Origin of the sequence: Streptomyces sp. NPDC001549 (assembly GCF_042894025.1) — a bacterium.
In the GTDB taxonomy this organism is placed as follows: domain Bacteria; phylum Actinomycetota; class Actinomycetes; order Streptomycetales; family Streptomycetaceae; genus Streptomyces; species Streptomyces kutzneri.
Genome location: NZ_JBIAVJ010000006.1, coordinates 1 through 56,676 on the forward strand (window position 1 = coordinate 1; position 56,676 = coordinate 56,676).

At 70.9% G+C, this 56,676-nt stretch carries 52 protein-coding genes and 1 pseudogene (1 of these 53 only partly in view); 18 read left to right on the forward strand and 35 right to left on the reverse strand.

Translation table 11 applies throughout. The features are described 5' to 3' along the window. Positions 1–182: 182 nt before the first annotated feature. Positions 183–1,313: an NADH:flavin oxidoreductase gene (locus tag ACFY04_RS12235; protein WP_389116039.1), complete on the reverse strand. Its 1,131-nt coding sequence runs from the start codon at positions 1,311–1,313 to the stop codon at positions 183–185. Between the two features lie 219 nt (positions 1,314–1,532). Between ACFY04_RS12235 and ACFY04_RS12240 the strand changes: the two genes are divergently transcribed. Next, a complete protein-coding gene (locus ACFY04_RS12240; protein ID WP_389116526.1) occupies positions 1,533–2,003 on the forward strand; it encodes a MarR family winged helix-turn-helix transcriptional regulator in 471 nt (156 codons plus the stop codon). Positions 2,004–2,215: 212 nt separating this feature from the next. Here the strand turns inward: ACFY04_RS12240 and ACFY04_RS12245 are convergent, their stop codons facing one another. Beyond that, positions 2,216–2,422, reverse strand: a complete 207-nt coding sequence (locus ACFY04_RS12245) for a hypothetical protein (RefSeq protein ID WP_389116040.1) — start codon at positions 2,420–2,422, stop codon at positions 2,216–2,218. 52 nt (positions 2,423–2,474) lie between these two features. Continuing rightward, positions 2,475–2,726 (reverse strand): hypothetical protein, encoded by a 252-nt coding sequence (locus ACFY04_RS12250; protein WP_389116042.1) that lies wholly within the window; start codon positions 2,724–2,726, stop codon positions 2,475–2,477. A 16-nt stretch (positions 2,727–2,742) separates the two neighbouring features. On the opposite strand from ACFY04_RS12250, the gene ACFY04_RS12255 reads away from it, so the two are divergent. Further along, positions 2,743–2,964 carry a hypothetical protein gene (locus tag ACFY04_RS12255; protein ID WP_389116544.1) on the forward strand — a complete coding sequence of 74 codons (222 nt, stop codon included), beginning with the start codon at positions 2,743–2,745 and terminating at the stop codon, positions 2,962–2,964. Positions 2,965–3,000: 36 nt separating this feature from the next. After that, positions 3,001–3,519 (forward strand): hypothetical protein, encoded by a 519-nt coding sequence (locus ACFY04_RS12260; RefSeq protein ID WP_389116043.1) that lies wholly within the window; start codon positions 3,001–3,003, stop codon positions 3,517–3,519. Positions 3,520–3,803: 284 nt separating this feature from the next. Here the strand turns inward: ACFY04_RS12260 and ACFY04_RS12265 are convergent, their stop codons facing one another. The 8 genes from ACFY04_RS12265 to ACFY04_RS12300 all read right to left on the reverse strand — a co-directional run bounded on the left by ACFY04_RS12265 (position 3,804) and on the right by ACFY04_RS12300 (position 9,099). Then, positions 3,804–4,274 carry a hypothetical protein gene (locus tag ACFY04_RS12265; protein WP_389116044.1) on the reverse strand — a complete coding sequence of 157 codons (471 nt, stop codon included), beginning with the start codon at positions 4,272–4,274 and terminating at the stop codon, positions 3,804–3,806. Continuing rightward, positions 4,271–4,492 (reverse strand): hypothetical protein, encoded by a 222-nt coding sequence (locus ACFY04_RS12270; RefSeq protein WP_389116045.1) that lies wholly within the window; start codon positions 4,490–4,492, stop codon positions 4,271–4,273. The genes ACFY04_RS12265 and ACFY04_RS12270 overlap by 4 nt, the downstream gene beginning before the upstream one ends. A gap of 33 nt (positions 4,493–4,525) precedes the next feature. After that, positions 4,526–5,266 carry a hypothetical protein gene (locus ACFY04_RS12275; RefSeq protein ID WP_389116047.1) on the reverse strand — a complete coding sequence of 247 codons (741 nt, stop codon included), beginning with the start codon at positions 5,264–5,266 and terminating at the stop codon, positions 4,526–4,528. A 105-nt stretch (positions 5,267–5,371) separates the two neighbouring features. Next, complete coding sequence (locus tag ACFY04_RS12280; protein ID WP_389116048.1) at positions 5,372–5,848, reverse strand: hypothetical protein; 477 nt, start codon at positions 5,846–5,848, stop codon at positions 5,372–5,374. 195 nt (positions 5,849–6,043) lie between these two features. Continuing rightward, positions 6,044–6,493 (reverse strand): hypothetical protein, encoded by a 450-nt coding sequence (locus ACFY04_RS12285; RefSeq protein WP_389116050.1) that lies wholly within the window; start codon positions 6,491–6,493, stop codon positions 6,044–6,046. 114 nt (positions 6,494–6,607) lie between these two features. Continuing rightward, positions 6,608–7,099: a hypothetical protein gene (locus tag ACFY04_RS12290; RefSeq protein WP_389116052.1), complete on the reverse strand. Its 492-nt coding sequence runs from the start codon at positions 7,097–7,099 to the stop codon at positions 6,608–6,610. Positions 7,100–7,429: 330 nt separating this feature from the next. After that, on the reverse strand, positions 7,430–8,320 hold the full coding sequence (locus tag ACFY04_RS12295) for a hypothetical protein (protein WP_389116054.1): 891 nt from the start codon (positions 8,318–8,320) through the stop codon (positions 7,430–7,432). A 35-nt stretch (positions 8,321–8,355) separates the two neighbouring features. After that, positions 8,356–9,099 (reverse strand): TetR/AcrR family transcriptional regulator, encoded by a 744-nt coding sequence (locus ACFY04_RS12300; protein ID WP_389116055.1) that lies wholly within the window; start codon positions 9,097–9,099, stop codon positions 8,356–8,358. A gap of 642 nt (positions 9,100–9,741) precedes the next feature. Here ACFY04_RS12300 and ACFY04_RS12305 point away from each other — a divergent pair. Further along, positions 9,742–10,990, forward strand: a pseudogene (locus ACFY04_RS12305) (cytochrome P450). Positions 10,991–11,028: 38 nt separating this feature from the next. Here the strand turns inward: ACFY04_RS12305 and ACFY04_RS12310 are convergent. The 3 genes from ACFY04_RS12310 to ACFY04_RS12320 form a co-directional block, all read right to left on the reverse strand. Beyond that, positions 11,029–11,601 (reverse strand): YceI family protein, encoded by a 573-nt coding sequence (locus ACFY04_RS12310; protein WP_389116057.1) that lies wholly within the window; start codon positions 11,599–11,601, stop codon positions 11,029–11,031. A 21-nt stretch (positions 11,602–11,622) separates the two neighbouring features. Further along, entirely contained in the window at positions 11,623–12,063 is a 441-nt protein-coding gene (locus ACFY04_RS12315) for a hypothetical protein (RefSeq protein WP_389116058.1), read from the reverse strand. 167 nt (positions 12,064–12,230) lie between these two features. After that, on the reverse strand, positions 12,231–12,599 hold the full coding sequence (locus tag ACFY04_RS12320; protein ID WP_389116060.1) for a PRC-barrel domain-containing protein: 369 nt from the start codon (positions 12,597–12,599) through the stop codon (positions 12,231–12,233). 322 nt (positions 12,600–12,921) lie between these two features. Here ACFY04_RS12320 and ACFY04_RS12325 point away from each other — a divergent pair, with 322 nt between their 5' ends. Together ACFY04_RS12325 and ACFY04_RS12330 are read left to right on the forward strand one after the other, a co-directional pair. Then, a complete protein-coding gene (locus tag ACFY04_RS12325) occupies positions 12,922–13,326 on the forward strand; it encodes a peptidoglycan-binding protein (protein ID WP_389116062.1) in 405 nt (134 codons plus the stop codon). A 223-nt stretch (positions 13,327–13,549) separates the two neighbouring features. Beyond that, the gene (locus ACFY04_RS12330) at positions 13,550–16,462 is read left to right on the forward strand and encodes a BTAD domain-containing putative transcriptional regulator (protein ID WP_389116063.1); all 2,913 of its coding nucleotides are present in this window, start codon (positions 13,550–13,552) and stop codon (positions 16,460–16,462) included. Positions 16,463–16,547: 85 nt separating this feature from the next. On the opposite strand, the gene ACFY04_RS12335 is transcribed toward ACFY04_RS12330, so the two are convergent. The 3 genes from ACFY04_RS12335 to ACFY04_RS12345 form a co-directional block, all read right to left on the reverse strand. Next, entirely contained in the window at positions 16,548–17,000 is a 453-nt protein-coding gene (locus ACFY04_RS12335) for a hypothetical protein (protein WP_389116066.1), read from the reverse strand. Between the two features lie 65 nt (positions 17,001–17,065). Then, a complete protein-coding gene (locus ACFY04_RS12340) occupies positions 17,066–18,310 on the reverse strand; it encodes a DUF1152 domain-containing protein (protein WP_389116068.1) in 1,245 nt (414 codons plus the stop codon). Then, entirely contained in the window at positions 18,307–19,755 is a 1,449-nt protein-coding gene (locus tag ACFY04_RS12345; RefSeq protein ID WP_389116070.1) for a coproporphyrinogen-III oxidase family protein, read from the reverse strand. Before ACFY04_RS12345 ends, ACFY04_RS12340 begins: the two co-directional genes overlap by 4 nt. 47 nt (positions 19,756–19,802) lie before the next feature. On the opposite strand from ACFY04_RS12345, the gene ACFY04_RS12350 reads away from it, so the two are divergent. The 6 genes from ACFY04_RS12350 to ACFY04_RS12375 all read left to right on the forward strand — a co-directional run bounded on the left by ACFY04_RS12350 (position 19,803) and on the right by ACFY04_RS12375 (position 24,689). Then, complete coding sequence (locus ACFY04_RS12350; RefSeq protein ID WP_389116072.1) at positions 19,803–19,940, forward strand: hypothetical protein; 138 nt, start codon at positions 19,803–19,805, stop codon at positions 19,938–19,940. 3 nt (positions 19,941–19,943) lie between these two features. Continuing rightward, positions 19,944–20,066, forward strand: a complete 123-nt coding sequence (locus ACFY04_RS12355) for a hypothetical protein (protein ID WP_389116527.1) — start codon at positions 19,944–19,946, stop codon at positions 20,064–20,066. Positions 20,067–20,071: 5 nt separating this feature from the next. Next, positions 20,072–21,382, forward strand: coding sequence for an ATP-grasp domain-containing protein (locus ACFY04_RS12360; RefSeq protein WP_389116073.1), 1,311 nt, complete (start codon positions 20,072–20,074; stop codon positions 21,380–21,382). Continuing rightward, positions 21,379–22,641, forward strand: a complete 1,263-nt coding sequence (locus ACFY04_RS12365; protein WP_389116075.1) for an MFS transporter — start codon at positions 21,379–21,381, stop codon at positions 22,639–22,641. Before ACFY04_RS12360 ends, ACFY04_RS12365 begins: the two co-directional genes overlap by 4 nt. Beyond that, positions 22,638–23,645 (forward strand): peptidogalycan biosysnthesis protein, encoded by a 1,008-nt coding sequence (locus tag ACFY04_RS12370; protein WP_389116076.1) that lies wholly within the window; start codon positions 22,638–22,640, stop codon positions 23,643–23,645. The genes ACFY04_RS12365 and ACFY04_RS12370 overlap by 4 nt, the downstream gene beginning before the upstream one ends. 180 nt (positions 23,646–23,825) lie before the next feature. Beyond that, positions 23,826–24,689, forward strand: a complete 864-nt coding sequence (locus ACFY04_RS12375) for an NADP-dependent oxidoreductase (RefSeq protein ID WP_389116078.1) — start codon at positions 23,826–23,828, stop codon at positions 24,687–24,689. A 40-nt stretch (positions 24,690–24,729) separates the two neighbouring features. Here the strand turns inward: ACFY04_RS12375 and ACFY04_RS12380 are convergent, their stop codons facing one another. Beyond that, positions 24,730–26,034, reverse strand: a complete 1,305-nt coding sequence (locus ACFY04_RS12380; RefSeq protein ID WP_389116081.1) for a GDSL-type esterase/lipase family protein — start codon at positions 26,032–26,034, stop codon at positions 24,730–24,732. A 99-nt stretch (positions 26,035–26,133) separates the two neighbouring features. Next, complete coding sequence (locus ACFY04_RS12385; RefSeq protein WP_389116083.1) at positions 26,134–26,703, reverse strand: TetR/AcrR family transcriptional regulator; 570 nt, start codon at positions 26,701–26,703, stop codon at positions 26,134–26,136. Between the two features lie 163 nt (positions 26,704–26,866). On the opposite strand from ACFY04_RS12385, the gene ACFY04_RS12390 reads away from it, so the two are divergent. From ACFY04_RS12390 to ACFY04_RS12410, 5 genes are all read left to right on the forward strand, one after another. Next, on the forward strand, positions 26,867–27,511 hold the full coding sequence (locus ACFY04_RS12390) for a dihydrofolate reductase family protein (RefSeq protein WP_389116084.1): 645 nt from the start codon (positions 26,867–26,869) through the stop codon (positions 27,509–27,511). 150 nt (positions 27,512–27,661) lie between these two features. Next, positions 27,662–29,503 (forward strand): glycoside hydrolase family 15 protein, encoded by a 1,842-nt coding sequence (locus tag ACFY04_RS12395; protein WP_389116085.1) that lies wholly within the window; start codon positions 27,662–27,664, stop codon positions 29,501–29,503. Between the two features lie 9 nt (positions 29,504–29,512). Beyond that, complete coding sequence (locus ACFY04_RS12400) at positions 29,513–30,334, forward strand: class I SAM-dependent methyltransferase (RefSeq protein WP_389116087.1); 822 nt, start codon at positions 29,513–29,515, stop codon at positions 30,332–30,334. A 5-nt stretch (positions 30,335–30,339) separates the two neighbouring features. Beyond that, a complete protein-coding gene (locus ACFY04_RS12405) occupies positions 30,340–30,636 on the forward strand; it encodes a hypothetical protein (protein WP_389116089.1) in 297 nt (98 codons plus the stop codon). 113 nt (positions 30,637–30,749) lie between these two features. Further along, positions 30,750–31,241: a hypothetical protein gene (locus tag ACFY04_RS12410; protein WP_389116091.1), complete on the forward strand. Its 492-nt coding sequence runs from the start codon at positions 30,750–30,752 to the stop codon at positions 31,239–31,241. A gap of 74 nt (positions 31,242–31,315) precedes the next feature. Here ACFY04_RS12410 and ACFY04_RS12415 read toward each other — a convergent pair whose 3' ends face one another. The 14 genes from ACFY04_RS12415 to ACFY04_RS12480 form a co-directional block, all read right to left on the reverse strand. Next, positions 31,316–31,786, reverse strand: a complete 471-nt coding sequence (locus ACFY04_RS12415) for a VOC family protein (protein WP_389116093.1) — start codon at positions 31,784–31,786, stop codon at positions 31,316–31,318. 197 nt (positions 31,787–31,983) lie between these two features. After that, positions 31,984–32,247, reverse strand: coding sequence for a hypothetical protein (locus tag ACFY04_RS12420; protein WP_389116094.1), 264 nt, complete (start codon positions 32,245–32,247; stop codon positions 31,984–31,986). Further along, the gene (locus ACFY04_RS12425) at positions 32,244–36,254 is read right to left on the reverse strand and encodes a hypothetical protein (RefSeq protein ID WP_389116095.1); all 4,011 of its coding nucleotides are present in this window, start codon (positions 36,252–36,254) and stop codon (positions 32,244–32,246) included. The genes ACFY04_RS12420 and ACFY04_RS12425 overlap by 4 nt, the downstream gene beginning before the upstream one ends. A 157-nt stretch (positions 36,255–36,411) precedes the next feature. Then, positions 36,412–37,557 (reverse strand): hypothetical protein, encoded by a 1,146-nt coding sequence (locus ACFY04_RS12430; protein ID WP_389116097.1) that lies wholly within the window; start codon positions 37,555–37,557, stop codon positions 36,412–36,414. A 28-nt stretch (positions 37,558–37,585) separates the two neighbouring features. Continuing rightward, positions 37,586–38,131 (reverse strand): RICIN domain-containing protein, encoded by a 546-nt coding sequence (locus tag ACFY04_RS12435; protein ID WP_389116098.1) that lies wholly within the window; start codon positions 38,129–38,131, stop codon positions 37,586–37,588. A gap of 44 nt (positions 38,132–38,175) precedes the next feature. Further along, positions 38,176–39,753: an AbfB domain-containing protein gene (locus ACFY04_RS12440; RefSeq protein WP_389116101.1), complete on the reverse strand. Its 1,578-nt coding sequence runs from the start codon at positions 39,751–39,753 to the stop codon at positions 38,176–38,178. A gap of 642 nt (positions 39,754–40,395) precedes the next feature. After that, the gene (locus tag ACFY04_RS12445; RefSeq protein WP_389116103.1) at positions 40,396–41,946 is read right to left on the reverse strand and encodes an AbfB domain-containing protein; all 1,551 of its coding nucleotides are present in this window, start codon (positions 41,944–41,946) and stop codon (positions 40,396–40,398) included. 1,318 nt (positions 41,947–43,264) lie between these two features. Beyond that, positions 43,265–43,909, reverse strand: a complete 645-nt coding sequence (locus tag ACFY04_RS12450) for a CatB-related O-acetyltransferase (protein WP_389116106.1) — start codon at positions 43,907–43,909, stop codon at positions 43,265–43,267. Between the two features lie 95 nt (positions 43,910–44,004). Continuing rightward, positions 44,005–45,051 carry a cytochrome d ubiquinol oxidase subunit II gene (locus ACFY04_RS12455; protein ID WP_389116108.1) on the reverse strand — a complete coding sequence of 349 codons (1,047 nt, stop codon included), beginning with the start codon at positions 45,049–45,051 and terminating at the stop codon, positions 44,005–44,007. Beyond that, the gene (locus ACFY04_RS12460) at positions 45,048–46,538 is read right to left on the reverse strand and encodes a cytochrome ubiquinol oxidase subunit I (protein WP_389116109.1); all 1,491 of its coding nucleotides are present in this window, start codon (positions 46,536–46,538) and stop codon (positions 45,048–45,050) included. The genes ACFY04_RS12455 and ACFY04_RS12460 overlap by 4 nt, the downstream gene beginning before the upstream one ends. A 32-nt stretch (positions 46,539–46,570) precedes the next feature. Next, on the reverse strand, positions 46,571–47,365 hold the full coding sequence (locus tag ACFY04_RS12465) for an SDR family oxidoreductase (protein ID WP_389116529.1): 795 nt from the start codon (positions 47,363–47,365) through the stop codon (positions 46,571–46,573). Between the two features lie 253 nt (positions 47,366–47,618). Further along, positions 47,619–49,199, reverse strand: coding sequence for a GMC oxidoreductase (locus tag ACFY04_RS12470; protein ID WP_389116111.1), 1,581 nt, complete (start codon positions 49,197–49,199; stop codon positions 47,619–47,621). Positions 49,200–49,365: 166 nt separating this feature from the next. Further along, positions 49,366–50,280, reverse strand: a complete 915-nt coding sequence (locus ACFY04_RS12475; RefSeq protein WP_389116531.1) for a cyclase family protein — start codon at positions 50,278–50,280, stop codon at positions 49,366–49,368. Between the two features lie 152 nt (positions 50,281–50,432). Next, positions 50,433–51,242, reverse strand: a complete 810-nt coding sequence (locus ACFY04_RS12480; protein WP_389116533.1) for a M15 family metallopeptidase — start codon at positions 51,240–51,242, stop codon at positions 50,433–50,435. A 230-nt stretch (positions 51,243–51,472) separates the two neighbouring features. Between ACFY04_RS12480 and ACFY04_RS12485 the strand changes: the two genes are divergently transcribed. Next, positions 51,473–52,225, forward strand: coding sequence for a hypothetical protein (locus ACFY04_RS12485; RefSeq protein WP_389116114.1), 753 nt, complete (start codon positions 51,473–51,475; stop codon positions 52,223–52,225). Between the two features lie 4 nt (positions 52,226–52,229). On the opposite strand, the gene ACFY04_RS12490 is transcribed toward ACFY04_RS12485, so the two are convergent. Then, positions 52,230–55,127, reverse strand: a complete 2,898-nt coding sequence (locus ACFY04_RS12490; protein ID WP_389116116.1) for an NHLP bacteriocin export ABC transporter permease/ATPase subunit — start codon at positions 55,125–55,127, stop codon at positions 52,230–52,232. 1 nt (position 55,128) lies between these two features. Further along, positions 55,129–56,676 carry the 3' portion of an NHLP family bacteriocin export ABC transporter peptidase/permease/ATPase subunit gene (locus ACFY04_RS12495; protein ID WP_389116117.1) on the reverse strand. Its footprint extends 729 nt past the window's final position, so 1,548 of the gene's 2,277 nt are visible here — the last part of the coding sequence; its start codon lies beyond the right edge, outside the window; it ends in the stop codon at positions 55,129–55,131.

Here is a 56,676-nt window from a genome sequence, read left to right on the forward strand (position 1 = left end):
CGACCTGTTCTCGGTGCTGATGGGTGAGGACGTCGAGGCGCGGCGCTCCTTCATCCAGCGCAACGCCAAGGACGTCCGCTTCCTCGACATCTGAGCCTGCGCCAGCAACACCCTCCCGACGCGGGGCCCGCAGCCGCGGGCCCCGCCGCACTCCGTCCTCCGCCGGTCGCCGACGGCTCCGGCTACCGGCTGAGCGACCTGAGCGCCGCCGCGTCGTACGGCTCCAGCTCGTCGAAGCGGTTGCCGAGGACCTTCGCCGCCCACTGCGGGTCCTGGAGCAGCGCCCGGCCGACGGCGACCATGTCGAACTCGTCGCGTTCCATGCGGTCCAGGAGGTTGTCGATGTCGCCGAGCGCCGCACCCTCGCCGGCGAAGGCGCGGATGAAGTCGCCGTCGAGGCCGACGGAGCCGACGGTGATGGCCGGCCGGCCGGTGAGCTTCTTCGTCCAGCCCGCCAGGTTCAGGTCCGAGCCCTCGAACTCCGGGAGCCAGTAGCGCCGGGTGGAGGCGTGGAACGCGTCGACGCCCGCCGCCGCCAGCGGGGCCAGGATCGCCTCCAGTTCCTCCGGGGTCTGTGCGAGCCGTGCGTCGTAGGCCTCCTGCTTCCACTGCGAGTAGCGGAAGATCACCGGGAAGTCGGCCGGGACGCGCTCGCGGACCGCGGCCACGATCTCCGCGGCGAACTTCGTACGGGCCACCGCGTTGCCGCCGTAGGCGTCGGTGCGGCGGTTGGTCCGCTCCCACAGGAACTGGTCGAGCAGGTAGCCGTGGGCGCCGTGCAGTTCGATGCCGTCGAAGCCGATCCGCTCGGCCTCCGCGGCGGCGTCGGCGAACGCGCCGATGACGTCGTCGAGGTCGGCGCGCGTCATCGCCTTGCCGGTCCCCTCGGTGCCGTCGACACGGATGCCGGAGGGGCCGACGGCGGGGGCGTCGGTGTACGGTGCCTCGCCCTGCTTGCGCACCATGCCTATGTGCCACAGCTGAGGCACGATCGTGCCGCCCGCCTCGTGCACGGCCGCGGCGACCTTCGCCCACCCCGCCAGCTGGTCCTCGCCGTGGAACCGCGGCACCCGGTCGCTCTGCCCGGCGGAGTCGTGGCCGACGTAGGTGCCCTCGGTGACGATCAGGCCCACACCCGCGGCGGCCCGGCTGGCGTAGTACGCCTGCACGTCCTCGCCGGGCACGCCGCCGGGGGAGAACATCCGCGTCATCGGCGCCATCGCGATGCGGTTGGGGACGGTCAGGCCGTTCAGCTTGAGGGGCCGGGACAGGATCTCGGCCGCGCGGGAGGCGGTGGACGTGGTGACGGTCATGCGGGTCCTCCGGGTTGAGGCTGTGGCTCGTCGGGGTGACAACGAGAAGTGCATAATACACATGCTATGTATCATGCATATTGCTGTCGGGCCTCGTGCGGCGCCGCCCGCAGGCCGAGCCGTGCAGGGGTCCGCCGGACCCCGGGTTCACAGGTCCGCGATAATGGAGCGCCGGAAGGAGCAGGAGGCGCAGTGCTGGAGAAACTCGAGCGGGAGCTGATGCTGCTCTCGCGGCACCAGGTGCTGGCCCGGCGTGAGCGCGACCCCGAACGCCTGGAGCGGTCGGCGTACTTGCTGCTCAGCCGGATCGACACACAAGGCCCCATGTCCATCGGCCAGTTGGCAGAGGCTTTCGGGCTCGACACCTCGACCGTGAACCGCCAGACGGCCGCGCTGCTGCGCTGCGGACTGGCCGAACGCGTCGCGGACCCGGGCGGCGGCATGGCCCGCAAGCTGTGCATCACCGTCGAAGGCGGGCGCCGGCTCGCCGAAGACCGTGAGGTCAACCGTTCCTGCCTGGCCCGGGTGGTCGCCGACTGGTCCCCGGAGGAAGTGGGGGAGCTGGCGGACGTCCTGGTCCGGCTCAACCGCAGCGCCGAGGCCCTCGAAGGGCGATACTGGCCGCGCGCGGAAGACGACGACCCCCGCGCCACAGGCTGCCCGCCGGTCCCGCATGAACCTCGCGGATGACGCGCGCCGACCGCGTATGGGCGCTGGCTCTTCCCGAGGGTGAGCGGCCGAGCCCTGCCCGCCGCGCGGCCGCGCACTCGCCGGCCGCCGTGCTGCTCAGCGCCGCCGGACTCGTACTCTGCACGCTCGTGCCGGACGGCGTGGCCGCGCCGCATCGAGCGCACCGGCCGGACCGGTTGCCCCACCGTGCGCGGCCGGCGCCGTGAGACCGATTACGTGATCGGCTGCGTGGTCCCGTCAGGCAGCGCACAGGCGTAACCGGCGTAGGGCCGTGCCGTGATCTGTCCGCCCGCAGCCGTGCACTCGTCTCTGGTGATGTTCGGAGACGAGGCGGCTTCAGCGCTGACGGCGCCGACGGCGCTCATGCCGGCAAGGGTTGCCGCGGCCAGGGCCAGGCCCAGGATTCTTCGCATGCGCATGACTTCCTCCTCTTGGACGCCTCCGCCGTCCGGCCTTCGGGAGGGACAAGTCTCAGGACGAGGGCGCCCTACTACTCAGCATGGGCGCTCCACATGAGGCCCGCAGCTCGACGCCGCCGGCCCGCCAGCGGGCGGACGCCGCCCAGTAGGGGTGGGTGCACAGGCTCCCGGAGAGGGCGATCAGCCGACGTCTCAGCACGGTCGTACCGGCCCCGGCGGGGGCCTGCGCGAGCTCGGCGTAGGTCTGCTGCCACGCCCTTTGGAGGCTGAGCAGGTCATCGGGGAAGCGGGACGGTGATCTCACCGTTCCATTGCAACATATGTTCGAATATCTGCGCGAGCGCCCGCCGGCCAGCCGGTCACCCCACGAACCGCCCGTCGGTGACGGACGCGAAGGACGCTTACGTCATCGGTCTGTTTCTGCCCCCGGCTCGAAGACCTTCTACGACCGCAAACGAGCCGAGGGCAAGAGCCACAAGCAGGCGATTCTCGCCCTTGCCCGCCGCCGCATGATGCCGGTCGAGCCGGTGAAGGTAGGTTGATCACCAGTTGCTGGAGGCCGCGGGGGAGGAGCTGCTGTGACAGAGATCGAGGTCCCCGGACCTGACCCCGGCTGGCAGCCGGCCACACAACCGCCCTACTACACCGGCAAGAACCCCGCTCTGCAGTACAGCCTCTGGGAGCACTCCGCCCCGCTGTTCCAGATGATCGGAGCACTGGCGTTGCCGGTGCAGCCCGTTGCCGAGCGGCTGCGTCTGCGCGTGGAGCGGTCCTGGGACGGGCTGGACGGGCTCGACGTCGTTGTGTTCCGGCTGGAAGGCTTCACCTTCGCGATCAACAAGCACGACGACCATCCGCTCGGCTACTCGTATATCTGGCTCACCCAGCCACACGAACAAGCCGACAAGGCCCTGGACACCCTCCTGGAGGCGGTCGGGGTCGGGGAGGACGCCATCGCATTCCGCGGAGATGCTCACGATTACCGAGCGGAGCGGATCGCCGTCGGTTCTCCTGAAAGGGTCTCCGGCGTCCCCGTGCGGACCTCTCTGTGGGCACGGTTCCGGCGTGCCATCGGCATGACATCAGCCACCCGGTAAGCACCTTCGACGTTTGGCAACGGTCATGGGGAATCAGTCACAGGAGGGACTTGGCGCTTTGGCCGGCCTCGTCTTCCTGGGACGGGATGGCCGAGCTCTTCGCATGGCTGGGCCGCCCGGGGGCGCCGGGTGCGGCTACTCCCTGGCTGCCATCCGTGGCTGCACGGGCTCGGCCGCCCGGCGCCCCACGACGGCCCCCTTCTCGGGCTGGACGTGGGCGAGGAGCCGGTCCGGGTTCCGTCCGCCGACCAGCGGCAGCCAACCCACTCTGCGGACACGCCGCCCTAGTCCCGCCAGGCGCTGCGAGGAACGCCAAGATCGACCCGTGCCTGTTCGTGATAGCGGTTCATCAGCGCTATCAGATCCCCTTCCACGGGGGTGGCACCGTCGTTTCTGGTCGCGATTTCCTCCTGCCACAGGGCGAGGTTGACTTCGTGGGCGGCCTCGATCGCTGCCGGCGAGGCCAGAAGGACGAGGGTCTCGAACAGCACAGACCTCCTCAGCTCGGCCGTCTCCATCGCGGCGAGATACTCCCGCCGGTCATCCGTTCCTGCCGCCGCCTGCCGGGCTCGTTTGGCCGTGCTCGATATTTCCTTCACGCACGCGGCGTACTCGATGTAGGTGTCGAGTTTGCGCTCGTCCCAGCGCGTCGCCATGGACCGTTGGTGCCGGGTGCGCTCAGCCATGGTCGTCGCCAGGAATGAGGTCAGGGCACCGACGAGGACGCCGATGAGCGTCACTATCTGAGTGATCATGACAGCGAACCTTGGCCTCGTTCGGGCCATGATGGCAAGACCGGGCGGAGCCGCAACGGCCGGCTGGCTGTGGCGGCGGCCTCCAGTTTGTGGTGGCCGTCGAGGAGGAAGTGGGTCAGGCCCCAGTGTCGGTACTGGTCGATCGGCATCCCGATGGCGGGTTCGCACACGTCCAGCGTGGAGATCGCCACCGCCGTGGGGACCGTTCCCCGTCCCATGAGTGCGACGTACTCCTCGACACGCAGCGGTCATCATCCGGTGACTGTCAACGTCTGCTGTATCGCCGCTGCTCGGACAGAGGCTTCTTCAATCTGGCGTCGGCCAGTCTGGCCTCGGCTCCAGATGAATGCGCGCCAACGACGCGGTGTCTCGCTGCTCCAGTTCCGGAACTCCTCGATCGCGACATTGTCGGACAGCCGCCACCGGATGGTGGGGCCTGAGGCTTCGGGGACGTCGGTGAGGCCGTCGAGCTGCTCGGCGAGTGCGAAGCTGTCCACCTCGGCTGTGATGCGGTCCCAGGTCGCGACCGTGTCGGTGAGGGCATGGGATTCGATGAGTGCCGGTAGGGACGGGGCAATTTCGAGGAACGTGCCGCCTCCATCGTCCACTCCGACTCGTCCGTCCGTGTGCACCAGGTAGCGCACTGGAGAGGAGACACGTTCTCCGAACCAATCGAAGTACCAGCCGTGGGTAGAGCCGGTCGCCATACGCTGACCCAGGTCGTAGTGCCACTCGCGGAGCGTGTCGTGGCGTTCGCCCTGGACGGTGTAGCTGCTTCGCACCTGGTAGCGGAGTCCGCCGTATCTCTGCTCGAATCCTTCCCGGCGGATGACGAGCATCATGGGTGTGGGGTTCAACTGGCCAACGCCGTCCCGGATCCGCAGGAACTCTGTGGATAGTCGGGGTTCCTGCTGATGATCGCGCCAACCGGTTCGTTCGAGCAGACTCTGGGCACGGGTGGAAAGACCGGCGGAGTCATCCAGGATGTGCATCCTGCACTTCTTTTTCCATGTCAGGGTGTGGATTCGTAGGCTCTCACGGTACCGGGTCGAGTCGCTTCGATCCCCAGACGCCCAGCTGGCCAAGGAAAGACCCAGCTACGACGGCCAGATGACTGCTCCGTCACGCACCACCAGCGGCTCCGGCTCGCGCTCTTCATAGAACCGGGTCCATCCCAGGTTGACGCTGCCATCGGGGCGTCGATGAAAATCGCCAGCCTTGTTCGCGAGCCAGGTGAGGAGTTCGCCAGTGCGCTCGAAGTCGTCGGGGTGGATCTCTTGCCGACTGGTCAGAGCCCAGGCATTACGCCGGGTGTCCTGCTTGCGCAACAGGACCGAGACAAGTGCACCGTCCACCTTGGACGCCTCGCCGTGGCGGCCCAGAAGAGGCTCAGGATGGTCCTCGACGATGAGTTCCGCGTGATCATCCTCCACCACAAACGGAAAATCGGTCACGATTCGGAGGGCCTTGGGCTGGGGGCCCAGCCCAAGGTGCCATTGGAGCTCGGCGAGTTCCTCCTCCGACAATTCGTCGCGCAGGTCCAGCGTGAGCATGAGTTCAAAGATGTCAGCCATATCCGCACATGCTAGTGCTCACGTCTGACAGTCCGACCCTCGTCAGCTGGTGGACCTCCCCACGTGGACGGGCAGGGCGGATTGAAAACAAGTTCAACAGCGCGGAGGCGTGGGGACCATGGCTGGAGGCCACGGCTGCGGTGCACGACACGGCCACCGATCTGGTCCAGGCTGCCCGAGTTGGAGATCCTTGCGTCACAAGGGTCCCTGCCCCGGTGGTCGGATGACGCGGCTCTCCAGATGGCGGTAGGACCGTTGCTGGTCGTACCAGCGCTCATGCCCAGCGTCGCGGAAGTTGAGCTTGCACCAGCGGGAGTCCTGATATCCAGGTGCAGAGCGCCAGTAACCCGCGAGTACACAGAGGTGGTTCCACTCGTCACGGAGGCGCTCCAGCCGCTCCTCCGCTCGCACCCGGCGTTCCACCTCGGTGGGCACCGGAGGCAGTGGAATCCCGACCGGGACACGGGCACGGCCGGGTGTTCCGCCGGTGATGGCCCACTCCAAGGCGAGGACCAGCGTGGCTACCGCTTCCGCGAGTGCCGAGGCGGTGATGCTCTCCTCGCTGTCTGCTGGGTGGGCACTTGCCGCTCGCTCCAGTCGCGGAAGCAGGAAGTCGCCGATCTCCCACACAATGTCGGTCGTCAACTCATCGGCGTACCGCGGACCGCTCCCTGTCGGGTTGACATCGCTCGTCAAACTTCCCCCTCCGGTTTGGGCTCCAGACGCCTGACCGCTCGGCTTGGCTGACCGCCTCGTCTGTCAGGTGTCGTACTGGCCATCCCATGGAGCCGAGAACCCCAGTCCATCGGGATACAGCTCAGCCCAGTCTTCCTCGCCATCTTGATCCTCGGCGTGGCATTCGGTGACAAGGCCAAAGAGCACACCGTCATTGGTGAGCTGGAACGGCCGGATTGCGATGTCGCAGTACTCACGTTCCGGGAGGCCAGAGAGGACGGCGTCCAACCGTGCTTCCGCGCGGGCGATCACAGAGTCCTCGCCCCGTGGACGCTTCACGTGCTCTGCCCACGTGCCGGCGCACCAGATGTCGGAACCCTGATAGTTACCGGCAGCGTCGAACTTGTGCAGCACGACAAGGAGCCGCTTCTGCTCCTCCCAGCCATCTGCCATCACGAACCCTTCGGGGAACGCATAGGTGATCGAAGCCAGGAACTGGCCAGCGCTGAACCGGCCGATGGTGCTCGTTCGATAGTCCGGCTCATACGCGATGGGGATGATCTCAGGGACGGCCATGGCCGCACTCTAAAACCTTCCAGATCCTGACCCTCACCGGGTTGGGGATCGGACACGGGTACTCAGGAGCAACGGAAGGTATTCGCCCTCCGGCAGCAACGCACCGAACGCATCGATCACGCCGCCGCCGTCCGGATCGTCCAGTGCGCCGGTGAGCCGTTCCTGCACGCTCTCCAGGGACAGCTTCTGCCTCGCGGTCTCCAGCCGGCGGAACAGGAACGGGCACGTTCCGCAATAGAAGCCGAGCTCGAAGCACGTATCGGGCCGGTCGGGCCGGCTGATGTGCTGAGTCCCGGTGGGCGTGAAGGTGCACTGCGGGTGGCGGGCCGGCTATCTCCGTGTGCGCCCGGCCCGCGCCCATGACGAGCCTGTCGCCGTCCACATCCGGTCGGACTGGAGCTGGAGCGGTGGAGCCATGTCGCCGAAGGACTCGCCGAACGCGCGCGGAGACCCTGCCAGTTCCTGCAGCACACGGTCCGCTGCGTCGTCGCCGACGCGGCCGGGCGCCAGGGCCGCGCAGCCCCGAACGTCCGCGTGCGGGCTGGTCGGCCAGGGGCGCGTGTCGCCCCGAGGTGGCCGAGGGCGATCAGCATCGTTGCCAGGTCGTGCGAGGAATCGGGGGCCCGGGTCATCGACGTCAACTGCTTCAACAGCGCCGGACGTTGCGGCAAGGCCGAGGGGTGGCCGGGCCAGTGCCCCGATGGCTGCGGCTGCACAGGCCCTGCGCCTGCCACGTTCCGACGCGAGGTGTGGCAGCGCCCGCCGCAGAAGCGCGGGAACCAGGTCGAAGCAGGCGAGCGTCGCCTGATCGAGGACAAGTTCGCCCAGCTCCGTGCCGTCCTGCCACATCCGGGCCCGGGCATCGACATCGGCTGACAGGTAGGAGGCGGTCCGGGCCTGCAGCTCCGGTGCACGGTTCGCGACCTGAGCGCGGATCTCCTCAGCCCGGGTGCCGAGGTCGGCGGCGATGCCCACCGCATGCAGGTGGGCGAGCATCGCGTCCGGCAGTGGGGGATCGTCCAGGAGTTCGGCGACAAGCAGTGCGGTGGGCGCCGTCGAGGGCCAGGCCTTGCCTTCACGGCGAAGCGTCGCCGACCAGAGGTGGGAGTAGCCGTCGACGAACGCCTTTGCATCGTCGCCAAGGAGTGCTGCCGGATGCCGCGGTGTATCGGAGGCAGGCCCGACGGCATGGAACAGTCCGGACCGGTCCACGTCGTCCATGCGATCCACCGGCAAGATGATCCGAAGGAAACGGGCTAGCCGCTGGAGCGGGGCTGGTCGGTGGTGGCGAGCAGGGCGTGCACGGCCGTCTCCATGGTGCGGGCTGCCGCTTCGGCGCTCAGGCCACTGCTGCGCCAGTGGTACCAGGCGCCCCAGGTCGTCACCGCGTCCAGCCCGTAGAGGACTTCGGCCCCGCGGGCGGCGGGCAGGCGTTCGAGTTCCTCCGCGAAGATCTCGGCCAGTCGCGCCCGCGCGAGGTCCAGCACCTCTCGGGTGACCTCGGCGACGCGTCCCCCCGGGGCTTCCAGGCGCATCAGGGTCAGCTGGGCCGGCGTGATCCACTCCAGGATCCGGGCCCGCTGTTCCGTCAGGGCCGCTACCCGGGTGTCGCGCGGACCGGAGGTCGGAAGCGGCCTGATCTGCTCGATCAGCTGCTCCAGCCGGCGGGTGATGGCCGTCTCCACCAGCTCGGACATGTCGGCGAAGTGGTGGAACACCAGGCGCCGGGACACGCCCGCGCGCTCGGCCACCCGCTCGGCGGGGAAGCTGGATTCCCCGTCGTCGAGCAGGGACAGTACGGCCTCGGCGATCTTCACCCGGGACTGGCGGCCGCGCTCGGCGCGGCCGTCCGTGGCGCGACCGTCCGTGGCGCGACCGTCCGTGGCGCGGCCGTCCGTGGCGCGGCCGTCCGTGGCGCGGCCGTCCGTGGCGCGGCCGTCCGTGGCGCGGCCGTCCGTTGCGCGGTCCTCGGACCCCGGTCGTCGGGCCGACTGGTTCACGGCGCCCCTCCCCACTTCGCTGGGTGCCATTGTCGCAAACGAACCGGTGCAACTCCTCCTGGTGGCGCGCGGACGCTCTCCCCGGGCCCGTCACTCGCCCTCCAGGTGCCGACCGTACGGGTGGCGGAGCGCGACCGTCCCGGGGAGCCGCGTGGCGCGCCTGTTTGGTCCGGTGCGTACGCGTCTACTGGGAACCCGTTCACTGCTGTCGGACCAGGCCAGGGAACAGGTACGGGTGGTGTAGTCGACGTGGACCCGGGCCAGGCCGGGTTCGGTGTCGACCTGGCGCCCTCCGAGCATTCCCCGGAATCATTGCACTGCGAGTGCAAGCATGATGGTGCGGCAGAGGCCGATGGACTGTCGAGGGTCCGGACGCACGCCGAAGCGTGCCGTGCTTCCCCGGACCGGCCTGGCGCCCCACCCGCCGGGAAGGTCCGGTGTCGCGGCCCGAACGATGGCTTTGCGGCCTGTGTGCTGGGCGTGTGACCTGCGGTTTCGTCGTCCGGCAGGCGGCCGCTGGAGCCTCCGTGCATGCTGGGGAAACCGGGGAGCCGGAGTCGGCCGGCGACCAGTGTCAGAACGACGACGGAGGCGGACCGCACGAACGATCCGCCGATCCCGCGAGCCGTACGGGGACACATCATGAGCCAAGCCATGCTCCGGCAGATCATCGACTACTCCAGCCGCGCCGATCCGTACCCGCTGTACGGAGGAGCTGCGCAAAACGCCGGTGTTCCACGACGAGGACGGGCCGTACGTCGTCAGCACGTACTACGAGATACAGAGCCTGCTGCACGATCCGCGCATCAGCTCGGACCCCCGCAACCTGACACTGCCGTCGAGCGATCCGCTGGCGCAGGAGGACGGGGACGACTCGGCGCTGCCCCCGGTGTTCCTCAAGCTCGACCCGCCGGACCACGACCGGCTGCGCCGCATCACGAACCGGCCGTTCGGGCCGCCGCACTCGCCGCACAAGGTCCACGACATGCGCGGCGAGCTCGGCGGCATCGTCTCGGGCCTCATCGAAGGCATCGTCGACGCGGGCTCCCCGGAACGGATCGACCTGGTCGACCAGTTCTCCTACCCCTTCCCGGTGACGGTGATCTGCCGGCTGCTGGGGGTACCGCACGAGGACGAACCCCGCTTCCACGGCTGGGCCGACACCATCGCCGCCAGCCTGGACCCCGATCCTGACGCCGACCCCGGCGAGAAGCCGAAGGGCGCCGCCGACGCGCAGATGGAGCTCGGCATGTAGCTGGCCGGGCTGATCGAGGAGCGCCGCAAGGACCCGGGCGAGGACATGCTGTCCCAGCTGGCGGCCGCCACCGAGGAGCCGGACGGGTCCATGAGCACGCTGGAGGCCATCAGCACCGCGGCGCTGCTGCTGATCGCGGGCCACGAGACCACGGTCAACCTGATCACGAACGGCATGCTGACCCTCCTGCGCCACCCGGACGTCCTCCAGCGGCTGCGCGAGGACCCGCAGCTGTCCGTACCGATCATCGAGGAACTGCTGCGGTACGAACCGCCCGTGCAGCTCCTGCCACGGCGCAGCACGCTCGACGACATCGAGGTGGGCGGGGTGAACATCCCCAAGGGGGCCACGGTTTCGCTGATCCTGGCTTCCGGGAACCGCGACCCGAAGCGGTTCGAGCACCCGGACCGCTTCGACCCCGACCGCGGGGACATCCAGCACCTCGGCCTCGGCAGCGGCATCCACAGCTGCTTCGGCGCCCCGCTGGCGCGTATGGAGGCCCAGCTGGCCCTCAGCGAGCTGGCCCGCAGACTGGAGAACCCGCGGCTGCTGGAGGACCCGCCCCCGTACCGCCGGAACGCGGTGCTCCGCGGCCCCCGCCACCTGCCGATCGCCTGCGACGGCATCCGCCCCTGACCCCCTGACCCAGGGGGAACCGGCGCACCCCCACACGCTCAGGTGGCGGTTCCGCCGGGCTGGAGGACGGCCTCGACGTCGACCGTGACGTCGACCATGGGGCTGACGACCACTCCGCCGCGGTCGACCACATCGTTCCAGCTCACCCCGAACTCATGTCGGTCGATGCGCGTCGTGGCGACGAATCCGGCGCGCCGCCGGGGCCCGAGGTCCTGCCCCTCCACCCACCAAGGGGTGTCCCACTGTCCCAGGTAGGTGACGTCGAAGGCCACGGGGCGCGTCACGCCGCGTACCGTGAGATCTCCGGTGACCTCGAACTCGGTTCCGCTCACCTGGTGAACGCGCGACCCGACGAACGTCCACGTCGGGTGGCGCTCGACGTCGAAGAAGTCGGCACTGCGGAGGTGGGCGTCGCGCTGGGGCTGACCGGTGTACACCTGGGTCGCGTCGATCGTCACCTCGACGCGGGCCTCCTCCGGCCTGTCGGGATCGACCTCCAGCGAGCCGTGCACGTTCTTGAGCTGTCCGCGCACGTAGGTGACCATCATGTGCCTGGCCCGGAACTCCGCCGCGGTGTGACCGGGTTCGAAGAACCATGTGGTCATGGCCATCGGTGCCCCTGACGGCCCTCTTCATCGGTGTTCGTGTTCGGTCACGCCTTCGGCGACGAGGGCGACGCCGATGCCCAGCAGCCAGAGGTCCTTGGCCAGGGCGATTCCCTGCTCGGTCGGGCGCAGGCTGCCCTCCTCCCGCATCCCCGGCGTACGCAGGTAGAGCCCGAGGGTGCCGACGGAGAACGCGGTCAGCGCAGCCCCGGCGACAGCGGCAGGGACGACCGGTACGAGCAGCGTGGCGGCAATCGCGAGCTCCCCGACGGAGAGCAGCCTGGTGAACTTCCGGGCGTCCTGCTTCTCCAGGAACGGATAGGTCGTGGCGGCGAACTGCTGCAGCCTCTCGGCGGTGGCCTCGTCCGCACCGAGCTTCGAGATCCCGGAGTTCAGGAAGAACGCGCCGGTCGTCAGCCGCAGCGGAAATTGCCGCGCGGCGGAACGCCGTGCCGAAGCGGATAGCATGCCGTGCCTCCCAACATGTACCCCACGTACCACCCTGCCACCCCTTCGAAGCATGTCAAACGGGGGTCGGCCGTCCCCGACCGGTCCCGCTGCGCGAAGAGAGCGGCGACGCCGGTCCCGGCACGCAGGGGGCGTGCCGGGACCGGCGTCATCGTGCGAGGAAGCGATCAGGCGGGCCGGCCGCCGAAGGGGGCGCCGGTGCCGTAGTAGGTGCCCAGCTCTTCCCGGTAGTCGGCGTCGCCGAGGTGCTTGTCCCGGTGGAACTCGGGGGCGGCCTTGATCTGTTCCTTGGTGCGGTCGACGAGGAGCCTCCTCTCCTCCGGGTCGATCCTGACGACCGTGCTCGCCGGCAACAGGACCTCCTTGCCGAAGATCCATACGCCGGTGTCCACGACCAGGTAGGCGTCACCGACCTCGTCGGAGTGCTTGTCGACCTTGCCGATGCTGCCGTCGGTCGCCTCGACCTTGTAGCCGGTCAGGTCCGTACCGGCCAGGTGGCCCGCGGTCGGCTGATAACTCCACACCTTCTCAGTCACGCGAAAACAACTCCTCGGTCAATGGAGGACGGCGGGGAAATGCTTCTCTGCCGGTCCTCCTTGGTCCGTACGTCATGCGCGGCGGGTCTGCGTTTCCGCCCTGGACTTCGCCTGCCCCGCTTTCACCGCTCCACGCACCCGGACCGGTATGAGGGGTCGGGACGGCCGCCGCCGATCGCTTTCGATGAGGGCCACCGAGGCTGTTGGAGCCGTGTTGGTGGCCCGTTGTGGCTGTCGGACACGATGCACCGCGAGGAACAACGGACGGCAGGGCGTGCCGCGGCGTGCGGACGGCTCGTGCCCACAACCCGGAAGGAATCTCATGCCGAGGACTTTTGCCCGCCGGACCGCTCTCGTGGCGGCGGCGACCGCACTGGCCGCCACCATGATGGGCGGAGCCGCGAACGCCTCCACCGGCGCCCCGTACATCGGCAACGGCTACGCGAACAACACCCACGCCGTGTGGTGCGTACAGCGCATGATCAACTATGCGGTCGACCGCGGCCGTTACTGGGGTGTCGCCAAGGTCGCCGAGGACGGCGTCTGGGGTCCGAAGACCCGCCAGGCCGTCATAGATGTCCAGAACGGCACGGGCGGCAGCCTGAAGGCCGACGGCGTCGTGGGCCCGAAGACCGGCGACATGCTGATGTTCGAGGGGGACCCCTACTACAGCGGTGGCGGGGCGGGCAACGGCTACTGCCACACCTACCTGCCGACCACGTACTAGAGCGCGTTCTGTCCCGGCAAGGAGAACTCGGCTGCTGGGAAGGACAGTTGCCGCCACGGGTGCCGTGGCCGGTGACACGGATGCGGGCGGACGGGAGACCGCCCGCATCCGCGCGGCGCCACGCCGAAATCCATGGATCTTGCGAACCCCGAGCGGCTTACGATCTGCCCCAGCCGGTCCCTCCGACACGCGGACGCCGACCGTTGACGCTTGGGGGAGCGCGATGCTGAGGTTCGGGCTACTTGGACCGCTGGTGGTGCACGACGGTACGGGGCTGACGCCGGTCGCGGGGCTCAAGGTTCGCGTCCTGCTGGCCGCCCTGCTTCTCCAGGCCAACCGCGTGGTGCCCAAGGACGCCCTCAAAGAGGCCATGTGGGGCGAGCGGCTCCCGTCCAGCGTCGAGGCGTCCTTCGCGAACCATGCGACCCGGCTGCGCAGGATCCTCTCCGCCACCGAGGACAACCGCCTGCTCACTGTGGCGCCGGGCTATCAACTCCTCGTACAGGACGGCGAACTGGACGTCGAGGTGTTCGAGGCCCGGGCGCGCGCCGCCGGCCTCGCGCATCACGCGGGGGACTGGCACAAGGTCCGCGCGGAGAGCGGGGCGGCGCTGGCCCTGTGGCGCGGGGAGCCCCTCGCCGATCTGTCCCCGTTCTCCGAGGACCGGGCCCCGTCCCTGCGTGTCCACCAGCTCGCCGAGGCGCGCCTCCAGATCCGCGAGTGGGCCTTCGACGCCGATCTCCACCTCGGGCGCCACCGCGAGATCTGCACCGAACTCGCCGCCCTGGCCGCCGAGAACCCACTGCGCGAGGCACTCCACCGCCAGCTCATGCTCGCCCTGCACCGCAGTGGACGCCAGGCCGACGCGTTCGACGTCTTCCACGCACTGCGGCGGTCGCTGGTCGACGAACTCGGTACGCAACCCGGTGCCGCCGTCCACCAGGCGTACCAGGAACTGCTCGACCAGGAGCAGGAGCAGGAGCAGGCTCCGCCCGCCCGTAGCCCATCGCGCGGGCCGGGGCCGGGACCGGGAGAAGGGCCCGGATCGCGGCCGGAGGGTGCGGCTGCGGCCCCGCCTCCCACGCAACTCCCGCCCTCTGTGCCGGAGTTCACCGGTCGGGAAGCCGAGACGGCGGCGGTCTTAGGGCTGCTGCGCCGACCGGTGACGCTCCCGGACGACGACGGCGCCGCCGGCGGCAGCGACGGTCACCGGACGGCGGCGCCCCTGCGGCCCGTCGTCATCTCGGGCATGGGCGGCATCGGCAAGACCGCCCTCGCCGTCCACGTGGCGCGCCTGGTGCGTGACGAGTTCCCGGACGGCACGCTGTACGCGGACCTGCGGGGGTTCAGCAGCGGGGGCGCGCGCTGCGCCCACGACCTGCTCGCCCGCTTCCTGGCCGACCTCGGGGTGCGCCCCGCCGTACTGCCCGACGACACCGACGACCTGGCCACCCTGTTCCGGGCCGCGGTCGCAGGCCGCCGCATCCTGCTGGTCCTGGACAACGCGCGGGACGCGACCCAGGTCGGCCCGCTCCTGCCGCCCGACGGCCCCGCCGCGGCCCTGATCACGAGCCGCCAGCTGCTGGCAGAGGTGCCCGGTGTCGCGATGGTGCGCCTGCGGCCGCTCGGCCCCGACGAGCAGCTGACCCTGCTGTCCAAGCTCTGCGGAGCCGACCGGATCACGGACGAGCCGACGGCCCTGGCCGACATCCTGACCGCCTGCGGGGGCCTCCCGCTGGCCCTGCGGATCGTCGGCGGCAGACTCGCCTCCCGGCCGTCATGGCCGCTGGCGCTGCTGGCCGAGCGCCTCACCCCGCACCGAGGCCGCCTCCAAGCCCTGGCCATGGGCTCGATCGCCGTACGGCACACCTTCGACATGAGCTACCTGGCGATGCGTGCGAGCGGCAACGACCAGGAGCGAGAGGCGGCCCGCGCCTTCCGGCTGCTGGGGCTGTGGCAGCCCCACGCCGTGACCAGCCGGTCGGCCGCCGCCCTGCTGGGTACGACGGAGCACGACGCCGCCGCCGCGCTGGAACTGCTGGTCGACGCGAACCTCGTACACAGCCCCGAGCCCGACGCGTACGCGCTGCACGACCTCCTCGGCGAGTACGCGGCGCAGCGGGCGGCGGAAGAGGTCACCGCTCCGGAGCAGGAGAGCGCCACCCTGAGGCTGCTCACCTGGTACGCGCGGGCCGCCGCCACGGCCTGTGCCGTGGCCAGCCACGAGACGCAGTCCCCGCCGCCGCTCGACGGTCCTCAGGGCCCGGAGCTGCCGGTGTTCGCGGAGGAGGCGGACGCCCTGGTGTGGACCAAGCGGGAACTGCCGGCGATCCGTGAGGCCATCACCCGGGCCGGGGCGCTCGGACGCTCCGACATCGCCTGGCGTCTGGCCGTCGGGCTGTTCGGGTACGCGACCACGCACTGGTGGACCGGCGAGTGGGACGCCTGCCTGCGACAGGCCATGGACATCGCGATGGCGCACGACGACAGGCTCGGGCGCGCCTGGCTCCACCGCAGGATCGCCGTCGCCCACGGGATGGCGGGCCGCAACGAGCAGTGCCTGGAGCACCTGAACGCGTCGCTCGGATTCTTCACCGACGCCGGCGACGAACTGGCGCAGGCCTCGATCCTGGGCAACGTGTCGAGCTTGTACGTCCAGATCGGGGACGCCGAGCGGGGGCTCGCCCACGCCGAGCGGTCGTACGAGCTGTACCGGAAGGCCGGCAACGCCGCCAGCGAGGCGCTGGCCCTGAGCCGGATCGCGGACGCCCAGGAGATGCGGGGCGAACACGACCTGGCGGCGGCGTACTACCAGAAAGTCATCGAGGCGCTCCGCGAGCAGCGGCACGGGGTCTTCCTGGCCACCAGCCTGACCAAGCTCGGCGACATTCACCGGCAACTCGGCCGCCGTGAGGCGGCGTTGGAGGCGCAGGCGGAGGCGCTGGCCATCCGGCGGCGGATGAACGACCTCGGCGGTACGGCCGACTGCCTGGCCTTCATGGCCCGGACGCACCACCAGTTCGGCGAGTGGGACGCCGCGCGGGCCTGCTGGGAGCAGTGCCTGGACCTGGGGCTGCGCCACGGTATGACACAGCACATCGAGCGGAGCCGCGGGGGCCTGGCCGCGCTGCCGTAGGGGGTGCCTTGCCGATCAGGGCGGATCAGGGAGCGTGGCCCCGAGCACGTGCTCGGGGCCACGCTCCCGAAGTGCCGGGAGTACGTCAGCTGACCCAGCCGGTGCACTTCAGCTCGATGCCCTCGACGTTCACGCAGGCGCGCAGCCAGGTGCCGTCCGGCCAGTACTGCATGGACGTGTACGCATCGCCCCCGTCACGGTGCTCGTAGCCGCGCATTCCGTCCCACGTCCTGCCGCCGTCCGTGGACCGGTCGATCCACACCCCGTACTTGGAGTACCGCGTGGCTGTCTTCGCCCAGCCGTACCATCTGCCGTCCTTCTTGCCGGAGCGCAGTGCCACGGTGGCGTAACCGCTGACGGTCGCCGTCGAGTCGGTGGTCGGACCGGAGTCCCAGCTGACCGGGCCCGGGTCCCAGCCGTCACAGCCGCACCCCAGCCCGGCGGCCGAGGCGGGATTGCCCGTGGTCATCAGCGTGGCGAGGGCCATGGCCGCGACCGGCAGAGCCCGGGTGAGTATCCGACTGCGCTTGTTCCTCATGATCCGTCCGTCCCCTGTTCGTCGAGTGCTGAGCGGGCAGGCCCGTACCGGGCCTGCGCCGACGGTCAGGGGCGCGGTGCCCGGGGCCCCTCCGTCGACGTGGGAAGAGTGCACGCGGCACCCAACACGTGCCCAACGCGCCGCCAACGGGGCCGCCGTGCGGGCCCGGAAGCGAGCGGGAGGAGAGGGGTGTCCGTGGTGAGGAGGGCCCGGAGGGCGGGGATGTCCGTCCAGGCGAGGCCGAGGGAGCGGGCGGCGTGGCGGAGGGTGATGTGGTCGGCTCCGCCGGCCGCTTCGCGAAGGGTGTTCATGGCCTCGTCCCGGTCGAGGAGGGCGATTCCCCCGGCGGGCGGGTCCTGCCGGGGCGTGCGGGTGCGCTCGCTCTCCAGCCCGGGAATGCCGGTGATCCGGTGGGAGAGGCCGGCGGCGGCGTCCAGGGTGGCCGGGCGCTCGCCGACGAGGGCCCGGGCGACCGGGTTGTGGCCGATGGCCTCCCGGAGCGGCAGGGGGTACAGCCGCGGGGAGACATCCGTGAGGCGGACGACGCTGTTCACGGTGCGGACCGTGCCGCGGGCGCCGTGGACGGCGGCCGCCCACAGCGCGGATGCCTCGGAAGGGTGCCAGGCCAGTGCGCGGGCGGCCGCTGCTGCCGCGTCCCGGTCCGGGGTGAGGGGGCGGCTTCCGGCGAGGCGTTCGAGGAGGGGCCGTTCACCGATCTCTCCGTCGAGGCCGGGACCCGCGATGTGGACGGTGGCGGGGATGCCGGTGAGGTGGCAGGCGGCGAGGGTGAGGGCGTCCCCGAACGGGCTGCACAGGCCGGGCTCGTTGCCGTGGGTCAGGATGTCGCCGCCGATGTCGACGACGCGGATCCGGCCGCCTGCCGCTCTGGCCATGGACGAGATCTGCCGTGCCAGGGAGGAGAGTCCCCGGGCGGGGTCGAGGAGCAGCAGCCGGGCGGGCAGGTCCCTGGCCAGGGCGGGCATGGTGGATCCGGCCGGCGGGCGGGCGCGGGTGGCCGGTGTGAACGACGCGAAGCCGCCGCCCCGGAAGCCGCCCCCGATGCCGCCGCTCCCGAAGCCTCCGACCCCGGTGCCTCCAACCCCGATGCCTCCGCCCTCGTGGGCGAGGCCGTCGAAGTCGCCTTCCCCGAGGGGGCGGGCGGTCGGGTCGACCTCCGGGCGCTCCCACGCGTAGGTGGCGATCAACGGGGGATCCGCCGGGCCGGCCCGGTCCGCCGTGAGGGCGCGGGCGGCGATGAGGGTCCCGACGGGGTCTCCTCCGCCGCCCGCCGCGATGTACAGATCCCTCACGCGGCTCCCTCGCGCTCGCGCAGGTCGATGCCAGTGATCCGTACCGGCGTCGCCCCCATGTTCTGCCGGGCGCGCTTGTTCGCCGCGTGGAGGTTCTCGTAGTACTCGCGGTCGAGGTCCTTGACGGACCCGGAGTAGAACATCCAGGACAGCACGTCGCGGTACTTGAAGCCCTTGGGGGTCAGCTGGACGCGGCGTCCGAGACGGTGGATGAGCCCGTTGGACTCGGCCGCTTCGAGGACGGGCTCGAACTCGGCGGCGTGCTTCTGGTAGCCGAAACGGTCGAGCTCCGTGAGGTCGAGGTCGAACATGTCGAGGACGAGGCGCTTGCGGACGGTCTCCTCGCCGGTCAGTTCGAAACCGGTGACGGGCGCGAGCTCGTGGTTCTTGGCCCTCTTGATGTAGTCGGCGACCTCGGCCGCCGAGGGCTTCACGCTGCCGCACATGTAGTCGAGCACGCTGGTGTACGAGCGGGCGCCGACCCCGAGGCCGAGCAGGGGCACGCCGTGGAAGGTGAGCACCTTCTGGACGTAGCCGCCGCGCCCGGGCTTCTTGTAGCGGACGGAGCCCTCCTGGACGTAGCCGTGGTCGAGGAAGACCCGGCGGGCGTAGTCGTAGCGCTCGTACAGCTCGGGCTGCCACATGTACTGGTAGGCGCCGGTCCTGGAGAACCAGGCGTCCGGCCGCACCGTGAGGAAGTAGGTGCTGATGGTGGTGGGCTGGAGTGAGGCCAGCTCGTCCACGCTCTGGCGCCAGGTTTCGGGGGTCTGTCCCGCGAAGCCCATGATCAGGTCGGTGGACAGGTCCGGCAGGCCGAGTTCGTGGGCGGTGCGTATGGCGCGGCGGATGACGTCCTCGTCCTCTCCGCCGCGGCCGGCTTCGCGGATCTCGCGCGGGACGAGGGACTGGATGCCGACGTTGGCGCGGGTGAGGCCCATGCCGATGAGGGCCTTGAACTCGTCGGGCGCGTCGGCGATGGACGACGGGGTGGCTTCCACGGCGACTTCCTCGGCCGTGGAGCGCCAGTTGGGGTAGATCTCGCCGATGGTGGTGAAGATCTGCTCGAAGTGGCGGGGCTTCAGCAGGGCGGGGGTGCCGCCGCCGATGTAGATCGTGCGTAACCGCCGGGCCTGGATGATCTCCGCGTGATCGCGGATCTGCGTACAGAGGGCGTCGGTGTAGGCGTCGTAGACGTCCTCGTCGGTGCTGATGATGGTGTACAGGTTGCAGAAGCCGCATTTGCGGTCGCAGAAGGGGACGTGCAGGTAGAGATTGAGCTCGGGGACCTGGTGGTTGGCCAGATCCCTCGCCCACACGTCGGGGACGCTCCACTTGCCCTCCGGGAGCGGTCGGTACGTGGAGCGGGGCGGGTACGAGTACTGGTAGGGCGGAATGACGCCCTGGTCGATGTGGTCGGCGAGCTCCTGGTGCAGGCTGCTGGTCACGGTGTTGCCTTCCCGTACGGGGTGCCGGCGCGGGTTTCCCCGGCCTGGTGCCCGACACCGTCCCCTCCCGTACGGACGCGGCGTCGATCCGGTTCCTGCTGCCGGAGCGCGGCGGGGTGGTGCGGCAGGTGGTCATCCCGGACCTGCCCGGTACGCACGGCGAGGTGCATCTCCGGCCCGGGTAGGTGGTGCCGGAGCCGGCGGATTCGGCCTGCCGGATCGGGCACGTGGTGGCCCGTGCGGAAACGGCTGACCGAGCGCGCGGGCTGGCCGACCGGGTGGCCGCCCGGTCCCGAGTGGAAGTGGGCTGAAGCAGGTGCGGAAGATCGCGTTCTTACGGTCGGTACGCATCCAGCGCGCCGACCCCTACGTCCAGCAGGCCGTACGCGGGCTCGCGGCGGACGGGATCGAGGCCGGACTGTTCCACACCAGCGGCACCGCCGGTGACGAGGACTTCCCCGGCTACCGGGAACGGCTCGACCGGGGCGTGACGCCGCGGGAGCTCGCGGACGCGGTCGCCGCCTGGGGGGCGGACGCGGCGGTGTCGATCTCGCTGCCGTGCGAGAACGCGCTGCGTGATGCCGCGGCCAAGGCCTTCCTGGACGCCGTCGGCATCCCGACGGTCATGACTCCGCTCGCGGCGACGATGCTGCTGGTGGACAAGTGGGAGACCAAGCAGCTCTGCGAGCGGGCCGGGCTGCTGGTGCCCGCCGGGTTCCGTGTCGACTCCGATCTGCTGGTGGGCCGGGGTCTCGCGGTGCCCGGCTACCGGGACGCGCTGCGCGCGCAGGCCGAACGGATCGGCTATCCGCTGATGTCGAAGCCCGTATGGGACTCGACCAGCATGGGCATCCGCACCCTGCGCTCGCCCGCCGACCTCGATGCCTACCTCGCCCCCGGCACGCCGGTGCCGGGGGCGGTGCCGGGGCCCTCATCGGCGGCGGTGTCCGCGGCGGTGCCCACGGTCGTGTCCGCAGTGGTGGAACAGGTCGTCGAGGGTGACCTGTGCAGCGTGGACATCGTGGGGCGCCCCGGCGCCTACCAGGTCCTTCCCCTGTGCTGGACCGGACGCGCCGGGGCGGAGCCGGTGTTCACCTTCGCCGACCTGCGCTGGTGCGGCCCCCGCGAGGAGGCCGACGCCGCGTTCGCCGAAGTGGCCCGCACCCTGGTGGCCTTGTGCGGGAGCCTGGGAGTGCACGGGTCGGTGAACGTCGACATGATCTACACCGGCGGCCGGTTCGTGGTCCTGGAGATCAACCCGCGCATCGGCGGCGCCACCACCCTCTCCTGCGCCGCGTCCGGCACCAACACCTTCGCCTCCCTCGCCCGCCTGGCCCGCGGCCTCCCCTTCACCGGAGGCACGGCACGACGGGCCGGCTGGGCGATCGAGTTCCTCGCCGGGGACGGCATCCCGCCGGCGGTGCTGACCGAGCTCCGGCAGCGCGTCCGGGTGGTCACCGCGCACGAGCTGGTCATCGACGGCACCTCCCACGGGGACATCGTGGTGATCACCCTCGCCGAAGGCGACGAGGACCGGACCGTGAAGGCCCTGGCGGAGCTGCACAAGGCGACCGGCTTCCCCGCGGCCGAGGTCATGGGCAAGATCACCTCCCTGCTGCACCGGTGAGCGCGGTCACCGGCACCCGCCGCCCGCGCAGCGCGGCGGACCGCCTCGGCCTGCCCGGACTGCGCGGGCACGGCCTCTTCATCACCGGCAACCTGATCGACTCCGTCGGCAACGGGATGCTCCTGCCGCTGGGACTGCTGTACTTCACCGACGTCCAGGGCCTGCACCTGGCGCGGGTGGGCGCGGCCATGACGGTGGGTCAGGCCCTCGCCCTGCCCGTCACGTTCCTCGCCGGACGCCTCATGGACCGTGTCGGGCCGAAACGCGTCGTGGTGTGGGCGAACATCCTCTCCGCCGCCGGGTTCGCCCTGTTCCTGCTCGCCCGCGAGCCCTCGCACGTCGCCGGCGTGTACCTCCTCATACAGGCCGGCATCAACATGTACTTCACCGCGCAGCGCACCCTGATCACGCACGTCACCCAGGCCGCAGAACGCCGCACCTGGTTCGCCTTCACCGGCTCGCTGCGCAACATCGGGCTCGCCGCCGGATCCGCCGCCGCGGCAGGCGCCCTGACCGTGTTCGGGAACGGCTCACTGCGCTGGATGATCGCGGTCGATGCCGCCACCTACCTCCTGGCCGCCGCCTGCTTCGCCGCCCTCACCACCACCCCACCGGAACCGGACGGGACGCCGCCGGGAGCCCTCGTGACCCGCGCCGACCACACCCGCCGCTACCTGCTGCTCGTGGCCGTCAACATCCCCTACGTCCTCGCGCAGGCCGTCCTCGCCGTCCTCGTCGCCGTCTACACCACCCGCGCCCTGGGGCTCCCCGCCTCGGCGGCGAGCATGCTGTTCGTCATCAACACCGTCATCGTCTCGGCATGTTCGACGGTCATCACGGCGCACGCAGCACCCAAGGTGCCCCGCCGCGCCGTGACCGCCGGATATCTGATCATGGCCGCCGGGATGTGGGCGTTCGCGCTGCCCTCGCTGCCCTCGCCGCCCGGTGCCGCTTCCGCCGCCTGGGCGGCCCTCATCGTGGCGATCGTCCTGTTCAGCGTGGCGGAGATCCTCCTCGGCCCGGCGCTGAGCGAACTGTCCGTGAGCCTCACCCCCCAGGCGGCCGGCGGCTTCACGCAGGGCCTGTACCAGTTCTCGTGGGCCGTCGGCATGGTCGCCGCTCCCGCCCTGTTCACCCTGTTGCTGGAGGCGGGCCCGCTCCTCCCGTGGGCTGTCGAAGCCGCCGCCTGCCTGATCGCCGTACTCGCCGCGCCCGCCCTCAAGGCCCCCAACCGCCACCGCCGGAGGAATCCCCGTTGATCACGAGCATCGTCGAGTCCATCCATCAGGTCCCCGCCGCCGAGTGGGAGCACCTCGCCCGGTCGGCCGGCCTCTACCTCTCCCACCGGTGGCTCGCCGGCGAGGAGGAAGACCCCACCGCCACCTGCTCGTACGCGCTCGTACGGGACCTCGATGACACCCTGCTCGCCGCCACCCCCCTCTACCTGGTGCGGGACGAACCGAACGACAGCTACCAGCCCGGGACCGTACTGCCCCCGCACCTGCGGCCCCGCATGATCGCCGGCGCGCGGCGCGGCTACCACAACACCCCGCTCACCGCCCCCGGCCTCGGCCCCGGCCGGCGAGACGCCTGCCTCGCCCTCCTCCGGGACGCCGTACGCCGCTTCGCCGACCACCACGGCACGACGCACTGGTGGCCCTACCTCACCACCCCGGCCGCCGCCCGGCTCGCTCCCCTCTACCCGGACCCCGCCCTCCACCTGGAGGACGACGCCCTCATCCCGCTTCCCGGCACAGGCATCGAGGACTACATCTCCTCCCTGCCCGCACAGCGCCGCGCCGGCATCCGCCGCGAACGCCGCGACTTCGCGGCGGCCGCCCTCGACATACGCCGACAGGTACTCGCGGACTGCTGGGAGGACGCCGCGGTCCTGCTCGCCGGACACCAGCAGGACCACGGGCACGACCGGGACGGCCTCGACGCGATGACCGGCCTGCTGAAACGGCAGGCCACGGCGATGGGCAGCGAAGCGCGTGTGGTGGCCGCCTACGACGGACCCCGGCTGATCGGCTTCTGCCTCTTCTACCACCACGGGACCACGACGTGGATCCGCGCGGTCGCCCTCGACCGCCGCCACCCGGCGCCCCACCTGTACTTCAACCTCATGTACTACCTGCCCGTCGAGGACGCCTACGCCCACGGCACGACCGCCCTGCACGCGGGCATGAAGGCCATCGAGGCCAAGCGCCGCCGCGGGGCTGCGGTGTCCGGCCTGTACGCACTGGTCGACCCACCGTCCTGATGTTCCGCGCGGCGCACCGGTGCTCGCGGAGAAGCACGGAATGCTGTGGGTGCGCCGAGGGCGGGTGCCCGCCCTCACCGGCCGAGCCACGAGGTGGCGGCCGCGCCCGTACGCACGCCTTCCCTCCGGGAGTTCCCGATGTCCAGAGCGATCACCTTCTCCGAGTAGGGCGCGCCCGAGGTGCTGCGCCTGTCCGACGTCACCCCGCCCGAGCCCGGTCCGGGCCAGGTCCGGATCCGGGTGCGGGCGGCCTCCGTGAACCCGTTCGACATGAAGCTCCGCTCCGGTCTGATGGCCGGTGCCGTCCCGGCCCCGTTTCCCGTGGTCCTCGGTCTGGACGCGGCCGGCGTGGTCGATGCCGTGGGTGAGGGAGCCGACGCCGTTGTGGGAGACGAGGTCCTCGGCGTGGCCGCCGGCGGCAGCTACAGCGAGTACGCGCTGCTCGACCGGCCGGTCGCCAAGCCCGAGGCCCTGTCCTGGGAGGCCGCGGCCTCGCTGGTCACGGTCGGTCAGACCGCGTTGCGTGTCCTGGAGCAGCTGGGCGTGCGGACCGGGCAGACCCTGCTCGTCCACGGCGCCGCCGGCAGTGTGGGCACGGTCGCGGCGCAGTTGGCCGTCGCCCGGGGCATCACGGTCGTGGGAACGGCCGGCGAGCGCGACCTCGACCGGGTGACCGCGCTGGGAGCCGCGGCGGTCCGCTACGGCGACGGCTGGCCGGAGCGGGTGCGGGCCGCCGCTCCCCAGGGCGTGGACTTCGTCTTCGACACCTCGGGCGCGGGCGTGCTGGCCGAATCCGTCGCGCTGACCGGTGACAGCGGGCGTGTCGTCACCATCGCCGACATGTCGGCGGCGCAGCACGGTGTGCTCTTCAGCGCCGGAAGCACCGACCGGACCGGGGACTTTCTGCCGGAGCTGGTACGGCTGGCCGCCGAGGGGAAGGTCTCGGTGCCGGTCTGGCGCACCTACCCGCTGGCGGAGGCCGCCCAGGCCCACACCGACCTGGAAGCCCACCGCAACCGTGGCAAGGCCGTCCTGCTGCCCTGAGCCGTCCGCCCTCCGCCCTCCGCCCTCCGCCGTCCGCCGCCTACCGATCCCCGGCCGAGGGCGCGGTGCGTACAGGGGTTCTCGCGACCGCCCGTTCCGGTGCGCCCATGGCCGGCAGGGTCCGGTCATGTCCACGCACGAACGTGAGATCGTCGCGCCCGTCGACCTGTGCGGTCCTGGTGGCGAAGGGGCCGTCGCCCGCGAACGCCAGCCGCGCGAAGTTCTCGGCGATGCGGCGATGTCCTTCGGGGCTGGGGTGGATCGCGTCCGGCAGCGGGAATTCGGCGTGGTCGCCCTCGCCGTACAGCTCGCGTCCGTCGAGGTGGTGGAGGTTCGGGTCGTCAGCCGCCCGCTGTTCCACGATCGCGGCGAGTGCGTCACGGATGATGGTGAGGGTGAGTCGCCCGGCAGCGCGTTCGGCCGGATCGCCCGTGGCCTTGAACCGCAGGGTCCCGCCGTCGAAGTCAGGCGCGAGAGGGCCGGGGGTGTCCTCCTGGACCGGGCACAGGAGGGGGGAGACCACCAGCAGCGGTGTCGTCGGACGGCCCTCGCGGATGGTGTCGAGGAAGCCGTGGACGGCGGGGGTGAAGGCGCGCAGGCGCATCGTGTCGCCGTTGACGACATTGATGCCGATCTTGAGGCTGATCAGGTCCGCGGGGGTGTCCCGCATCGCACGCGCGGTGAACGGGTCCAGCAGCGCGCTGCTGCCGAACCCCAGGTTGACCAGCTCCACTCCGCCCCGGGCGGCAGCCAGGGCGGGCCAGATGGCGCTCGGGTGGACGGCGTTCGAGCCGTGGCTGATGGAACTGCCGTGGTGCAGCCACACCCTGCGCCCGCTGCTGCGTGCCGGTTCGACGGGGGATTCGGTGCGCAGGGCGATCAGCTCGGTGATCTCCGTGTGCGGAAGCCAGATCTCGATGTCCTTGTCACCGGCCGGGAGACCGGTGAACCGGGCGGTGCCCGCAGGCCCTTCGGTCAGCTCTGCGGTCTGGGCGACCAGGTCGGTGACCGTACGGACGTTGCCGCCGGCCACCGTGGCCTGGGCGGTGAGACGGCCGTCGACCAGCAGGTCGTACACACCGTCCGCCGGAGGCGGGAAGCCCTGGTGGACCCGCTTGGTGGGCAGCGTGTCGAGTTCGACGACGGTGGCCCGGGTGCGGAAGGCCAGCCGTACGCCGGAGGGCTGGGCCTCGGCCACGGCCAGCCGGTCGTCGGGGATCTGCTGCCGCGCCCAAGCCGGCAGCCGGTGCGGCAGCAGACCGTGCGCGGTCCTCTCCACGTCGAGGTGCCCGCGCAGCATGTCCGCGGTGACGGGTGTGGTGATCCAGCCCTGTTCGGTGCTCATTGCCCTGCCTCAGCCTGCTGATCCGGGTGTACGGGGTGTACGGCGGGTACGGGGTCTACGGGGTGTGGGTCCGGGTCGGCGCGCGCGGCGCGCCGCCGGTCAGGGCGTGTTCCGGCGCCGCAGCATGGCGTCGAGGGACTCCAGGGTCCAGGCCCAGGATTCCTGCGAGTCGACGGCCGTGTGGCTGAAGCCCCCGGCCGCCTCCAGGCTGACGTAGCCGTGGAAGACGCTGCCCAGCATGCGGACCGCATGCGTCTGGTCCGGCTCCGTCAGGTCGTAGCCGCGCAGGATCGCCCGCGTCATCTGCGCGTGCCGCACCCCTGCGCTCGCCGCAGCGGTCTGCGGGTCGAGCCTGAGCCGGGCGGCGTCGTAGCGGCCGGGATGCGCCCGGGCGTAGTCGCGGTAGGCGTTCGCGAAGGCGATCAGGGCGTCCCTGCCCGCACGCCCCGCCACGGCGGCGGCGACCAGGTCGGCGAGTTCCTCCAGCGCGAGCAGGGCGATCCTGGTCTTGAGCTCGTGGGAGTTCTTCAGGTGCGAGTACAGACTCGCGACCTTGACGTCGAACCGCCGGGCGAGCGCCGAAAGGGTCACCTGCTCGAATCCGGCCTCGTCGGCCAGTTCCGCCCCCGCCAGGGTCAGCCGCTCCGGGGTCAGCCCCACCCTCACCATAACCTACACCTTCCCTCGATCTGGCGACAGCTATTATGTATCTACCTAAAGGCTATAGGTATCGCACCGGGTCGGGTGAATCCGGTCCCCGCGTGGCGATGAGTCCGCGGGCACCGGCAGGTCTATCTCTTGACGGAGACAACCGACTCATCGGGAGTGAGCCATGGGCCTCATCCACATCGAGCTGTTCGCGACCCTCGACCTCGTCGGGCAGGCGCCCGGCGGCCCCGACGAGGACCCGGTGGGGTTCCCGTTCGGCGGCTGGCAGGCGCCCCTGCTGGACGAGGTCGCCGGGGCGCAGGTCGGTGCCGCGTACGAGGGCACGGACGCCCTCCTGCTCGGGCGGCGGACGTACGACATCTTCGCCGCCTACTGGCCCCACCAGGAGGGTGGTGAGGACAACGAGATCGCCACGCTCTTCAACCGCGTCCCGAAGTACGTGGCCTCCCGCGGCAGGCCCGACCTCGCGTGGGCCGGGTCCGCACAGCTCGGCCCGGACCTGGCCGGCGCGGTCCGCGAGATCCGTGACCGCCACGAGCACGTGAAGGTCGTCGGCAGCCTGAACCTCGTCCAGACCCTCCTGCGCGAGAAGCTCTTCGACCGTCTCGACCTCTGGCTGCACCCGATCGTGCTCGGCGTCGGGAAGAAGGTGTTCGACGGCGGCGCGGTGCCCACCAACCTCACGCTCCTCGCACCCCCGGCGGCCGGCCCGAAGGGCACCGTCTACCTGCGCTACGGGCTCGCCGACGGCATCCCCGCGACGGGGGACATGAGCGCACCCGACCGCGGTGCCGGAAGCGAGGGCTGAAGCCACCGTGCCGGGCGGCTCGGGGAAGCCTCACGGCGTACGACGTACGCCGTAGGGGCCCGGCTCGGCGGGACGGTGCCGCGGGCCCGGCATACGCTGGTTCGGGGGGCCGAGATCCGGGCGGCGACGCATGCCGGAAGGGACGCCCTGATGGACGAGTACCCGCTGATCGAGAACCACGGCCTGATAGGCGATCTGCAGACCGCGGCGCTGGTGACCTCCGACGGAGTGGTCGACTGGTTCTGCTGCCCGCGTTTCGATTCGCCCAGCGTGTTCGGAGCTCTGCTGGACAAGGGCAAGGGCGGCCACTGCACGGTCCGCCCGGTCCACACGACGTACGCGACCAAGCAGTTGTACCTGCCCGACACCGCGGTCCTGGTGACCCGCTTCATGACCGAGGCCGGTGCCGGCGAGGTGGTCGACTTCATGCCCCTGACCGGCACCACCGTGACGGCCCGGCACCGGCTGGTCCGCATGGTCCGCTGCGTACGCGGCAGCATGACCTTCGACGTCGACATCGCTCCCCGGTTCGACTACGGGCGCAAGTCGCACGAGCTGCACGTCACCGAGAACGGGGCGGTGTTCACCGCCGACGGCACGGCTCTGACCGTGCACGCCATCCGGGAACCGGAGGACGAGCGGCTGGGCCACCTCCTCACGGGTGACCACGACCTGCGTCTCACCCTGAAACTGCAGGCGGGGCAGCAGCGCGGGCTGATGCTGGAGTCCGCCGCCGACGGCCCGCCCCGGCAGATCCGCCTCGCCGAGTACGAGGAGATCTTCCACGCCACCATCGGCTACTGGCGCAACTGGCTGAGCACCTCCCGCTACACCGGCCGCTGGCGCGAGGCGGTGGAGCGCTCCGCCGTGACCCTGAAGCTGATGACCTACGCCCCCACCGGCGCCGTGATCGCCGCCCCCACCACCGGGCTGCCCGAGCAGCTCGGCGGCGAGCGCAACTGGGACTACCGCTACACATGGATCCGGGACGCCTCGTTCTCCGTGTACGCCCTGCTCGGCATGGGGTTCACGGAGGAGGCCGAGGCCTTCATCGGATGGCTCGGCGACCGGATCGCGGAACGGGCGGGCGGCGAGGGAGACACCGGGCCGCTGAACATCATGTACGCGGTCGACGGCTCCTCCGACCTGAAGGAGGAGACCCTGGACCACTGGGAGGGCTACGAACGCTCGTCGCCCGTCCGCATCGGCAACGGCGCGGCCACCCAGCTCCAGATGGACATCTATGGCGAGGCGATGGACAGCATCTCGTTCGCGCAGAGGCACGGCATCCACCTCGGGTACCGGGGATGGACCGGCCTGATCCGCGTGCTGGAGTGGCTGGCGGACCACTGGGACTCGGCCGACGAAGGGCTGTGGGAGACCCGTGGCGGTGCCCAGGACTTCACCTACGGCCGTGTGATGTCCTGGGTGGCGTTCGACCGTGCGCTGCGGCACGCCGTATTCAGCGGCCGGCCCGCACCGGTACTGCACTGGAGCGCCACCCGGGACCGGATCTTCGAACAGGTCATGGACCGGGGGTGGAGCGAGGAGCGCGACGCGTTCGTCCAGCACTACGGCAGCCAGGTCCTGGACTCCTCGCTCCTGCGCATGCCCACCGTCGGCTTCCTCACCCCCCAGGACCCGATGTGGGCCTCGACCCTCGACGCGATGGAGCAGGAACTCGTCAGCGACAGCCTGGTGTACCGCTACAACCCCGAGGCGTCGCCGGACGGCCTGCGCGGCTCCGAGGGCACCTTCTCCCTGTGCACCTTCATGTACGTCGACGCACTCGCCCGGGCCGGACGGATCGACCAGGCCCGGCTCGTCCTGGAGAAGATGCTCGGCTACGCCAACCACCTGGGCCTGTACTCCGAGGAGATCGACCTGACCGGACGCCAACTGGGCAACTTCCCGCAGGCGTTCACCCACCTCGCTCTCATCGACGCGGCGATCACCCTCGACGCGGCCCTGAACCGGGGCTCCGCGCCGTAGGTTGGGTGGGTGACGACCACCGCATCGCAAGAAGCATTCCTCCAGGCGTTCCACGCGGAGTACCCGGCAGTGACCGCGGAAGCGTTCGGCCGTGGCCGCGCTCCGGACGGCCGGTCCAGCTATGAGATCTTGTGCGATCGAGTGGCCGGAAGCATGCGCGTGCTGGACCTCGGCTGCGGAGATGGCCTGCTGCTCGAGTTCCTGGCCCGGACGGCAGGGAGAGAACTCGCCGGGGTGGACCTGTCAGCGCACTCGCTGGCGCTGGCGCGACGTCGACCGGCGCTGTCCGAAGCGAAGCTGGAGGAGGGCCGAGCTCAAGAGCTTCCCTTCGCCGACGACAGCTTCGACGCCTGCGTCTCCCACATGGCGCTGATGCTGATGAGCGAGATCGAACACGTCGCATCCGAGATGGCGCGAGTGCTGTCTCCCGAAGGGGTTCTGGCATGCGTAGTGGGAGGTGGGGCCGTGGGCGGAGAGGCCTATGAACGGTTCCTCGCGCTACTGCGGCGCACGATCGAGGAGACACCGGCCTCGCAGCGCATCCCGGCGTTGGGGGACAGGAGAACACGCAGTCGCGAAGGGCTCGATGGAGTCCTCGGGCCGGCAGGCTTCACGACGGTCGATTGGGAGACCGTTCCGATCGATCTGAGCGGACCGGTGGCGCAGGTATGGGCTGCTGTTTCCGGTCTTTACGATCTCGGCCCGCTCGATCGCGCGACGGTGGAGCGTCTGCGGCAGGCCTTCTTCGTCGACGTGAGGGACCTGACGACGTCAGACGGGCACATCCCCTGCGCCTTCAACATCCACCTCGCCACAGCGCGCCTGAGCTAGGGTCCATGGATCAGGCCGAGGGCAAGGCGAAGGAAGCCATGAGCGAGGCCGGGGAACGCGCCCGCGGAATCCAGGACTCCCTGCGCGACAAGCGCGACAGGACCTGGCATTGCCCCGCGAGCCCCCCACGCGGCAGGCGGGTGAAGCAGGATCGGCCCCGGCGCCTCGGCGTCGTGGGGCCGCCCCCTGTCACGGTCGGCGTCGACCGCTGGCCGATGTTTCCCAAGCCCGGTCACCCACTGCGCTGGATGCCGCCGAAGTCGCCCGGCAGGTATAACGGTTCGACCGGTACCTGCCAGTAGGTTCCCAACAGGCCATGGTTACAGTGGTGTTGAACGACCCCCGGCGAAGTTCGAGGCCGGCGGGAGAGCGTGCGCGCGGCGGTGTGCCGTCGCGCGCGGGAACAAAGGAAAACATGGGTTCGATACACAAGCGCATCGGCGCGGTCCTCGGTTCGGCCGCCCTTTTCGTCGGCGTGGCGTTCACAGCCGGGGCCGCGACCGCCAGCGCGGATGAGGTGGGCGACCTCTCGACCGACATCGACTTCTCCGTGTCCAGGACCGGGATCTCGGGCGTTGCCGCGCGGGCGGGGGACGGGTCGTTCACGATGAACCTCGTCAGCCCCACGGACGGCCACGACATGGGCTTCGCCCGGTGGAACGCCGATCCGCAGCCCGCGCCCAACATTCCGGGCGACTCCCTGATCGCCAAGGACATCAGCCCCGACGGATGGGCGGTCGAGGCCGAGCTGAGCACGGGGCGCATCGCTTCCACGCGCGGCCACAAGGCGATCTACATGAAGGTCGTTTCCGGCAACCTGCCCGAGGGCCACGCGTACAAGCTGCGCGGGTGCGTCGCGAAGGGCAGCGAGCGCAAGTGCACCCAATGGGTTCAGGTCCACGCCTGATCCGCTGAAGGCCGGGCCGCTCGGCGGCCCGGCCGACGCCCGCGCCGATCCGCCGATCGCGCCGGGTCCCTCGTTCAGTCCTCGTCGGCAGCGGCGTCGCGCGAGGGGGCGTCCTTCTTCAGCTCCTGGGCGAGCATCACGAGGATGCCGCTGGGGCCGCGGAGGTACGTCAGCTTGTAGACGTCCTCATAGGTCGCCACACCGCGCAGCGGATGACATCCGTGCCGTGCGGCTGTCTCAAGGGCCTTGTCGATGTCGTCGACGGAGAAGGCGACGCGATGCATGCCGATCTCATGGGGAAGGGTGGGCTGTGTCTCGATCGCTTCGGGATGGATGTACTCGAAGAGCTCGAGGCGACCGTGACCGTCCGGGGTTTGGAGCATCGCGATCTTGGCGTGATTGCCATCAAGGCCGACGGCCGTGTCGGTCCACTCACCACTGACCGTGTCACGACCCACGACCGTGAGGCCGAGGTCGGTGAAGAAGGAGACCGTTGCTTCGAGGTCGCGAACGGCGATGCCGACGTTCTCAAGTTTGATGGCCATGCATCGCATGCTAGCGAGCCGGGCTGTATGTAGGTGCTGCACGATGGACGCCACGAAGACCACGGGCGGACGGGGCCACGGGCGGCGAGGACGGGCACTGCGCGACAGCCGGCGCAACCCACTCGGCTCGGCCGGACGGCACAGAGGCCCACCGGGGTCGAATCCGATGGGCCTCCGGGGCGGACGAACCGGAGGGATCAGCCGCTGGCCGCCGAGCGCTTCCGGCGGGCGATTTCCCTGTCTGCGTCGAGAGCGCTCAGCCGCACCGGGTCTCGTCGGTCGTCGATGACGACGGTGCGGAGCACCGTGCCGACGAGAGCGTCCTGATCACCTGAGGGCCAGGCCGGGCTCATGGTCCGGTCGACGAACCCGGGGGTTCCGTCCCGCGACTCCACGTCCAGCCCCCAGGGTTGAGAGGCGACCACGGTCACGTCGACCTCATGGTGCAAGCGGAATTTCATTTGCCGCCGTCCTTCCCCTTGTGCAGCCACCTACGATTCACGGTGAGCTCGTTGAACTCCTTCAGCCGGCCGACGGGAATCACGAACTCGACGCGCGCGCTACCGTTCGGACCCTTCCAGTCGTACCGCTCAGCGCAATTCGCGAATTTCACCAGGAACTCCGGCGACATATCGTACCTGAACATGCCGTCCGCAAAGGGGCCGCTACCGCTGCCGATGTATTCCGCGGCGACGCTGCGCTCTCCGAAGTAGACCGACCTGTCACCAGTGGTGTGTGAGGCCGGGTTGGGGCCGTACTTCTCCTCGTATTCCTTGTCGACCACCTTCGGGGTGCGATAGATGATGAGCCCGATGGCCGGGCAGTCGTCGTCCTTGTCCTTGTCTTTGCCCTTGTCCTTTCCGTTGGCGCCGGCCAGCCGCATGCCGGATTTCGGGGTGGGACCCTGCTTCTTGTCCTTGGCCTTGACCTTGTCCACCAGGCAGTCAGGAAGTCCCCGCCTGACCTGCTCGACGATCTTCTCGCCCTTTTGGATGAGCTTCTTCGCCTTGGCCGACTTGTCGAGGAACGTGTTGATCCCGGCGATGGCCTTCGCGATCCTCGGTATCTTGCTGGCGACCTTGAGCGCCTTGGCCGGGCCGATGTTCTGAACGACGGCCCAGAGGCAAGTCGGGATGTCGGGATCGTCGATGCAGGCCTTGATGTCCTCCAGGAAGAGTTCGACGAGGATCTCGGCGCCGTTCTCCAGCAGGTAATCGATGAGGCTCTGCTCCGTGAGCGCCCGGGCCAGCTGGTACTCGTCAACGCTGATGCCGGCCGCTTCGAGCGCCTTGCGCTCCGCCTCGTCAGGGGCGGCCGGTGCCTCGCCCTTCGACTTGGTCTTCGCGGCCTCCTCCCGCTCCTTGCGCTGCTGCTCGCGCTGTTCCTCCTCGGCCCTCTTGGCCGCTTCGTCGGCCTCACGGGCGTGCTGGTTGGCGTTCTTGGCGGCGGTCTCCGCGCTCTTGGCGTGTTCCTCGGCGGAGGTGGCGAGCTTCGCGGCGTCCGCGGCGTCCTTCTCCGCCTGCGTCGCCGCGGCCCGGGCGGTGCTTGCTTCCTTCTCGGCCAGGGTGGCGGCGCTGTTGGCGGCAGTTGCCTGGTTCTCCGCCTCCAGGGCGGCGCCCCGGGCCCGTCCCGCTTCGGCTTCGGCCTGGGCGGCCGTGGTCCTGGCGGCCACCGCGTCCGCGTAGGCGTCCTTCGCTGCTTGACGTGCTTGTTGCGCGTCGGTCTGAGCTTGGGCGTCGGCCTGGTCGGACCGTGCCGCGGCTGCCCGGGCCTTCGCGCCGTCCTCCGCGGCCTGTGCGGACGATGCCGTCGCGGCCGCCGAGGACCTCGTGGCGTTCGCCGTCGACCGGGCTGCCGCGGCAGCCGCCTTGTACGCCGGCGCGACCTGTGCGTGCGCCTGCTTCGCCGCGGTCTCGGCGGCTTCGGCGGCCTGGACCGCCTCGGCGGCCTTCGCCTCCGCGGCGGCGACCTGCTCCTTGCCCGTCCGCAGCGCGGCAGTGGCCACCGCCGCGGCGAAGTCCGCGTCGACGTCCTTCCCGGCGAAGGGAGCGGTGAGCGCGATGGCGGTGTTCGCCGGGTCGGCGATGCCTGCCGCCGTGGTCCGGGCTCCGGTAGCGGCCTGGACCGCGATGGTGGACTGGAGCTGTGCCATGCCCGCCTCGCGGGTGGCCCCGTCGGCCTCGTCCCTGGTGCGGTTGGCCGCCTGCAGGGCCTGGTTGGCCCGGATGGCGGCCAGTCCGGCCAGCCGGGCGGCCGCATGTGCGGCGCTGCCCGCGCGGTTCTCCTGTGCGGTGGCCTCGGCTGCCTTGGCGTTCGCCCGCTGGGTCGCGGCGCGGGTGAGGGCGGCCTGGGCCTCGGCGGTGTTCGCCGCCGCGTTCGAGGCGAAGGCGGCTGCCTCGGCCTTGTTCGCGGCCGCGTCGGCTCGTGCGGCGTGCGCTCCGGCCTCGGTCGCCGCCGCGCGGGACCTGGCCGCCGCACCCGCCGATGCGATGGCCGCCTCCCGCGACCTCATCGCCGCGCCGGTGGCCGAGTCGGCGGCGGAACGGGCGGTGACGGCCGCCCGCCCGGCCGCGTTCGCGTCCGCTCGTGCCGCCTCTGCGTTCTGCCGTGCGAGACCGGCGTCGGACGTGCTGCTCGCTGCGGCGGCCAGTGCCTCGGTGGCCCGGGCCCGGGCTTCCTCCGCCTTGTGCAGCCGTTCCGCTTCGTAGGCCCTGTTCCGCGCGTCGCGGGCCTTGGTCTCCTCGTCCGTCGCCAGCTTCGAGAGCTTGGAGGCGTTGCCCTCCTGGGTCTCCGCGCCTCCGCGCATCCGTGCCGCGGTGGCCGCGGCAGCCTGTGCCTCGGCGCGCTTGGCCGACGCCGTACGCGCCTCGGCGTCCGCGAGCGTCCGCGCCTGTGCCGCGGTGTCCCGCTCCTGCTCGGCCCGCACCCTGGCGGCGGTGGCCAGGTCGCGTTCCCGCTGGGCGACGACTCGCTGGTCGTCGGCGATCTTCGCCTGCCGCTGGGCCTCCAGCCGCGCATCGCGGGTGTTACGGGCGTGCTCCCAGGCTTCCTTCTCGGCCCTCTCCGCATCGATCCGGGCCTGCCGGCTCTTGGCCGCGGCGTCGGCCGCGGTCCTGGCCTGCTGCTCGGCCTGCCGGGCCAGTTCGGCTGCGGCCGCGGCGTGCTGATCGGCGTTCTCGCGCCATGCCTTGGCCTGCTGCTCGTGCAGTTGGGCCTGGTTCTGCGAGTTAAGGCCCGCGGCGTCCGCGGCGGTGGCGTCGACCGCGTGCGCGGCGGTCTGCGCGGCGCGCAGCGCGGCGTCGGCTGCCGCGGAGATGCCGGTCGCGACGTCGGACCACTGCGTGCCGTAGGTCAGCCCGGTTTGCACGAGGACCTCGGCCTGTGCCTTGGCCTGCCCGGCGGCGACCCCGGCCTGCTTTGCGGCGGTGTCGGCGAAGCCGACCTGCTGGGCGACGTCCTCCTTGAGCTTCGTGTAGTCCGATAGCCGCTTGCCCGCCCGGTCCGCCGCCAACAGCCGGTCGGCATCGCGTGAGGCGGCGGCCGCCCGGCTCATGGCGTTGGCGGAGTTCTTCAATGCCCGTACGGCATCGCCGTGCGCCGCGATCAGCTTGCTGCGGGCGTCGGCGGCACGGGTGGCGTTCTGCGCGAGCTTGCGCAGCTTCTCCGCGGCCTCCAGCGCCTCCTTCTGCTCCTTCTCCCGTGCGGCCCGCTCGTCGGCGTCCTTCTGCGCCGCGATCAGATAGCCCTTGTCCAGGAACTCCGCGATCACCTTGTCGTCACCGTCGGCGAGGGCCAGCCGGGCGGCGTTCCTCACCTCCGGACCGCCGGAGGCGACCAGCATCTCGACGCGCTTGCGGTTCTCCTCGGCCCGCTTGCGGTCGTTGTCCTGGGTGGTCCTGTCGCGCCCGCGCGCGATCTCCGCGCCGAACGCCAGGAAGTCCGCGCGGTCCTGCGCGGTCCCCTTCAGTACACGTTCGACCTCGGCGTTGAAGAACGGCCCGCCTGTGCCCCGCAGCGGCTCGATCTTCTTCCGGTTCTCGGTGTCACCGGTGTTCCGCTTGTCCTTGGCACGCCGACGGGCCTCGGCCTCACCGTGCTCTAAGAACTGGCGGACGGCGGTCGGATCGGTGCTCTCCAGCGCCTTCCTGGCCGCCTCGCGGACCTCCTCCTCCTCGTCGAACTCGGCGTAGTCTTCCACCAGCTGACGGTCGGCATCCGCGCTGAGCCGGGCGAGCCCGGTCTGCGGCGCCCCGAGCGGCGGAGCGGCCTCCCTCGCCCGTGCGAACTGTGCCAACAGTGCGGCCGCCTGAGCCGAGGACAAGCTGTTCGGGCCGCGCGTGGCGGCCTGGGCCGGAGCGACCAGGCCGCCCAGCAGCGAAGCCGCCAGCATCGTGGACACCGCCCTGGCGACGGCCGCCCGTACACGGCCGGGCCGTTTTCCGGCCCCCGGCCGGACTGTTCCCCTCACGAGAGAAATCCCCCTGAAATGGTTGAGATGGACATGGTGATGAAATGGGTGCAGCGGAAAAGACGGGTGCCCCATCCCCTGCTGGGGACGGGGCACCCGGGTGTCGTAGGAGCCCGCCCGACGTGGTCGGCCGACGCCGATCGCCCCCGTGGCGCGTTCAGCTCGTCACGCGGTTCTCTCCGTCGTGGGCCCGCTGGAGGATGTCCTGCCAGAAGGCGGCGGACCCGGTCGCTTCCTGTGCCTCATTGGTCCAGGACCGCTGGTTCTGTCCGGCGGGGTCGGCGATGCGCTGCCACATCTCCTCCGCCGCGCCCTTGGCGAGGGCCTGGATGTTCTTCCAGCTGTCCGCCTGCTGCCCGGCGCGTTCCCGCTCCGCCACCCAGGCCGTGTGAGCGCCTTGGGCGTGCGCGGCCACGGTCTGCCAGGCGCGTGCCGCCTCGGCTCGGGCCGCGGCGGTGTCCGACGCGCCGCGCAGCGCCTCCTCCGCCTCGGCCGCGGTCTTCAGGAGCAGGGTCAACGCCCGGTGGCGCAGGGCCTCGGAGTCCGCGGTCCGCAGTCGGTGGCCCTCCAGGTCCAGAGCCCCGCCGGTCACCCAGCCGAAGCCGTAGAACTCCCGCACGTCCTCGTCCGCGGCCCCGGGCCGTAGAGCCCACTGCGCGGCCACCCGGACCTGCTCGCCCGGATCGTGCTCGGCCAGCGACCGTACGAACTCCCGGTCCCGGTCCAGTACCGCGCGCTGCTCACCGGCCGCCGCTTCCCGGGCCATCCGGTCGATCTGCTGCGCCTGGGCGTAACCGGTCTTCACGAAGGCGGCCCGGTCGGCGTCCGAGCCCTTCAGCGCCCGTTCCACCGCACCGCGTGTCTGCGCTGCGAGATCCGCCGGATGGGTGCGCAACACGCGCTCGCAGAACATGCGGTTGCGAGTCCGGGCGTCCTTGAGGCGCTGCTTCGCCAGGTCGTACCCGCCGCCCGGTGCCAGCCAGTCGGCGATCGCCGCATCACCGCGGGTGCTGCGCAGCGCGTTCCACGCCGAGGTCCGCAATTCCGCGGGGAGCCCCGACAGCGCGATCCCCTGCACCTGCTTGCGGGCACCGGCCGCGGCCGCGGCCAGCGCCGCCTGTGACCCCTCCGAGCCGGGATCCGGCGCGGGCACGGACGTCGGCTGCGCAAGCGTCGGCACGGCTGCCGGAGCCCGGAGCGACGTCCGCTCATGCGGCGCGTCCTGGGCGTGGGCGGCATGACCCGTGCACGTTCCTGCGATGACCCCCAGGACCACACTCAGCTTCCACAGGATCCGTGCCATCGGAAAGTCCTCCTCTCGGCTGCTCACGTCAGGAGGCGGCCGGCAGGAACCGCCAGCGCTGGGAGGGAAGGTTGTAGCAGTTCACGATGTAAGCCGTCGGCTCCTCACCGGGGGCCTGTCCGCCGACGGACAGGCACTCGCCGGGCCGGTCCACCGGGCGCAGTTCGTAGAGTTCCTTGGCGACCTCGACGAGCGTCACCTTCCAACGCTGGCCGGAGCCGGCGGAGCACCACTGCTGTACGACGCCCGAGAGGTTCTCAGGACGGGTCAGGCACCGTCCGCTGTGCTTGGCCATCAACTCGAAGATCGCACCGCCCACGGGCCTCAGCCGGAACAGCTGGTGGTCGGCCTCTGCGCTGCAGGTGCCGTCGACGGCGTAGGCGTCTTCGCGGAGGCTGCCGTTGACGATCGTGAGGCACTTCTTGGTGTACTCCGACTGCAGTCGCACGTACGACGATGCGTCGAGGGCCGGTCGGGCGGTGGACTGGTCGGCGGCGTGCGCGGTGCTCGCGCCGCAGACCAGTGCGGCGGCACTGGCGCAGGCGACCAGCGCGGCTCGCATGATGCGGGACATCAGGAAGATCCGTTCTTGTGGTGGGTTGGCTCGGAGGCGAGGGGTCAGCCGGCGAGCGGCGGGGCGATCTTCCAGCTGGCCGCGTCGCCGGACCCCCCGGGGTAGTAGAGGGAGGGGTACAGGTAGCCCCGGTAGGGCTGTAGCCAGCGCTCGTCCGGTCCGACGCCCCAGAGGAAGGAGGTGGTCCCCGATCCGGTGAGGCCCGGCCGGGCGCACCACGTAGCGCTGTTGCGGAATTCCTCGCTGCGGTCGTCGGCGCCGACGACCGCCTTGAGGGGCGTTTCCTGCACCTTCAGGTAGTAGCCGGGCCTGCCCACCGACTCGAAGGAGTAGCAGCCGGGGCGGCCGGCCAGCGAAGGAAGCACGACCCAGGTGGCGGCCTCGCGGTCGGCCTTGGGGCTCTGCCTGTCGACCGGGGAGAGGAAGCCGTCTCCCCCGTCCACGGTGCTCTGGCGGGCGTACCACCCGGAGGTGCTCGCGTCGATGCTCTGGAACGACTGGCGCCGCGCCCGGTACTGGTTGTCCTCCTTGAGGAACTCCGCCACCTTCTCGGGCCCCCCGGCCAGCGCAGCCTTCGCCGCGGCCACCAGCCCCGGGTTCACCCCGGTCTTCTCGGCCGCGGCCTGGATCTGCAGGGCGAGGCGGCGGTTCGACTCGGCCAGCTTCTGGCGCCGGCCCTCGTCGTCGCGCTTGTAGGCCTGGTCCGCACCGGTGTGGATGTACTGCTTCCAGTCCGTCGGGGCCGAGCTGAGGGCCGCCCGCTGGGCGGTGGCGTAGAGCTCGGTGCCCTGGAGGTCGGCGGGGGACAGGCGCAGGAGTTCGCGGATGAAGTTGTCGTCGCTCAGTTCGAGCATGGCCTGGGAGGGTGTGATGCGGAAGAGGGCCGCGGCGTTCTTGCGGGCCGCGAGTTCCTTGAGGCGCTCGGCCTCCTTGCGGTTCTTCTCCTCCAGTTCCTTCAGCTCGTTGGCGACGTCCCGCTTGTGGGCCTCGCGCACTCCGTTGACGATGAACTCCCGCCAGTCCGCCGGCTCGCTCAGCAGCGCGCGCATGGCGGCGGCGCGCACCTCCGGCCCGGAGACCTCGTGCTTCAGGATCACGCGGATGAAGTTGTCGTCGCTCAGGGCGAGCAGTTGGGGGGTGCTGGGGATACCGACGGCCAGCAGCGCCTGTGACTTCGTGAGCCGGGCGACGCGTTCGGCCTCGGCCCGGTCACGCTCGCGCTGCTGGTCGAGCCGGTAGGCCTCGTGGATACCAGTGATGATGAACCGCGCGTGGTCCTCGGCCTTGATACTGGCCATAGCCTGTTCCGCGGCGGTACGCACCGAATCCAGCCGCTCGCCCCCGTCCCTGGCCTTTTGCCACAGGGCGTGGACGAAGTCGTAGTCGCCGAGCAGGAGAACGTCCGGGGCGGGGTCGAGCCGTACGACGGCCGCCGCCTCCACGCGCTGGGTATCTGTCGTTCCGATGCCGGAAGCCTGCGCCGTCGCCAGGGGTGCGGTCTGAGATGGTGCGGCGAGCGCCACACCCGGTGTTGCCACGCCGAGAGCGGCCGCGAGCGCGGTGCTGGTCACGATTCCCCGTGCGACGGTCTGCCGCAGGGGGGTGGTGTTTCTGTTGTACATGCTGTTTCAAAAGCCCCTTTGATGCTTTGAATCGAGAGAGCAAGGAGTCGAAGTGGCTATCGCGGAAGAGGGAGATCGCCTCAAGGCCGTCCGTATGTACGCGCATCCGTCGTCGCATCGGCACGGCGGAAGGATTTCCCCGCCACGGCATTTCCTTACGGACGCGCGCAAAATGAAACAGTGTGAGTCGGGCGCTCACTCCGCGGGCCCCTTACCGGCCTCCCCAGCCAGCCGCCGAGACCGTAACAGGAATACCCAAACCCGACAACGATCTTGTTTTCGCCAACGGAATTTCATGTTCTGAATGACGTCCGACTACGCAGGGCGAAGAGCCCCGACTTCCCTGGAATCGATGTGTGACGGAGTGGAGATCTGGTCAACACCGCCAAGAATCAGTCCAGGTTGATGCTCGGCCCGCGCTGCCCTGTTGGCCGGTTTCCTTGCCTCAGGCCCGAAAAGCCCATCGCTTCCGGCCGCCGAAGAGCGCTGTGACGTCGGCGTTCGTCGGGCCGGGCCGCGGCGCATCGGGCGCCGCGACCCGTACCTGCTCGTCGGGCGGTTCTCACGGACGCGGCACGATCGGCACCGGTGTCCTTCCGCGCCTGCTCCGTGAGGACCGCACGAGCGATCCCCTCACGGCAGTCAGGGGGCCAGTGGTGAAGACATGGTCCAGACGGCCAAGAGGGCCGGGTTCCTGCCGTTCGCGGGGAACGTGAAGCCGGAGCGGGCGTAGACGTCCCGGTGCGTGGGCGACAGCCACTTCAGGCCCATGTCGGTAGCCTGCGTGAAGGATACTCCGCCCTTCTCGGGGAGCGCCGCGGGCTGGCTGACGCACCAGTTGGCACTCTTACGGAATGCTTCACTGCGGTCGTCGGCGGCGATCTCCACCTTCGGCGCGCCCTGTTCCATCTTGCCGCTCCTGAGGTAATAGCCGGGCTTGCGCACGGACTCGAAGGAGTAGCAGCCGGGCTCGCTCGCAAGAGAGGGTACGACGACCCAGGTGGCGTCCTCACGGTCGTTCAGTGAGCTGCTGCCCGAGAGGTTCCGCATGACCGCCCTGCCGTTGTCCGCATCGGACTGGCGCGCGTAGTCCCCGCTGTCCCGCGCCCGGAGGGACTGGCGCTTGAGCCGTTCCTGGGTGTCCGGCTTGAGGAACAGCGCGACGTCCTCATCGCTGCCGGCCAGTGCCTTCATGGCTGCCTCGGCCAGGTTGGGGTTGACCCCGCTCTTCTGCGCTGCGGCCTGGATCTGCAGGGCGAGCTTGCGGTTCGCTGCCGCGAGTTTCTTGCGCTGGTTCTCGGCATCGCGCTTGTACGCGGTATCGGCACCGGTGTGGATGAAGGCCTTCCACGCGGCGGGGTCCGAGGCGAGGGTGGCGCGCTGGGCGGTGGCGTAGAGCTCGGTGCCCTGGAGGTCGGCGGGGGACAGGCGCAGGAGTTCGCGGATGAAGTTGTCGTCGCTCAGTTCGAGCATGGCCTGGGAGGGTGTGATGCGGAAGAGGGCCGCGGCGTTCTTGCGGGCCGCGAGTTCCTTGAGGCGCTCGGCCTCCTTGCGGTTCTTCTCCTCCAGTTCCTTCAGCTCGTTGGCGACGTCCCGCTTGTGGGCGTCACGGGCGCCGTTCAGGATGAACTCCCGCCAGTCCGCCGACTCGCCGAGCAGCGCCTTCAGCGCCGCTGCCCGTACCTCGGGGCCTGAGGCGGCGTGCCTGGCGACGGCCCGGACGAAGTTGTCGTCGCCGAGGGACAGCAGCTCCGGGGTGCTGGGAATGCCGATGGCGAGCAGAACCCGGGACTTGGCCAGCCTGGCCGCACGCTCGGTTTCGGCCTTGTAGCGCTCGCGCTCCTGGTCGAGCCTGTACGCCTCGTGGATGCCGGAGGTGATGAACCGCACGTGGTCCTCGGCGGCCGTGCCGGCCATCGCCTTTTCGGAGGCGGTGCGCACCGCGTCCAGCTTCTCGCCCGTTTCGACGGCCTTCTGCCACAGTGCGTGGATGAAGTCGTAGTCGCTGAGCAGGAGCAGGTCGGCGGTCGGGTCCAGGCGGACCACGGCCGCGGCCTCGACGCGCTGGCCGTCGGTCGTTCCGATGCCCGCGGCGCGGGCCACGGCATCCGATGCGGCGGCCCCGGAGGCGTTGTCGGCGAACGCGCTCGGCGCGACGGTGCCCGCGACGGCTGCGAGGGCAGTGGCGGTCACCAGGCCCCGTGTGACGATCCGTCGCACTCGTAGGGAAGTGGTGTGATGGGTGTGCATGGTGTTGCGAAACTCCTCTGCCACCGGGAAACCGGCGGCTGGGCATGAGCTGGTGAAAGTGACGGCAGACGCGCCGCGGCAGTCCGACAGCCGCGTGGGGCAGCCCTGCGGAAGGCGCACCGCGCACCGCAGTCCGCACGGCGCCGAGTACCTGGGCCACGCCGAGGCGGAAGAAGAGCCGAAAGGCGAGGTCGTTCAGGCCGGGAGGCCCGCCGGTACCCGACGAGTCAGGGTGAAGAGGGGTGAAAGGGCGAGCCGGTCGAGGCGTTCATCATGACGGGCGTGCGGCAATGCGCCGAGTCTGCGGAGCATCGCTCCGGACCTCGAAAAGCCGCCCGGAAAACACGGAGCGCATGGACCTACGCAGCACAAATCCCCCTATTGTACACATGAACACCTTCAGCGCCCGGTCCGCCGGGGCATCACGGCCCCTTTGGTCCCCTCCGGCACGCTGCCAGGTCAGATTGGTCATTGGGACCATAACTCGCATTTGTCGAGCAATGCAATGTCACTCCTGACACAGTGACACATCACGCATTCGGTGCATGTGATTCCGTTTAAATGGCGGTAGTTGGGCCACGGCCGCCTCGGCCACACCGTCCCCAAGGCCGGGCCAGGGCATCGCCCCGGATCCCCGCGTCCTTCAGAAACAACCACCCAACCGGTTCCACACGTGCCGGCTTTCCTGACCGGCCCCCCGCGGACGCGGTGGTGTGTCGTTGCCGAACGACGGCACGGAACGCACGGCGCACGATGCGTTCCGATGGCGTCAGCGGGTGGCAGGGCCGCTCGTCACCATGGCCCCCTGCCGTCCTTCACCGTGTACACGGTGAGTCGGCGGGTGATCGTGTCGCCGGCCACGTCGAACGCGACGCGGCCCGTGACACCGTCGAAGGCGAGCCCTGTCACGGCCTGCGGAACCTTCGCCCGGGTGCCGGGGGAGGGGGGAAGGGTGGCCCAGCGCCAGAAGGGGGTCGGTGTTGCTCGGGGACACCACGGCCGTCTTCGCCCGCGCGAGCGGTGCCACCAGGGCCTTGGCGACACCGGAGGCTCCAGGCCAGGACGGAGCCCGTGGCCAGTGCTGCCAGTGCCGCGCCCAGGACCACGGCCCGCCGGGGGAGGGCGCGCGGACAGGCGGACGTTCCCTCGCCGTGCTCCGTCATGGCCGGCGCCTCGTCGGACAGTTCATGGCGACGTATCACGACACCGTGATCCATAACTCAAGATCACTTTGACGGCAGACCCTAGGGGCCCTGTCCGCTCACGATCGGGGTGCGGCCCTTTCGAGGTCGTCGACGGTGCCCGACATGACGGTCCGGATGTGTTCGGTGAGGTGGGCCGCCGGCCAGTCCCACCAGGCGATCGACAGCAGGCGGGCGATGTCGGCGCCGGTGTGGCGGGTGCGGATGAGCCGGGCCGGGTTGCCGCCCACGATGCCGTAGTCGGGGACGTCATCGACCACGACGGCACCGGAGGCGATGACGGCGCCGTGCCCGATGCGCACTCCGGGCATCACCATCGTGCCGTAGCCGAACCAGACGTCGTTGCCGACGACGGTGTCCCCCCTGGTGGGCAGGCCGGTGAGCAGGTCGAAATGCTCGGCCCAGGAGCCGCCCATGATGGGGAAGGGGAACGTGGAGGGGCCGTCCATACGGTGGTTGGCCCCGTTCATGATGAACCGGACCCCGGTGCCCAGCGCGCAGAACTTCCCGATGACCAGCCTCTCCGGCCCGTAGTGGTACAGGACGTTCCTGGTCTCGAACGCGGTCGGGTCCTCCGGGTCGTCGTAGTACGAGTACTCCCCGGCCTCGATCAGCGGTGACGTCAGCAGCGGCTTCAGCAGTACGACGCGCGGCTGGTCCGGAAACGGGTGGAGCACGGTCGGGTCCGCGGGAAGACGGTTCACGGCAGTCGCTTTCGATACGGCAATGGCCGGCCAAGGCTCCATTCTGCTCGTGCCGCACGGTGTTGCGGCGTTCCGGCGATCGTCGACGGGCTCCGTCAGGCCCCGGGTTCCGGGCCGCCGCCCCGTCGCAGGTCGGCGTCGGTGAGGGGTTCCAGATCGCCGCGGGTGTCGAGCCGGTACAGGAAGGCCACGGCGGGAAAGACCAGGACCGCGGCCACGACGGTCACGATGAGCAGCCAGTGCAGGGTGCTGGGCGCCCCCGCCGCCTCGGCCACCGTCAGCCGGCCGGGGATGAGGTACGGGCGCTGCGCCACGCCCCACGCGAGCACGGCCGAGGCCATGAGGACGACGGCCGCCGGCCGGGACCACGCCCCGGACGTGCGCAGCAGCAGCCATGCGGTGACGAGGGTGGCCAGTACGGCCAGGATGACGAGGACGAGCCCGGCGCCGTGGGTGAGGCCGTGCCACAGGTGGGGGGCGTCCTCGTGGGCGACGGTCAGCGTGACCGCGCCCAGCACGGCGAAGGCGGCGAGGGCGGCCAGCGCCCGCCGCCGGAAGTAGGCGTGCAGGTCGGGGGCTTCGTAGCGGACGGCGTCCGCGGCGAGGAACACCGCCCCGAGCAGGGCCGTGCCGACGACGGCCAGCAGGCCGAAGAAGACGGAGGTCGGGTTGAACCAGGCGTGCGCCGTCGGCTCGGTGCCCGGCCCCACGCGCCCCGAGGCGATCCCGCCCGCGGCCGCACCGAGGAAGAACGGGGTGAGGAGCGAGGAAACCGCGAACACGGCGCCGTAGACGCGCCGTCCGGCGATCCTGCGGGTCGGCTTGCGCAGCGCGAAGCCGGCGCCGCGCAGCACGATGCCGATGGCGGCGAGGGCCAGGGGCAGCCACATCGAGGAGAACACGGTCTGGAAGAACACCGGGAACCCGGTCCACATGATGACCAGGACGAAGATGAGCCAGACGTTGTTGACCTCCCAGACGGGGGCCATGGCGTGGTCGATGAGCCACCGGGGGCGCTTCCCGCGTTCCGCGCCGCCCGCCGTCAGGTCCCAGAAGCCCGCCCCGTAGTCGGTGCCGCCGGCGCAGGTGTAGGCGGCCACCGCGAGGAGCAGGACGGCGGCGACCACACCGGCGGCGGTCACGGCCTGCCGTCCTCGGTCGGTGCCGCGCCGGGGCCGTCGCCCGGAGCGGGGGCGTCGCCGGCCGCGACGGCGGAGCGGGGGCCGTAGGGGGTGTCGGTCTCCGGCGTCACCATCGCGCCCGCCTCAAGGCTTCGTTCGTCGTCCTGGCGCCATCGGGTGCGCATCTTCAGGAGCACGGCCAGGAAGGATCCGAAGATGAGGACGTACACGACGACGACCACGGCGAACATGGTCCACAAGGACCCGGAGCGGGCCCCGGTCACCGCCTCGGCGACCCGCATGTTCTCGTAGACGATCCACGGCTGGCGGCCCACCTCGGTGGTGATCCAGCCGCACTCGACGGCGATGACGCTCGCCACACCGGCGCAGGCGGCGCTGCGGTAGAACCACGGGGACGCGGGCAGCCGGCGCCGCCGCCACCAGACGAACGCGTACCAGATGACGAGCAGCAGGAGCACCGAGCCGATGCCCACCATGATGTCGAAGGTCCAGTGGATGAGGGTGGCCTGGGACACGGTGGGCCGGTCCGCCGCCGGTACGGACGACAGTCCGTGCACCTCGGTGTCGGGGCTGAAGCCGGCCAGGATGGAGTCGAGTTGGGGGATCTTGATGCCGCCGGTGACGGTCCCGTCGGGGTGCAGGCGGCCGAAGAGGTACTCCGGGACGTGCGTGTCGGTGTTCCAGACGATCTCCATCGCCGCGAACTTCACCGGCTGCTTCTGGAACACCGCCCGGGCGATCGCGTCGCCCAGCATGAACTGGACGGGAGTGAACACGGCCGCGACCGTGAACGGAACGGTGAAGCCGAGGCGGTGGTAGCGGTCGCGGCGCCCGCGCAGCCAGCCGGTGGCGTAGACACCGGCCACCACGAACCCGGCGGTGACCAGCATCGCCACGACGAAGTGCCAGTACTGCGGCCCGAACATCGGCGTGAAGATCGCCTTGCGGACGTCCACGTCCACGGGATTGCCCTCGGAGTCGAGGGAGAAGCCCCGCGGGGTGTTCATCCAGGAGTTGGCCGCCAGGATGCCGAAGGCGCCCAGCAGGGCCGTCGCCGGCAGGGGCAGTCCGAGGAGGAAGTGGGTCCGGGCGGGCAGCCGGCGCCACCCGTAGAGGTAGATCGCGATGAGGACGGCCTCCAGGAAGAAGGCCCATGCCTCGACGCCGAAGCCGATCCCGAACACATCGCCCCACCGGCCCATCAGACCCGGCCACAGCAGGCCGAACTCGAAGGACAGGACGGTGCCCGTGACGACGCCGATGGCGAACTGCACCGCCATGACCGCCGACCAGCGGCGCGCCAGCAGCAGCGCGGTCGCATCGCCGCGCCGCAGCCCGTAGCCGTGCATGATCAAGGTGATCAGCGGCAGCGCCACGCCCATGGGCACCAGGATGATGTGCGAGGCCAGGGTGAAGGCCATGAGCGAGCGGGCCGGCAGCATCTGCGGCGGCGGTGCCTCCGCCAGCAGGTGGAGCGTGGTGTGCATGCGTCCCTCCCCGGGGCCGAAGCGGACGGAGGTCAGCCGCCGGTGGCGAAGCCCGGGAAGAGCGTCATTCCGCCGTCCACGTAGAGCGTGGTGCCCACGACGTAGTCCATGAGGTCGGAGGCGAGGCCCACGGCCGCGTGGGCGATGTCCTCCGGGTCGCCGACCCGGCCGTACGGGATCAGCTTGAGCAGGTCCTGCTCGGCCTGCCGGGTGTCCCAGGCACTGCGGTTGATGGGCGTCCGGATCGCGCCGGGGGCGATCGCGTTGACGCGGATCTTCTGCGGGGCGAGTTCCTGGGCCAGGGTCTCCATCATCATCTGCACGCCGCCCTTGGAGGAGGCGTAGTTCACGTGCCCGGCCCAGGGGATGATCTGGTGCACCGAGCTCATACAGACGATCTTGCCTGCGGAGCTGGAGACCTCCGGGACGACCCCGCGCCGCAGGAACTCCTTCGTCGCCTCGCGGGCGCACAGGAACTGTCCCGTCAGGTTGACGTCGATGACCTTCTGCCACTGGGCGAGCGTCATCTCGGTGAAGGCGGAGTCCCGCTGGAGGCCGGCGTTGGCGACGAGGATGTCGATGGTCCCGAACTCCTCGACCATGCGGTCCATCATGGCCACGACCTGGCCCTCGTCGGACACGTCCGCCTCGTACGCCGCCGCGCGCACCCCGAAGGAGGCGATCTCCTCGACGACCTTCTCGGCCTCCTCCCGTCCGGCCACGTAGTTCACGACCACGTCCGCCCCGGCCCGGCCCATGCCGATCGCCGTGGCCTTCCCGATTCCGGAGTTCGCACCCGTCACCAGTGCCTTCTGGCCCCGGAGCAGGTGCGCGGGGATCACGCCCCGGGGTACGCCCTCGGTGGAACTCACGACGGACTGCCTCCTTCGCCCCGCCGCCCCGTGCCGTCGGGGTGACGGCACCCCGGCGGGTCCGACGTCACCCAATCACCGCATCCGGCGCGCGGCGGCCCGCCGCGATCCGTGTTGCGCCACCCGGTGCAGGATCTTCGCCCGGACGGCGGTGTCGCTGCCGCGGTGTCCCCGCCGCGGGGTCCCGCCGCGGGGTCCCGCCGCGGGGTCAGCCCATCCGCTCCAGGAGGTGGTCGCCGACCCGCAGGGCGTTCGCGATGGCCGTCAGCGACGGGTTCACCGCGCCGATGCTCGGGAAGAAGCTCGTGTCGACCACGTACAGGTTGTCCAGTTCGTGCGCCTTGCAGTTGAGGTCCAGGGCCGACGACGCGGGGTCGGTGCCGAACCGTACGGTGCCGGCCTGGTGCGCGGTCGCACCGATCGGCATGCCCTTGTGCAGGTAGAGGCTGTGGTCCAGCAGATGGTGCTCGTGCATGCCGAGCCGGCCCAGCATGCTCTGGAGCTTGTGCCGCAGCCGCCCCAGCCCGGCCGTGTTGTGGGACTCGTCGAGCGCGAGGTGGATCCGGCCGTCGCCGTCCAGGGTGACGCGGTTGTCGGGCAGCGGCAGGTCCTCCCCGCACAGCCAGAAGTCCACCGCGTGGTGGGCCATGACCTCGAAGGGCATGTTCGGGGTCACCGCTCCGGCCCAGCGCGGGGCCTCGCCGTGGATCTGCTCGGCGTCCGACTTGCCGAGCATCTGGATCCCGCCGAGGGGGTAGTCCCAGTCGTCCGCGCCCAGGTACCAGTCGTGCAGGGCGAGGGTCTTCTGGAACTGCGTGTCGTTCGGCTCCCTGGAGATGGCCATCAGGGCCAGGTTGTTGTGGCGCATGTAGAACCGCCCGACCACGTCCGAACCGTTCGCCAGCCCCCGCGGATGCCGGTCGTTCGCCGAAGCGAGCAGCAGCGCCGCCGAGTTGACCGCGCCGCAGGCCACGACCACGAGGTCGGCGGAGAACCGGGCCTCCTCGCCGCCGGCGAGGCGGGCGACGACCGAGCTGACCGTGCGTCCCGTCGGATCGGTCTCCAGCCGCAGTACGTGCGCGTGGGTGACCAGCTCGACGCCCGGGTGCCGCAGCGCGGGCTCCACACAGATCACCTGGGCGTCGGACTTGCCGCGTACCAGGCACGGGAAGCCGTCGACCCGGTTGCAGCGGATGCAGACGCTGGACGGGGTCGCCCGGCCGGTCGCGTCCTGGTCCAGGTCGACCCCGATGGGCAGGTGGAAGGGGTGCAGACCCTGCTTCTCCAGGTCGTCGCTCAACTGCTGGATCCGCGGCTCGTGTTCCACCGGCGGGTGGGCGTACTGGGCGCTCGCCGGACCCTCCGTGGGGTCCTCGCCGTGCCGGCCGTGCACCCGGTAGAGGTGCTCCGCCTGGGTGTAGTACGGCTCCAGGTCCTCGTAACGGACCGGCCAGGCGGGCGAGAGCCCGTCGTGGTGGCGCAGCTCCCCAAAGTCCTCGGGACGCAGCCGGAACAGCGCCGCGCCGTAGAACTTGGTGTTGCCGCCGACGTAGTAGTTGACCTCGGGAGGGAACTCGCGGCCGTGCCGGTCGAACCAGAACTCGGGCGCGCGGTACTTCCCCTTGACGAACACCGCCGTGGAATCCCAGTTGTCGCGTTCGCGGGGGAGGAAGCCACCGCGTTCGAGGATCAGCACCCGCTTCCCGGACGGGGCGAGCCGGTGGGCGAGCGTGCCGCCGCCCGCGCCCGTTCCGATGACGATGACGTCGTAGTGCGGAGCGTCGTTCAACCGGATCACCGTCCTCGGCTTGCGGTGCCGCGGCCCCGGCGGGCCTGTCGCGGCAGGGTCCCCCCTTCGAACGTATACGCCCTCCGCCGGTGCGGCACCCGGGGAGCGCGCGGTCGCACGGTGCCGGGATGCCGGGCCCGGTGCCCGTGGTCACCGACGGCGCGCGTCACAGGACGGCGATCGGGTTCACCGGGGAGCCGGTGGCCCCCGGCAGCCGCAGCGGTGCCACCGTGCACAGGAACCGCCAGCGCCCGAGCCCCGCGCACGCGTCGGCCAGTTCGTCCAGGTCCAGGTAGTCCATCAGGTGCATGCCCAGGGCGTGCACAGCCAGGACGTGCACGGGGAAGGAGACGCCGGGCACCGGGCTCGGCGCCGTGTCGTTGTTGCCGTCCGAGCCGAGGACGGCGACCTGCCGCTCGGCCAGCAGCCCCATGCACGCCGGATGCAGGCCCGCCCGGGCGTGCGCCGCGTCCCACGCGCCGGTCTCCCGGCGCCGGCGGCGGTGTCCGACCCGTACGAGCAGCAGGTCGCCCGGCCCGATCCGGACGCCCTGGGCCTCCTCGGCCGCCGTGAGGTCCTCGGCGGTCACGAAGTCTCCGGGCTCCAGCCAGGACACCCCGCGCAGCCGCGGGACGTCCAGCAGGACCCCGGGGCCGACGATCCCGTCGCGCACCAGGTCGAGGGTGATCCCGCGCGCGGCGCCCGCCGCCAGACGGCTCTCCGGGACGCCGCCGTGGAGCTCGCCGTCGAACACGACGTGACACAGTGCGTCGAGATGGCTGTGGGCGTCCCCGTGCACGTTCATGGCGAACCGGTCCAGGGCGAAATGCACCCCCGGGGTTCCGGTCTCCGACACGGTCGGCGCCGTCAGGCGGTACACGGCGGGCTGCGGATCGTCCGGCCCCGGCTGTGTCTCGATGGGAGCGGCCAGCGACACGGTACGCCCGAGGCGCACGCCGGCCGCCGCCGCGGCCACACGCTCCGGGGTCAGGTGGGCGAGGGTGCCGCGCCGGTGCTCCGGGCCGGCGGGTGCCCGCCGGCGCAGCTCGGCGTGGAGGGAGCGGAAGGCCGCCTCCGTCATGAAAGGCGAAACCGTCCGGTCGGGCGTCGGGTCGTCGTCCGTCACGCGGGTTCTCCCGGTCTGCCGAAGGCCCCGCCTCCACTGTCCGCCGCCGCAGCGTCCCGTGCATCCCGGCGGCCGCGTCGCCCGCTCGGCCGCGGCGCCCGGCATCCTCAGGAGCGGTGTCCGGCGACCGACCGGTGCGCGACGGGGAAGTCGAAGTACGTGTCGGGGAACAGCTCCGGCTTGTGCGTGAAGTGCCACCACTCCTCGGGCAGGTTGACGAACCCCTCCGCCGCCAGCGCCGACCTCAGCAGGTCCCGGTTCGCACGCTGTGCCCCCTGGACGCGCGGGTCGTCGGTGTGCGACAGCGTGTCGAAGCAGTCGAAACCCGTGCCCATGTCCACCGAGTTGTCCGGATACCGCTCCGCCCGGGGCGCGTAGCAGGGCACCGATTCCTGCCCCGGCCGCGGTCGGGGCGCCGGCAGTGCCGGCAGCCGCACCAGCGTCACGTCCATGGTGCTGCCCCGGCTGTGTCCCGACTTCTTCGCGATGTAGCCGTCCTCGAACAGCCGGGACTTGTCGACGCGCGGATAGAACTCCGTCTTCCGCCGCTCGTCGCCGAGGTCCTCGGCCCACCGTACGAAGTGGTCGACGGCCCGCTGCGGCCGGTAGCAGTCGTACACCTTGAGCGAGTAGCCCCGGCGCAGCAGGCTCATCTGGGCCCGGTGCAGGGCCTCGGCGGCCGGTCGGGTCAGGATGCAGACGGGCTGCCGGTAGCCGTCGACCGGCTCGCCGACGAAGTTGTGCGCGCGCACGTACCGCATGTCCTGCAGGATCGTCGGGTCGACCGAGCTCAGTGCCACGAACGCGCGCGGAGCCTTCGCCCCGGGTGGCGGTGCGCTCGCCCCGGCGGTGGCGGCCCCGGCCATCGTCAGAGCGGCGGCGATGGCCGTCACGGTCACGGCGAGGCGTGCCCTCATCGGCGGTAAGGACGTGGAACCGGTCATCCGAGCCTCCAGCGGCAGTGCAGTGGGGACGTGATCGGGCACCATGCTGCCCGACGCCGGGCCCGTCCCGTCCGGATCCGGCCGGGCCCACCCGAACTGCGTCCACCGCGAGGCGGACCTACGCTGATCAGGTGACCGGTTGCGCCGGAGGAGCGGTGATGCCTGCCGCCGCACCGGAAGCAGCCCGAGGGAGGTGGTGCCCCATGTCCGCACCCAGGGCGGCCGTGGCCCGCTGCGCGACCGCCGGAGCCGCCTGTTTGCTGGTCTTCGCGGGCCTGGGCCTGGGCGGGGGCACGGCCGTCGCCGATGACAACGGCATCGCCGACGAAAGCGCCCAGGCCATCGCACAGGCCTCGCGCGCGGCCATGTCCAAGGTCACCTCCATGCACATGGTGGGCAAGGTGAGCGACACCTCGGGCACCACCACCCTCGACCTCAGGTTCGACGAGCAGGGCGACTGCGTCGGCACCGTCACACCCCCCGGCAGCGCCGGCACGGCCGACATCGTCAAACGCGGCGACGACGTCTGGATGAAGCTCGACGACGCCCTGCTCAGAGCCCAGGTGCCGGGTCCCGCGGCCGAGGACGCGATCGCGCTCATCAACGGCCGCTACCTGCACGGCACTACGGACAGCGCCATGCTGAGCGATTTCGCCCAGGTCTGCGATCTGGACTTCTTCAAGGAGGAGTTCTCCTCGAAGCCGCCGAGCGAACAGCTGGTCAAGGGCTCCCGGACCACGGTCGACGGCCAACCCGCCATCACGGTCACCAGCCGGCGCGACGGCAGGACGGGCACGTACCAGGTCTCCACCCAGGACGAGCCGTACCTCCTGCAGGTGCGGGGCACCGATGAGTCCGGCCGGAAGGTGGATGCCTCCTTCTCCGACTTCGACAAGCCCGTCACGCCCCGGCCCCCGGCGCCGGCCGACTCCGTCGACCTGTCCGAGCTCCAGTAGTGGGTCAGCGCAGTTGCCGGCGGACCAGGCCGTGGAAGAGGCCGGCCGTGTCGGCGAGCAGTTCGGCGGGAGGTCCGTGCTGGACGATCCGGCCGTCCGCCATGACGATCACGCGGTCGGCGTCCATGACCGTGGAGAGCCGGTGGGCGATCACGAGGCGGGTGGCCCGCAGGGCGCGGGTGGATTCGGTGACCACACGCTGAGCCTCGTTGTCCAGCGCGCTGGTGGCCTCGTCGAGGAACAGGATGCGCGGCTTGCGGATGAGGGCCTGGGCGATCATCAGCCGCTGGCGCTGACCGCCCGAGACGGTCCCGCCGCCGTCGGACAGGATGGTGTGCATGCCCATCGGCATGGCCTCGATGTCCGCCGCCAGGCCCGCCATCGCGGCAGCCTCCCATGCCTCCTCCGGCGAGAACGTCCCGGTGCCGCGGATGCAGTCGAGGATCGAGCCGGTGAGGGGCTGGGCGTTCTGCAGTACGACGCCGCACTGGCGGCGTACGGCCGCCCGGTCGAGCGCCGCCAGGTCCTGACCGTCGTAGAGCACACTGCCCGAGACGGGCCTGTCGAAGCCGATGAGCAGCCGCAGCAGGGTCGACTTGCCGCAGCCACTGGCCCCGACGACCGCGACGAACTCGCCCGGCTCGATCCGGAGGCTGACGTCGTCGAGGACGAGCGGGCCGTCGTCGGCGTAGCGGTAGGACAGGTTCCTGGCCTCGATGGCACCGGTCAGCTCTCCCGGGAGGGTACTGGAGCGGTCCACCTCGGGGGTCTCCCGCAGGAGCGGCCTGATCTGCTCGAACATCGGCAGGACCGCGGCGGCCGAGACGAGCGCCCCGGTCACCTGCGTGACCGACGACAGCAGCATCGTCAGCGCGGTGCTGAAGGTGAGGAACTCGCTGGCGGACATGGCGCCGCGTGCCGGACCGGCCAGCAGCACGAACATCACCAGCGTGCACAGCGGCAGGTAGACGGCGCCGAGGACCGTGCTGACGTTCTGGGTCCGGCCGATGCGCTGCTGCAGGTCGCGGGTACGGGCGAACTCCCGTGCCCAGGCGGCGTACGCGAAGCTCTCGGCCGCGGCGACGCGGAGCTTGGGCAGGCCCCGCAGGGTCTGGAAGGCCTGGTTGCCCAGCCGGTGGCCGAGCGTGTTCAGCCGGCGCTCGTACCGCAGCTGCCACAGACCCAGGCCCAGGAAGAACACCGCGATGACGACCAGCATGCCCAGCGCCGCCATCGCCAGCGGCACGCTGTGGACGAGCAGCAGTACGAAGCTCACCGCACCGACCGCGCCCGCCTGCACGCAGACCGGGCCGATGCCGGACAGCACGCGGCGGATGGCGCTGATGCCCATCGCCGCGCCGGCCAGCTCGCCCGTGGAGCGACCGGCGAAGAACGTCGCCGGCAGCCGCAGCAGCCGGTCCCACACGGCCGGCTGCAAGGTGGCCTCGATGCGGCCCTCCATGCGCAGGAGGGAGGTGTTCTGCAGCAGCATGAAGACGGCCGCGACCACGGCGGTCGCGACCAGCGCCAGCCCGGTCTGCACGATGAGACCGGTCTCGCCCTGCGGGACGTACCGGCCCAGGACCTGGCCGGTGGCGACCGGCACCAGTGCCCCCAGCACCACCGCGACCAGCCCGCCCAGCATCAGGCTGCGCAGCTCGGGGAGGGTGCCGCGCAGGCTGAAGCGGAGCAGCGCGGGCAGGCGCACCCGCCCCTCGGGCAGGGGGCGGTACAGCATGACGGCGCGCGGTTCGAAGGCGGCCTGGTTGGCTCTCCTGACGCGTTCGCGCCTGCCGGTGGCGGGTTCGACCGCCTCGTAGCCACCGCGCCGCCACAGCAGGGCGACCGGCATGCCGTCCTTCTCGCGCCGGCCCACCAGCGGCCCGCTGTTCTCCCGCCACCAGCGCCCGCCGAGACCGACCACGCGGGTGCGGATCCGCGAGGCGAGCGCGACGCGTTCGACGGGATCCAGCTGCTCGGACGTGGTGGCTGCCCCGCCCGGTGGGGACAGGGAGAGGCCGGCCGCGCCGGCGACGACGCGGCACGCCGCGAAGGTCGCGTCGACGTCCGCGCTCCGGTGGCGATCGCGGCCGCCGGCGCGGACGATGGACGCCAGCAGCGTCCGGTCCGCCTGGGTACGGGCCGCCCGGCCCGCCTCGATCCCGGCGGCCGTGCGGTCCTCGTGGGCGCGCTCCAGCTCTTCGATCCAGCCGTCCAGGGCGTACAGCAGCCGGTACTGCTGGTCGACCATGCCCTGCCACATCGCCGCGTCGACGAGGAGGGTGCCGACCGGCTCCGTCTCGTACACGGCGCCGTACCGCACGCTGCCGGGGGTGATCCGCATCCACAGGATGTCGTCGTCGGCTCCGCCGTGCCCGGTGGTGGCGGTGCCGTCCAGCGGTGCCTCGTAGAGCACGCGCAGACCGCGGCCGATGCCGCGCGCGAAGGCGTCCTCCAGCGGGCTCGGCCCTCCGGCGGCAGCGGCGCCGTACGGCCCTTCGCCGGCGTACTGCGGGTGCTGCGGGTGCTGTGAGTGCGGCGGGAACGGCGCGTGCTCCGAGCGGTACAGCTCCCGCAGTCCGATACGGCGCAGCCGGCACCCGGGCAGGGGCCGGCCGACCAGGGTGTGGTCGGGGCCCTCGGCGGGCCCGAGCAACAGCGTGCCCGGCTCCAGCCGGCCCAGGAAGTGCCACTGCCCGCCCTGCGCGGCGTCCACCGCGAACAGGTCCAGCTCGCCCTGGACGACCAGCCACAGGACGAGCGGACCTTCCAGGGACAGGCTGCGCAGCCCCGTGCAGTCCACCGGCGAGCCCAGCGCGCCCAGGGCCGCGACGACCGGATCCGGAGCTCCCACCGGCGTACCGGTGGTGACAGCGGCAGTGTCACGGTCCGCGTACGTCACCTCAGTGCTCCTTGACCAGTGCGGCGTACGGGCCCTGCGCGCCGACCAGGTGTTCGTGGCGCCCGCGTTCCACGACCGTGCCCCGGTCGAGCACGACGATCTCGTCGCTGTCGCGCACCGTGCTCAGCCGGTGGGCGATGACCACACAGGCACAGCCACGGCGGCGCAGGTTGTCGATGATGATCTGCTCGGTCACCGCGTCCAGGGCGCTGGTCACTTCGTCGAGCACCATGACGCTGGGGCGGCGCACCAGCGCCCGTGCGATCTCCAGGCGCTGGCGCTGGCCGCCGGAGAAGTTGCGGCCGTCCTGCTCGACGCGGCTGTGGATGCCGCCGGGGCGGCGGGCCACCACGTCGTGCACGGCGGCGTCCTGGAGGGCGGCGACGACGGCCTCGTCCGCGATGGAGGGGTCCCACAGCGTGACGTTGTCGCGGACGGTGCCTTCGAAGAGGAAGACGTCCTGGTCGACGAAGGAGACGGACGCGGCCAGCGCGCCGCGCGGGATGTCCTCCAGGCGCATCCCGTCGATGCGGATGGCCCCGGCCCAGGGGGCGTGGAGACCCGAGACCAGCCGGGAGACGGTGGACTTGCCGCTGCCGGAGCCCCCGACGAGCGCGACCTGCTGCCCGGGCCCGACCGTCAGCGAGAAGTCCTTGAGCAGCGGGGCGTCCAGCGGGTTGTAGCCGAAGGTGATGCGGTCCAGCTCCACATGGCCCTTGAGGCGTCGGGTGGAGGCCGCGGGCTCGCGCCGTGAGTAGACCCGGTCGACCGGAAAGTTCTCGACGTCGCCCAGGCGGGCGACGTCGGCCGCGAAGTCCTGGATCCGGCCGGCGACGCCGCCCAGCCGGGAGATCGGCGCGGTGAAGCTGGTCACCAGGGCCTGGAAGGCGACGAGCAGGCCCACGGTGAGATGGCCCTCCACCGCGCGCAGGCCGCCGATCGTCAGGATCAGCGCGCTGTTGAACGCCGCGAGCGTGGGCGCGACGATCGCCAGCCACGCGCTGGGCACGCCGAGCCGCTGCTGCACGTCGAGGGTGACCGCGTGCTGTCCGGCCCAGCGGCGGAAGAAGCCGTTCTCGCCGCCCGTCGCCTTCATCGTCTCGATGAGCTGCAGACCGCTGTACGCGGTGTTGGTCAGCCGGGCGCTCTCGGCGCGCAGCTTCCGGGTACCGGTGGCCCTCAGCCGGATCGCGATCCGCAGGGCGACCACGTTGAGCAGCGCCACGGCCACCCCGACGAGGGTGAGCTGCGGATCGTACGTCCACAGCAGCACCGCGTAGAGCACGACCACCACGGCGTCCACCCCCGCGGCGGACAGGTCCCGGGCGAGGGTCTCGGCGACCGCGTCGTTGGACTGCAGACGCTGGACCAGGTCGGCCGGGTTGCGCTGGGAGTAGAAGGTGACCGGAAGCCTGAGCAGGTGCCGGAAGAAGCGGGCACTGCTCAGGGTCGAGGCGATGATGCGCCCGCGCAGCAGATTGGCCTGCAGCAGCGCGGTGAGGGCCGCGGTGAGGACGAGGGTGACGGCCATCGAGGCGAACAGCACACC

What these genes read in the sequence shown, in the direction of transcription:
- ACFY04_RS12235 (WP_389116039.1), bottom strand. Translation starts at nt 1,313, where the DNA reads ATGACCGTCACCACGTCCACCGCCTCCCGCGCGGCCGAGATCCTGTCC.
- ACFY04_RS12240 (WP_389116526.1), top strand. Translation starts at nt 1,533, where the DNA reads ATGCTGCTCTCGCGGCACCAGGTGCTGGCCCGGCGTGAGCGCGACCCC.
- ACFY04_RS12245 (WP_389116040.1), bottom strand. Translation starts at nt 2,422, where the DNA reads ATGCGCATGCGAAGAATCCTGGGCCTGGCCCTGGCCGCGGCAACCCTT.
- ACFY04_RS12255 (WP_389116544.1), top strand. Translation starts at nt 2,743, where the DNA reads ATGTTCGAATATCTGCGCGAGCGCCCGCCGGCCAGCCGGTCACCCCAC.
- ACFY04_RS12265 (WP_389116044.1), bottom strand. Translation starts at nt 4,274, where the DNA reads ATGATCACTCAGATAGTGACGCTCATCGGCGTCCTCGTCGGTGCCCTG.
- ACFY04_RS12270 (WP_389116045.1), bottom strand. Translation starts at nt 4,492, where the DNA reads ATGGGACGGGGAACGGTCCCCACGGCGGTGGCGATCTCCACGCTGGAC.
- ACFY04_RS12275 (WP_389116047.1), bottom strand. Translation starts at nt 5,266, where the DNA reads ATGCACATCCTGGATGACTCCGCCGGTCTTTCCACCCGTGCCCAGAGT.
- ACFY04_RS12280 (WP_389116048.1), bottom strand. Translation starts at nt 5,848, where the DNA reads ATGGCTGACATCTTTGAACTCATGCTCACGCTGGACCTGCGCGACGAA.
- ACFY04_RS12290 (WP_389116052.1), bottom strand. Translation starts at nt 7,099, where the DNA reads ATGGCCGTCCCTGAGATCATCCCCATCGCGTATGAGCCGGACTATCGA.
- ACFY04_RS12295 (WP_389116054.1), bottom strand. Translation starts at nt 8,320, where the DNA reads ATGGACGACGTGGACCGGTCCGGACTGTTCCATGCCGTCGGGCCTGCC.
- ACFY04_RS12310 (WP_389116057.1), bottom strand. Translation starts at nt 11,601, where the DNA reads ATGGCCATGACCACATGGTTCTTCGAACCCGGTCACACCGCGGCGGAG.
- ACFY04_RS12315 (WP_389116058.1), bottom strand. Translation starts at nt 12,063, where the DNA reads ATGCTATCCGCTTCGGCACGGCGTTCCGCCGCGCGGCAATTTCCGCTG.
- ACFY04_RS12325 (WP_389116062.1), top strand. Translation starts at nt 12,922, where the DNA reads ATGCCGAGGACTTTTGCCCGCCGGACCGCTCTCGTGGCGGCGGCGACC.
- ACFY04_RS12330 (WP_389116063.1), top strand. Translation starts at nt 13,550, where the DNA reads ATGCTGAGGTTCGGGCTACTTGGACCGCTGGTGGTGCACGACGGTACG.
- ACFY04_RS12335 (WP_389116066.1), bottom strand. Translation starts at nt 17,000, where the DNA reads ATGAGGAACAAGCGCAGTCGGATACTCACCCGGGCTCTGCCGGTCGCG.
- ACFY04_RS12380 (WP_389116081.1), bottom strand. Translation starts at nt 26,034, where the DNA reads ATGAGCACCGAACAGGGCTGGATCACCACACCCGTCACCGCGGACATG.
- ACFY04_RS12385 (WP_389116083.1), bottom strand. Translation starts at nt 26,703, where the DNA reads ATGGTGAGGGTGGGGCTGACCCCGGAGCGGCTGACCCTGGCGGGGGCG.
- ACFY04_RS12390 (WP_389116084.1), top strand. Translation starts at nt 26,867, where the DNA reads ATGGGCCTCATCCACATCGAGCTGTTCGCGACCCTCGACCTCGTCGGG.
- ACFY04_RS12395 (WP_389116085.1), top strand. Translation starts at nt 27,662, where the DNA reads ATGGACGAGTACCCGCTGATCGAGAACCACGGCCTGATAGGCGATCTG.
- ACFY04_RS12405 (WP_389116089.1), top strand. Translation starts at nt 30,340, where the DNA reads ATGGATCAGGCCGAGGGCAAGGCGAAGGAAGCCATGAGCGAGGCCGGG.
- ACFY04_RS12410 (WP_389116091.1), top strand. Translation starts at nt 30,750, where the DNA reads ATGGGTTCGATACACAAGCGCATCGGCGCGGTCCTCGGTTCGGCCGCC.
- ACFY04_RS12415 (WP_389116093.1), bottom strand. Translation starts at nt 31,786, where the DNA reads ATGGCCATCAAACTTGAGAACGTCGGCATCGCCGTTCGCGACCTCGAA.
- ACFY04_RS12420 (WP_389116094.1), bottom strand. Translation starts at nt 32,247, where the DNA reads ATGAAATTCCGCTTGCACCATGAGGTCGACGTGACCGTGGTCGCCTCT.
- ACFY04_RS12430 (WP_389116097.1), bottom strand. Translation starts at nt 37,557, where the DNA reads ATGGCACGGATCCTGTGGAAGCTGAGTGTGGTCCTGGGGGTCATCGCA.
- ACFY04_RS12435 (WP_389116098.1), bottom strand. Translation starts at nt 38,131, where the DNA reads ATGTCCCGCATCATGCGAGCCGCGCTGGTCGCCTGCGCCAGTGCCGCC.
- ACFY04_RS12440 (WP_389116101.1), bottom strand. Translation starts at nt 39,753, where the DNA reads ATGTACAACAGAAACACCACCCCCCTGCGGCAGACCGTCGCACGGGGA.
- ACFY04_RS12460 (WP_389116109.1), bottom strand. Translation starts at nt 46,538, where the DNA reads ATGCACACCACGCTCCACCTGCTGGCGGAGGCACCGCCGCCGCAGATG.
- ACFY04_RS12475 (WP_389116531.1), bottom strand. Translation starts at nt 50,280, where the DNA reads ATGACGGAGGCGGCCTTCCGCTCCCTCCACGCCGAGCTGCGCCGGCGG.
- ACFY04_RS12480 (WP_389116533.1), bottom strand. Translation starts at nt 51,242, where the DNA reads ATGAGGGCACGCCTCGCCGTGACCGTGACGGCCATCGCCGCCGCTCTG.
- ACFY04_RS12485 (WP_389116114.1), top strand. Translation starts at nt 51,473, where the DNA reads ATGTCCGCACCCAGGGCGGCCGTGGCCCGCTGCGCGACCGCCGGAGCC.